Source organism: Streptomyces sp. NPDC092370, from assembly GCF_044755265.1.
Classification (GTDB): domain Bacteria; phylum Actinomycetota; class Actinomycetes; order Streptomycetales; family Streptomycetaceae; genus Streptomyces.
Map to the genome: position 1 here is coordinate 548779 of NZ_JBIVQO010000001.1, position 55963 is coordinate 604741.

Consider the following 55963-nt stretch of genomic DNA (forward strand, 5'->3'; position numbering starts at 1 on the left):
GCGCGGTCAGCCGGGCCGGCAGGGGCTCTTCTCGCGGTTGAAGGATGCCATCGACGGGCGCTGAGACCGGTCGTGCTTCTGGTCTATGCCAGTCGGCAGGCCGGTTTCGGAGTTGTTCGGAGGACGTGACAACATGCGGTCATGTCCTCCGCACTGACCGATCTCTTCCCTCTCCCGATCGTGCAGGCCCCCATGGCGGGCGGCGTCTCCGTGCCGCAGCTCGCCGCCGCCGTGTGCGAAGCGGGAGGGCTCGGTTTCCTCGCCGCCGGGTACAAGACCGCCGACGGGATGTACCAGGAGATCAAGCAGCTCCGGAGCCTCACCGGCAGGCCCTTCGGCGTCAACGTGTTCATGCCGCAGCCGGAGTACGCCGACCCCGCCGCCGTCGACGTCTACGCCCACCAGCTGGCCGGCGAGGCCACCTGGTACGAGACCGAGCTCGGCGATCCGGACAGCGGACGCGACGACGGCTTCGAGGCCAAGCTCGTGGTGCTGCGCGACAACCCCGTGCCGGTGGTGTCGTTCCACTTCGGTGTCCCGAACCGTGAGGTCGTCGACACCCTGCACCGGGTCGGCACCTTCGTCCTGGCCGCCGCGACCACTCCCGACGAGGCCCGGGCCGTGGAGCGGGCGGGCGCGGACGCGGTCATCGCCCAGGGGGTCGAGGCCGGCGGCCATCAGGGCACCCACCGGGACATCCCCGAGACGGACGGGTCCGGCATCGGGCTGCTGTCGCTGATCGCCCAGGTCCGCGAGGCGGTGAGCATCCCGGTCATCGCCGCGGGCGGCATCATGCGCGGCGGCCAGATCGCCGGGGTCCTCGCGGCGGGCGCGAGCGCGGCCCAGTTGGGCACCGCGTTCCTCGCCACGCACGAGTCGGGCGCGAACGCCCTGCACAAGCAGGCGCTCACCAACCCCCTGTTCGTGCGTACGGAGTTGACCCGGGCCTTCTCGGGCCGTCCGGCACGCGGCCTCGTCAACCGGTTCCTGCGCGAGCACGGCCCGTACGCGCCCGCCGCCTACCCCGAGATCCACCACCTCACCTCGCCGCTGCGCAAGGCCGCCGCCAAGGCCGGCGACGCGCAGGGCATGGCGCTGTGGGCCGGGCAGGGGCACCGGATGGCGCGTGAGCTGCCCGCCGGACAGCTGGTCGAGGTGCTGGCCGGTGAACTGGCCGCCGCCCGGGCCTCGTCGACGGGCGGTGGCGTGCTGTGACCGCGCCGGTGTTCGTGGTCGAGCACTTCGACGCGGGCGGTGGCGGCCGGTACGTCCTGGACGGGCCGGAGGGACGGCACGCCGTCTCCGTGAAGCGGCTGCGGGCCGGTGAGGACGTCGTCCTGACGGACGGGGCCGGGCGCTGGGCGGACTGTGTGGTGCTCGACACGGAAGGCAAGGACCGACTGGTCCTGCGGCTGGACTCGGTGCACGAGGAGCCCGCGGAGCAGCCCCGGGTCACCGTCGTCCAGGCGCTGCCCAAAGGCGACCGCGGGGAACTCGCCGTCGAGACGATGACCGAGGTCGGCGTGGACGCGATCGTGCCGTGGGCGGCGGCGCGCTGCATCACGCAGTGGAAGGGCGAGCGCGGCCAGAAGGCGCTGGGCAAGTGGCGGGCGACGGCCCGTGAGGCCGGCAAGCAGTCGCGCCGGGTGCGTTTCCCGGATGTCGCGGAGGCGGCCACGACCAGGCAGGTCGCCGCCCTGCTGGCGGGGGCGGAGTTCGCCGCCGTGCTGCACGAGAGCGGGGACGCGCCGCTGGCCACGGCCGCACTGCCGGCCACCGGCGACATCGTGCTGGTCGTGGGGCCCGAGGGGGGCGTGGCGCCGGAGGAACTGGCGCTGTTCGAGGAGGCGGGGGCGCGGGCCTACCGCCTCGGGCGCAGTGTGCTGCGCACATCGACTGCCGGGACGGCCGCCGCGGCCGTGCTCCTGGCACGCACCGGACGCTGGTCCTGACCCCCTGGAGGCACCGTGGAACTCGCACAGGTTCGTCTGCTCGTGACCGATTTCTCCGCCTGTTACCACTTCTACGGCGAGGTCCTCGGTCTCAAGCCGCAGTCGGGGGCGGCGCAGGGGCCGTACGAGAAGTTCAGTCCCGCGGTGGGTTCCGCGGGGATCGCGTTGCAGGACCGGTCGATGATGGCCGAGATCCTCGACGAACTGGGCGACACGGCGGCGGGCCACCGGTCCCTGGTCGTGCTGCGGGTGGACGGGCTGGACGCGTACTGCGAGGAGATCACGATGCGCGGCGCCACGGTCCTGCACGGCCCGGTGCCCATGACGGACCGCATGCGGGTGGCGCACCTCAAGGACCCCGAGGGGAATCTGGTGGAGCTCCAGGAGTGGCTGCTGCTGCGCGGCTGACGCCTTTGCGCCCTACCGCGCGGCCCCCGTCAGTGGCAGGCTCCCCTCCATGGGGGCTTCGACGAGGAATGGGCGGGGACCGCGCGGCAGGCGAGTGGCGGTCGCGGCGACGTTCGCCGTGCTGGCCGTGGGTGGCGCGGTCGCCTGCGAACCCGGCGGTGTCAGCGCCGCGTCCGTCGCGTACACCACCGACGAGACGGTGACCAAGGAGCTCAACCGGCAGAAGGCGGGCGTGCGCTGGCTCACATGCACCGCCTCCTACGGGGAGAGCGGCGGGAAGTCGTCACCCTCGGCGCGTGAGCGGACCGTCGCGACCGTCGACTGCGAGGGCGAGACGAACGACGGCAAGGAGATCACCGTCGACGGCAAGGTCACCCACGCCGTGGACGGGGCCTGCGTGCGCGGGAACATCACCGCCAAGGTGGACGGCAAGGTGTGGTTCCAGGTCGACGGGCTCGGCGACTGCGACTCCACCAGCCCGCCGCCCGTCGGCGGGCCCGCGAACGGCGGGCCCGGGCCGACCGTCACCGTGACCGTCACCCAGACCATCTGGTGCGAGCGGTACCCGGACTGCCGCCCCGTCGAGGGCAAGTGATCCGAACCCCGTCCGCGCGGCGGCGTCCCTGCGTAGGGTGATCCGGTGACATCGCCTGCTTACCTCCGGTTCCCCCATGTGCACGGTGACCTGGTCGCCTTCACCGCCGAGGACGACGTGTGGCTCGCTCCGCTCGACGGCGGCCGGGCCTGGCGGGTCAGCGCCGACAACATGCCGGTGACCCAGCCCCGCATCTCGCCCGACGGCACCACGGTCGCCTGGACCTCCACGAGAGACGGCGCCCCGGAGGTGCTCGTCGCCCCGGTCGACGGCGGTCCCGCCAAGCGGCTGACGTACTGGGGGAGTGCGAAGACGCAGGTGCGCGGCTGGACCCCGGACGGTGAGGTCCTGGCGATCAGCACCCAGGGCCAGGCGAGTCTGCGCCGCACCTGGGCCCGTGCCGTCCCGCTGGACGGCGGTCCGGCCGCCGTCCTGCCGTACGGGCCCGTGGGCGACGTCGCCCACGGACCGCACACGGTGCTGCTGTCCGCGCCGATGGGCCGTGAGGCCGCCTGGTGGAAGCGGTACCGGGGCGGTACGGCGGGCAAGTTGTGGATCGACCGGGAGGACGACGGGGAGTTCGCGCGGCTGCACGAGGACCTCGACGGCAACATCGAGTACCCGCTGTGGGTGGGGGACCGCATCGCCTTCCTCTCCGACCACGAGGGCACCGGCGCGCTCTACTCCTCCCTCGCCGACGGATCCGACCTGCGCCGGCACACGGCTCTCGACGGCTTCTACGCCCGGCACGCCGCGGGCGACGGCACCCGTGTCGTCTACTCCAGCGCCGGTGAACTGTGGGTGCTGGACGACCTGGAGGGGGCCGAGCCGCGGCGGCTGGACGTGCGGCTGGGCGGACAGCGCGCCGATCTGCAGCCGTTCCCGGTGAACGCCTCCCGCTGGTTCGGATCGGCGTCCCCGGACCACACCGCGCGCGGCAGCGCGGTCGCCGTACGCGGCTGCGTGCACTGGGTCACCCACCGCTCCGGCCCGGCCCGCGCCCTGGCCGCGACGCCCGGCGTGCGGGCCCGGCTGCCGCGGACGTTCCGCGCGGACGGCGAGGAGTGGGTGGTGTGGGTGACGGACGCCGAGGGCGACGACGCCCTGGAGTTCGCGCCCGCCACCGGACTCGCCCCCGGGGCGACACCGCGCCGGATCGCCGCCGGACAGCTCGGCCGGGTCCTGGACCTCGCCATGGCGCCCGACGGCAGCCGGGCCGCGGTCGCCTGTCACGACGGCCGCCTGCTGCTCGTGGAGCGGGAGACGGGCGAGGTGCGCGAGGTAGACCGAAGCGAGGACGGCGACGTGTCGGGGCCCGTCTTCTCGCCCGACTCGTCCTGGCTGGCCTGGTCCCACCCCGGCCCGCGGCCCCTGTGCCAGCTGAAGCTCGCCAACACCACCGACCTGTCGGTCACCGAGGCCACCCCGCTGCGCTTCCAGGACTACGCGCCCGCGTTCACGATGGACGGCAAGCACCTCGCGTTCCTGTCGACCCGTTCCTTCGACCCGGTCTACGACGAGCACGTCTTCGACCTGGCCTTCGTGGAGGGCGCCCGGCCGCATCTGATCACCCTCGCGGCCACCACTCCCTCCCCCTTCGGGCCGCAGCGGCACGGCCGGTCCTTCGAGACGCCCGACCGGGAGGAGACCCCCGACAGCGAGGGCACCCCCACCACCCGTATCGACCTCGAAGGCCTCGCCGACCGCATCGTGCCCTTCCCGGTGGAGGCCGCCCGCTACACCAACCTGCGCGCCGCCAAGGACGGTGTCCTGTGGCTGCGCCACCCGGTCTCCGGTGTCCTCGGCGCGTCCCGGGCCACCCCGGACGGCCCCGAGCCCACGTCCGAACTGGAGCGCTACGACCTCGCCCAGCAGCGCATCGAGCATCTCGCCGTCGGCGCCGACCACTTCGCGGTGAGCGGCGACGGCAAGCGGGTGCTGCTGTGGACCGACGGGCGGCTGAAGGTCGTCCCCAGTGACCGGCGCGCCTCGAACGACGACGACAGCGACACGAACATCACCGTCGACCTGAGCCGTGTACGCCAGATCGTCGACCCGGCGGCCGAGTGGCGCCAGATGTTCGACGAGAACGGCCGCATCATGCGGGACCACTTCTGGCGGCCCGACATGAGCGGCGTCGACTGGGACGGCGTCCTCGGCCGCTACCGCCCGGTCGTGGAGCGGGTCGCCACCCATGACGACCTGGTCGACCTGCTGTGGGAGGTGCAGGGCGAACTGGGCACCTCGCACGCCTACGTCATCCCGCGCGGGGGACGCGGCGGCGGCCCCCGCCAGGGCCTGCTCGGCGCCGACCTCTCCCGCCACGAGGACGGCAGCTGGCGCGTCGACCGCATCCTGCCCTCCGAGACCTCCGACCCGGACGCCCGCAGCCCGCTGGCCGCGCCGGGCGTCGCGGTACGCCCCGGGGACGCGATCGTCGCGGTCGCGGGACAGCCGGTCGACCCGGTGGCCGGCCCCGGTCCGCTGCTGATCGGCACGGCCGGCAAGCCGGTGGAGCTGACCATCTCCCCGTCCGGCGGCGGCGATCCCCGGCACGCCGTCGTCGTCCCGGTCGCCGACGAGGAGCCCTTGCGCTACCACGCCTGGGTCGCCGACCGGCGCGCCTACGTCCACGAGAAGTCCGGCGGCCGCCTCGGCTATCTCCACGTCCCGGACATGCAGGCCCCCGGCTGGGCCCAGATCCACCGCGACCTGCGGGTCGAGGTCGCCCGTGAGGGCCTGGTCGTCGACGTCCGCGAGAACCGCGGCGGCCACACCTCCCAGTTGGTCGTGGAGAAGCTCGCCCGCCGCATCGTCGGCTGGGCCGTCCCGCGCGGCATGCGTGCCTACAGCTATCCGGAGGACGCCCCGCGCGGCCCCGTCGTGGCCGTCGCCAACGAGTTCTCCGGCTCCGACGGCGACATCGTCAACGCGGCCATCAAAGCCCTCGGTCTCGGCCCGGTCGTCGGCACCCGCACCTGGGGCGGCGTCATCGGCATCGACAGCCGCTACCGCCTGGTCGACGGCACCCTCGTGACCCAGCCCAAATACGCCTTCTGGCTGCAGGGCTACGAATGGGGTGTGGAGAACCACGGCGTGGACCCGGACGTGGAGATCGTCCAACGCCCCCAGGACTACGCGGTGAACAGGGACACCCAACTGGACGAGGCCATCCGGCTGGCGCTGGAGAGCCTGGAGTCGGCACCCGCGAAAACGCCCCCGGGCCTGCCCACCTGAGGGGCGCGGGCAACGGCGCGACCAGCCCCAACGCACCCGCGCCCGACGACGATACGATGCCCGGGTCGGACCGCACGGCCCAACCCTCGGAGGAGACATGGCAGGGGAACCCCAGGACGACTGCCTGTTCTGCAAGATCGTCGCCGGCACCATCCCGGCGACGATCGTCCGCCAGACGGACACCACCATCGCGTTCCGGGACATCAACCCCCAGGCCCCCACCCACGTCCTGATCATCCCCAAGGCGCACTACGAGAACGCCGCCGCCCTCGCCGCCGCCGATCCGGCCCTCACCGCGGACGTGCTCCGCGAGGCCCAGGCCGTCGCCGACGAGGAGAAGCTCGACAGCTACCGTCTGGTCTTCAACACGGGCAGCGGCGCCGGCCAGACGGTGTGGCACGTGCACGGCCACGTGCTCGGCGGCCGCGGCCTCCAGTGGCCCCCGGGATGATCCGCCGTGTCCGTACGTGAACTCGTCGTCCTCGGCACCGCCAGCCAGGTCCCGACCCGGCACCGCAACCACAACGGCTACCTGCTGCGCTGGGACGGCGAGGGCATCCTGTTCGACCCGGGTGAGGGCACGCAGCGCCAGATGCTGCGCGCCGGGGTCGCCGCGCACGACCTGAACCGGATCTGCGTCACGCACTTCCACGGCGACCACTCCCTCGGCCTCGCCGGTGTGATCCAGCGCATCAACCTCGACCGGGTCCCGCACGCGATCACCGCCCACTACCCCCGTTCCGGGCAGCGCTTCTTCGACCGGCTCCGGTACGCCACGGCCTACCGCGAGACCGTCGGCATCACCGAGGCCCCGGTCGACGCCGACGGGCCCCTCGCCCGCACCGGCGGCTACACGCTTCAGGCCCGGAAGCTGTCGCACCCGGTGGAGTCGTACGGTTACCGGCTCGTCGAGCCCGACGGCCGCCGCATGCTGCCCGAGCGGCTGGCCGCGCACGGCATCGCGGGCCCGGACGTCGGCCGCATCCAGCGCGAGGGCTCCCTCGGCGGGGTCGACCTCGACGCCGTCAGCGAGGTGCGGCGCGGGCAGCGGTTCGCGTTCGTCATGGACACCCGGCTGTGCGACGGCGTGTACGCGCTCGCCGAGGACTGCGACATGCTCGTCATCGAGTCGACCTTCCTGGACGAGGACGAGGAACTCGCCGTCGAGCACGGGCACCTGACCGCCGGTCAGGCCGCTCGGGTGGCCCGGGACGGCGGCGTGCGCCACCTCGTGCTGACCCACTTCAGCCAGCGCTACACCGGCCGTGGGGGCCCCTCCCGCTCGAGCGAAGCCGAGAGTGGGGGAGAGTTCGAGCGGCAGGCACGGGCCGCCGGGTACGACGGTGAGCTGACCGTGGCCCACGATCTCCTGCGGGTACCGGTTCCGAAGCGTCGGTGAAACGGCCGTACGATGAATTGATGTCCCTCCCCAAAGCCGAACTGCACCTTCACATCGAAGGCACCCTGGAACCGGAACTCGCCTTCGAGCTCGCCACCCGAAACGGCCTCACGCTGCCGTACGCCGACACGGACGAGCTGCGCGAGGCCTACCGTTTCGAGGACCTCCAGTCGTTCCTGAACCTCTACTACGAGCTCATGGCCGTCCTGCGCACCGAGCGGGACTTCGAGGACCTGGCGAACGAGTACCTCGCCCGGGCGGCCGCGCAGGGCGTGCGGCACGCGGAGATCTTCTTCGACCCGCAGGCCCACACCAGCCGCGGTCTGGAGCTCGGCACGGTCGTGGAGGGACTGTGGCGCGCGCTGGGCGACAGCGAGGCGAACCACGGCGTCTCCACCCGCCTGATCCTGTGCTTCCTGCGCGACGAGTCCGCCGAGTCGGCCCTGGCCACGCTGGACGCCGCCAAGCCCTACCTGGACCGGATCACCGGCGTCGGTCTCGACTCGGCCGAGGTGGGGCATCCGCCGGTGAAGTTCCGCGAGGTCTACGAGAGGGCCGCCGCGCTCGGCCTGCGGCGGGTCGCCCACGCCGGTGAGGAGGGCCCGCCCGAGTACATCACCGAGGCGCTGGACGTCCTCGGGGTCGAGCGGGTCGACCACGGGCTGCGCTGCGTGGAGGACCCCGCGCTGGTGGAGCGGCTGGTGCGCGAGCGGGTGCCGCTGACGCTGTGCCCGCTGTCCAACGTGCGGCTGCGCACCGTCGACACCCTCGCCGACCACCCCCTGCCCGCCATGCTGGACGCCGGCCTCATGTGCACGGTCAACTCCGACGACCCGGCCTACTTCGGCGGCTACGCCGGCGACAACTTCGAGGCCGTGCGCGCCACTCTCGGCCTCACCGGGGAACGGCTGCGGGAGCTCGCCCGCAACTCCTTCCTCGCCTCCTTCCTGGAGGACGACGAGGAGTTGCGGGCGCGGTATCTGGCCGAGGTGGAGGACTACACTTTCGAATAGCTCCGGGCCGGACTCAGAGGACCTCCGAACCCGCCTTGCCGTAGGCGCGCCGGGCGGGGACGGCGGCGGCCTCCACCGGGATCTCCACCACGGGCTGCTCCGGGGCGCCGATCTCGGGGACCGCGCCGGTGGGCGTGCCGGTGGCGGCGGCGACCAGGGCGGCCGGGTGGCCGCCGCGGCGGCGGATCGCGCCGGGCAGCAGCGGACGTCCGCCGGTGTGCAGGGCGACGGCGGTCATCGGCAGGGCGATCACCAGCAGCCCCCCGCCGAGCACCGCGCCCATCGCCGGGAATCCGGCCTGCGCCGACAGCACGCTGCCGGTCAGCGGCCCGGCGGCGGTGCCCAGCGAGGACGCCGAGCCGACCAGCACCGCCCAGCGGCCGCGCGGGTCGAGCGAGGCGGCGAGCCCGATGAGGTACGACAGCACCACCGGGTAGAGCGTGTTCCAGGCGATCTCGCCGGCCGCGAAGCTCCCGAAGCCGGTCGCGGAGGCGCTGAGGACGATGCAGCCCGCGATGAGGACCGTGCCCAGGCCGATCGGCACCGCGCGTCCGAGGCGTGCCCCGAGGGCGCCGGCCGCCAGGACACCGGCGAGCCCGGCGCCGAGCGCCACCGCGAAGACGGCGCCGACGGCGGTCTCGCTCAGGTGTGCCTGCTCCAGCCCTATCCGGCCGCTCACGCCCCACAGGGAGTTCTGCGCGAGCGACCAGCACACCATGGCGGCGGCCAGCACCAGCCCGGAACGGGCGTGCGGCAGCCGGGCCTTGCCGTGCCGGGTGGGCGCCGGGGGCGTCCCGACGGGGAGGCGGCCGGTCAGCGGCCACACGGCCAGGGCCGTGAGGGCGATCGCGGCCAGGGGCAGACCGTGCCCGGGGCCGAGGTGCGGCACCGTCAGGTACACCACGCCCGCGAGGCCGGAGACGCTCAACAGGCCGGCGGTGGAGGCCCGGTGCGGGTCCCTCTGGGCCGCGATGAGGGTGGCGGCGACGGTGGTGGCCGTGCCCGAGCCGAAGCCGCCGACGACCGCGCCGGTGACGACGGCGGGAATCGCGGTGGCCAGGGCGGCGCCGCCGTAGCCGAGGAGGGCCAGGGCGAGGCCCAGACGGGCGAGCGCGCGGGCTCCGACCCGTTCGACCCGGGAGGCGAGGACGAATCCGGCGGCGGCCGAACTCAGCAGCAGGGCACTGCCGACGGCGCCGGACTGCGTGGCGGAGAGCGGAAGTCCCGAGTCGAGCCGGCCGACGGTGGTCGGCAGCAGATACGGGGCGAGGTACCCGGCCGTGAAAAGGGCGACGAGGGGCCAAGGCGTGGTGCGAGGGGCGAACACGGGCGTTCCCAGGGCATGCGAAAGGAGCGGCAGAAAGGGGGAGGGGGCGACGACCGTCGACGGACAGGAACGCGCGGGCAATTTGTATCAAGCAAGGAGTCGGGCACGTGAGCCAGGGGGGTGTGATGTGGAGCACGTCGCGTTTGGGGCGGTGAAGCCCGGGTAGACATGGGCCTTTCGCCTTGTGGGGCAGGTGTTTTCGCTCCCGCCAGTGCACGGCTCCGGGACCGCCCGGAACCGTCGCCTCGACCTTCGACCGGATCTCCCGCAGCACCGCGACGATCCGCTCCTCGTGCGCGGGCGTGAGCCGGGCGACCGGCACCGAGCAGCTGATCGCGTCCCGCGCGGGAGTGTCGTGGCGCGGCGCGAATCCGAAGCCGACGATGCCGGGAACCGGCTCCTGGCAGTCCACCGGCCAGCCGCGCGGCCGGGTCCGCGCGAGGTCGGCCGCCAGGGGCTCCCTGCCGGTGTGCGAGTTCGGGGTCAGTGCCTCGTACGGCCTTTCGGGCAGCTCCGCGTCCGGGTGTTCGGCCGGCAGGGCCTTGCCCGGGGCGCCGACGTGCGCGGGCAGGCGCCGCCCCGCCCGGCTGATGGTCCACAGGTACCCGTGTGACTCGCGCGTCGCCGCATACGCCACGTCCCGGCCGTCCGGCCGGCCCAGGTGGAAGGTCTCGCCCAACGCCTCGGACGCCTCGTCGCATACGCCACGTCCCGGCCGTCCGGCCGGCCCATGTGGACGGTCTCGCCCAGCGCCTCGGACGCCTCGTCGGGGATACGGCCGCACCGCCCGCCCCGCGGGGCGGAGTCGAGGTGGCTCGTGCCGGTGAGCAGGGCGTGGATGCCGATGCCGTACAGGGAGCCGGTGACGTCGGTGCGGACCCAGCCGCGCGAGATCAGGGTGTGCGGCGGCGCGTACATCGGGCTGCGCGGCACGCCGGGTTCGTCGGCCGGCTCCTGGAGCCGCGTCGGCCGGTCGCCGCGCGCGGCGAGGAGTTCCGGCAGCTCGACCGCGCACGCCGCGGACTTCACCTCACGGACGCCCCCCGTGTCTGGCATGCGCCGATGGTGATCGGGCCGCCGGGACGGTTGACGTTCTCATACTCAACCTTCATTCTCATATATGGATGAGGTCGGTAGGAGGAGATGGGCGGTGACCGTGGACGGCCTGGTCGCCCAGCCGGAGCAGATCGTCCCCCGCACCCCGCTGCCCCTGATCGTCCACCAGCGCGACCAAGCCGCCTTCGAAGACCGCCGGCGCCTTCTGCACCGCCCTTGCCGACGGCGACCACGGCACCGTCGGCAAGCTGCTGCGCGACTTCCACGTCGCCGTTCGCCGAACCGCGCGACCGCCTCCCCGGGTGCGCCGTGTTCCCCGGTGAAGGCCGCTGCCCGGCTGTGCGGCCCCCGGGTGGGCCCGGTGCGCGCCCCCCTCACCGGCGCCTCGCCCGCCGACCTGTCACCTGTCGGCCCTCACCGCCCCCCGGACTCGACCTCGTAGGAGCCGCCCCGTGAACCTCGCCATCACCGACGTGCGCCTGACACCGATCCTGGTCGCGGACCCGCCGCTGCTGAACACCCAGGGTGTGCACCAGCCGTACACGCCCCGGCTGATCGTCGAGGTCGTCACGGCCGACGGCATCACCGGCGTGGGGGAGACCTACGGCGACGCCAAGTACCTGGAGCTGGCCCGGCCCTTCGCCGAGCGGCTGAAGGGGCGTCAGGTCAGCGATCTGAACGGCCTGTTCGCCGTCGCGGACCGGGTCGCGGTGGACGCCTCGCGCGTGGAGAACGCCGTCGACGTCGGTGGGCTGCGCGGCGTCCAGACCGCGGACAAGCTGCGGTTGTCCGTCGTCTCCGGCTTCGAGGTCGCCTGCCTGGACGCCCTCGGCAAAGCGCTGGGACTGCCCGTGCACACGCTGCTCGGCGGCAAGGTGCGCGACGCCGTCGAGTACAGCGCCTACCTGTTCTACAAGTGGGCCGCCCACCCCGAGGGCGTCCCGGCCGAGAAGGACGACTGGGGCCCCGCCGTCGACCCGGCGGGAGTGGTGGAACAGGCCCGCCGGTTCAAGGAGCGCTACGGCTTCACCTCCTTCAAGCTCAAGGGCGGCGTCTTCCCGCCGGCTGAGGAGATCGCCGCCGTACGGGCGCTCGCCGAGGCCTTCCCGGGGCATCCGCTGCGGCTCGACCCGAATGGCGCATGGTCCGTCGAGACGTCCGGGAAGGTGGCCCGCGAGCTCGGGGACGTCCTGGAGTACCTGGAGGACCCGGCGCTCGGCACACCCGCCATGGCCGAGGTCGCCGAACGCACCGGAGTGCCGCTCGCCACCAACATGTGCGTGACGACCTTCGCCGAGATCGAGGAGGCGTTCACCCGCGGCGCCGTCCAGGTCGTGCTCTCCGACCACCACTACTGGGGCGGACTGCGCAACACCCAGCAGCTCGCCGCCGTCTGCCGCACCTTCGGCGTGGGCGTGTCGATGCACTCCAACACCCACCTCGGCATTTCCCTCGCCGCCATGACCCACGTGGCGGCCACGGTCCCGGACCTCCACCACGCCTGCGACTCCCACTACCCCTGGCAGTCGGAGGACGTCCTCACCGAGCGGCTCGCCTTCGAGGACGGCAGGGTCGCCGTGCCCGACGCCCCCGGCCTCGGCGTGGAACTCGACCGTGAGCGGCTGGCCGCACTGCACCGGCGGTGGCTGGAGGACGACGGCGCCCTGCGGAACCGCGACGACGCGGCGGCGATGCGGGTGGCCGACCCGGAGTGGGTGACTCCCGCCGTGCCCCGCTGGTGACCCCCGCTCCTGCCGGGGCGGGGGGCGTGCGAGGGTCCCGCGCGAGCTGACGGGTCCCTGGGTCCGGCGTGATCGGGGTCACGTTGCCGGTGATGTGGTGCAGACTGGCCTGATCAGCACCACGTCAGGGAGCGCATCGTGACCGCGTCCACCGCCCCGGCCGGAAAGGGCCCGGGAAAAGGATCGCACCGCCAGAGCCAGGTCGATCCCCTCGCCCCGCTGCGCAGGCCGGACGACCCGCCCTGGGACGTCTATCTCACCGGCACCGTCTTCCTGGACATCATCTTCACCGGCCTCGACTCCGCCCCGGTTCGGGGCACGGAGTCCTGGGCGCGCGGGATGGGATCGAGCCCCGGCGGCGTCGCCAACATGGCGACCGCCCTGGCCCGCCTCGGCCTGCGGACGTCCCTCGCGGCGGCCTTCGGCGACGACCACTACGGCGACTACTGCTGGGACGCCCTGGAGCACGGCGAGGGCATCGACCTCACCCCGTCGCGCACGGTGCCCGGCTGGCATTCCCCGGTGACCGTCTCCATGGCCTACGAGGGGGAGCGAACGATGGTCTCGCACGGCCACGAGCCGCCCTCCGAGGAACCGGCCCCCGAGTGCCCGCCCCGCGCCCGTGCCGCGGTCGCCTCCCTCGCGCCCGGCGTCAGCGCGCCCTGGATCGCCCAGGCGGCGAGCAACGGCACCCGCGTGTTCGGCGACGTCGGCTGGGACGACACCGGCGCGTGGGACCTGGCGGGCCTGCCCGACCTGCCGCACTGCGAGGCGTTCCTGCCGAACGCGGAGGAGGCCATGCGGTACACCGGCGCGGACTGCCCCCGGGCCGCCGCGCACGCCCTGACCGCGTACGTGCCGCTCGCGGTGGTCACCCTCGGCGCGGACGGTGCGTACGCCGTGGACCGGCGGACGGGGGAGACGGCGGAGGTACCGGCGATCGAGGTCGAGGCCCTCGACCCGACGGGGGCCGGCGACGTGTTCGTCGCCGGGTTCGTCGCCGGGACCCTGGCGGACTGGCCGCTGGCGGACCGGCTGGCCTTCGCGGGACTGACGGCGGCACTGTCGGTGCAGGAGTTCGGGGGATCGCTCTCGGCGCCGGGGTGGTCGGAGATCGCGGCATGGTGGCGGAAGGTGCAGTCGGTCGCAGGGCAGTCGCCGACGGCACTGGAGAGGTACGGGTTCCTCGCGGGGCTCGTGTCGGAGGAACTGGTGAGGCCCTGGCCGCTGCGGCGCGCCGTACCCACGATCGGCTTCCGCCGCTCCGCCTGACAGCCCGGCCCCCCGGGGCTGCTCCCCGGGCCCCGGCCCCCCGGGGGGCTCCGCCCCCCACCCCCGGCCCCGGCCCGCTCCGCCGTCACTCCCCTTTCCAACCCCGTCGCCAAAACCCCTACGGCGATGTCACTCCCCCGTCGTACCCTGGGAATCGCGAGGCCGCCCTCAGCTGCGCGGCCGTGACGAGGAGGAACCGCAGGCCTTCAGCGCCGGCCCATGACTCAGACACCCACAGCTCACACCCTCGCGCAGGAGCAGGCGAGAGCGCAGCTCACCGTCCCCGCCCAGCACCCCATGGTGACCGTTCTGGGGTCCGGCGACTCCCTTCTGCGCGTGATCGAGAAGGCCTTCCCGGCGGCCGACATCCACGTCCGGGGCAACGAGATCAGCGCGGTCGGCGACGCCAAGGACGTCGCCCTCATTTCGCGCGTTTTCGACGAGATGATGCTGGTGCTCCGCACCGGGCAGCCGATGACGGAGGACGCAGTGGAACGCTCGATCGCCATGCTCAAGGCGAGCGACAACGGCGAGGGCGACGGCCAGGAGACCCCGGCCCAGGTGCTCACGCAGAACATCCTGTCCTCGCGCGGCCGCACGATCCGCCCCAAGACGCTCAACCAGAAGCGCTACGTGGACGCGATCGACAAGCACACGGTCGTCTTCGGCATCGGCCCCGCCGGCACCGGAAAGACCTACCTGGCGATGGCCAAGGCGGTGCAGGCCCTGCAGTCCAAGCAGGTCAACCGCATCATCCTGACCCGTCCCGCGGTCGAGGCGGGAGAGCGGCTCGGCTTCCTGCCGGGCACGCTCTACGAGAAGATCGACCCGTACCTGCGCCCCCTCTACGACGCCCTGCACGACATGCTCGACCCGGACTCGATCCCGCGGCTGATGGCGGCGGGCACCATCGAGGTCGCGCCGCTCGCCTACATGCGCGGCCGTACGCTCAACGACGCCTTCATCATCCTGGACGAGGCCCAGAACACGAGCCCCGAACAGATGAAGATGTTCCTCACCCGCCTCGGCTTCGAGTCGAAGATCGTGATCACGGGTGACGTGACGCAGGTCGACCTGCCCGACGGGACGAAGAGCGGTCTGCGCCAGGTGCAGGACATCCTGGAAGGCGTCGAGGACGTGCATTTCTCCCGGCTGTCGTCCCAGGACGTCGTCCGGCACAAGCTGGTGGGCCGTATCGTCGACGCGTACGAGAAGTACGACACCACGCACGGCACCCAGAACGGCGCGCACAAGGGCCGCGGCAAGTCCGGGCACAAGGGGAAGTAGACACACACAGCACCATGTCGATCGACGTCAACAACGAGTCCGGCACCGAGGTCGACGAGCAGGCGATCCTCGACATCGCCCGCTACGCGCTCACTCGGATGCGTATCCACCCGCTCTCCGAGCTCTCGGTGATCGTCGTGGACGCCGACGCCATGGAGCAGCTCCACATCCAGTGGATGGACCTGCCGGGTCCGACGGATGTCATGTCGTTCCCGATGGACGAGCTGCGCCCGCCCTCCAAGGACGACGACGAGCCGCCGCAGGGGCTGCTCGGCGACATCGTGCTGTGCCCCGAGGTCGCTCAGAAACAGGGCGAGGAAGCCGACACGCAGCACTCCATGGACGAGGAGCTCCAGCTGCTCACCGTCCACGGAGTGCTGCACCTGCTGGGCTACGACCACGAGGAACCGGACGAGAAGGCCGAGATGTTCGGCCTCCAGGCGGCCATCGTGGACGGATGGCGCGCGGAGCGGGGCCTGACCGGCCCGTCCCCGGCGCCGACGGTCTCCTGAGCCCGCCGATGAGCCCTCAACTCGCCCTGGGCGCCATCGCCCTGGTCGTCGTGGCCTGGCTCGCCGCCTGCGCGGAGGCGGGCCTCGCGCGCGTCTCCAGCTTCCGCGCCGAGGAGGCCGTGCGCTCCGGCCGCCGGGGCAGCGCCAAGCTCTCCCAGGTCGCCGCCGACCCCACCCGCTACCTCAACGTGGCGCTGCTGGTCCGCGTCGCCTGCGAGATGGCCGCCGCCGCCCTGATCACCTACGGCTGTCTGCAAGCGTTCGACGGCACCACCGAGGCCCTCCTCGTCGCCATCGCGGTCATGGTCCTCGTGTCGTACGTCGCCGTCGGCGTCTCCCCGCGCACCATCGGCCGGCAGCACCCCCTGCACACCGCGACGGTCTCGGCGTACGTCCTGGTACCGCTGGCCCGGATCATGGGCCCGGTCCCGTCGCTGCTCATCCTCATCGGCAACGCGCTCACGCCCGGCAAGGGCTTCCGCCGCGGCCCCTTCGCCTCCGAGGCGGAGCTGCGCGCGCTGGTCGACCTCGCCGAGAAGGAGTCCCTCATCGAGGACGAGGAGCGCCGCATGGTGCACTCGGTCTTCGAACTGGGCGACACCCTCGTCCGCGAGGTCATGGTCCCGCGCACGGACCTGGTGGTCATCGAGCGCTTCAAGACCATCCGCCAGGCCCTCACCCTCGCCCTGCGCTCCGGCTTCTCGCGCATCCCGGTGACCGGCGAGAGCGAGGACGACATCGTCGGGATCGTCTATCTGAAGGACCTCGTCCGCAAGACCCACATCAGCCGCGACGCCGAGTCCGAGCAGGTGTCCACGGCCATGCGTCCCGCGTTCTTCGTGCCCGACACCAAGAACGCCGGTGATCTGCTGCGCGAGATGCAGAAGGAACGCAACCACGTCGCCGTCGTCATCGACGAGTACGGCGGCACGGCCGGCATCGTCACCATCGAGGACATCCTCGAGGAGATCGTCGGCGAGATCACCGACGAGTACGACCGTGAACTGCCGCCGGTGGAAGACCTCGGCAAGGACCGCTTCCGGGTCACCGCCCGCCTCGACATCGGGGACCTGGGCGAGCTGTACGGCCTGGAGGCCTTCGACGACGAGGATGTCGAGACGGTCGGCGGTCTGCTGGCCAAGGCGCTGGGCCGCGTCCCCATCGCGGGCGCCTCCTCCGTCGTGGACCTGCCCGACGGCCGCCAGCTGCGCCTGACCGCGGAGGCCGCCGCCGGCCGCCGGAACAAGATCGTGACGGTGCTGGCGGAGCCGGTGGACCCGGCGGACCCGCCCGAGGAGGAGAAGCCGGAATGACTCCCCAGGAGCTGCGCGCGTTCTGCCTGTCCTTCAACGCGGCGGTGGAGGACTTCCCGTTCAGCCCGGAGATCTCGGTCTTCAAGGTGCAGGGCAAGCTCTTCGCCCTCTCCTTCCTGGACGCGCGCCCCCTGAAGGTCAACCTCAAGTGCGACCCCGACGAGGCGGTCCGCCTGCGCGGCGAGCACGAGGGGCTCATCGTGCCGGGCTGGCACATGAACAAGCGCCACTGGAACACGGTCACCGTCGACGGCGCCCTCCCGGACGAGCTGGTCCGGGAGCTCATCGAGGACTCCTACGACCTGGTCGTCGCGGGTCTGCCGCGAGCGGACCGCCTCCGCCTCAACTGCGCCTGACGCTTCCGTATGCTCGGATCATGACCGACAGCAGCGCGCTCGATCCCGAGGACCGCAAGATCGTCACCCTGGCCCGTTCCGCGCGGGCCCGCAACGGTGTGCCCGAGGGCGCGGCCGTACGGGACGAGACCGGACGCACCTATGTCGCGGGCACCGTGGCCCTCGACTCCCTGAAGCTCAGTGCCCTGCGGACGGCCGTGGCGATGGCGGTGGCGTCGGGCGCCCGGTCGCTGGAGGCGGCGGCGGTCGTGACGGAGGCGGAGACCGCGTCCGCGGAGGACCGGGCGGCGGTACGGGATCTGGGCAGCGCCGAGACGCCGGTCCTGGTGGCCGGGCCGGACGGGACGGTCCGGACCACCGTCACCGCCGGCTGAACGTCACTGTAACGGCGGCAATGGGGCCTGCACCGTGCCGCCCCGTGCTCCCACGGGCATCAAGGGAACCGTACGTTTCGACGGACCGTCAGGTCGGCTCTCCCGCAGCGTGGACTGAGACCGGGGCGGCGCGGCCCCGGCGTCAGAGCGCGTCGGGGCCGCGCTCGCCCGTCCGCACCCGCACGACCGTGTCGACGGGCAGCGCCCACACCTTGCCGTCGCCGATCTTGCCGGTGTGCGCGGCCTTCACGACCGCGTCGATGACGTCCTCGGCGACCGCGTCCTCGACGACGACCTCGATGCGGACCTTGGGCACCAGGTCGACCTGGTACTCGGCGCCGCGGTACACCTCGGTGTGGCCGCGCTGCCGACCGTAGCCGCTGGCCTCGCTCACGGTCAGGCCGTGCACGCCGAGTTCCTGCAGGGCGTTCTTGACCTCGTCGAGGCGGTACGGCTTGACGATCGCGGTGATGAGCTTCATGCCTGGGGGGTGACCTTCTGGGCGGGGGAGACGACGGAGGAGGAGACCGGGGCGCCGTGGCCCAGGACCCCGTGATCGTAGGCCGTCTCGGCGTGCACCGTAAGGTCCAGGCCGGTCTGCTCCTGCTCCTCGTCGGCACGGAAGCCCATCGCGGTGTCGATCAGCCTGCCGATGCCGTACGTCACGCCGAACGCGTACACCGCCACCACGACCACGGCCAGCAGCTGCTTGCCGAGCTGACCGAGGCCGCCGCCGTAGAGGAGGCCCTCGGCGCCGCCGGTCATCGACTCGACGGCGAAGACGCCGATGAGGAGGGTGCCGATGACCCCGCCGACCAGGTGGACGCCCACGACGTCCAGGGAGTCGTCGTAGTTCAGCTTGAACTTCCAGCTCACGGCGTACGAGCAGACGACGCCGGCGGCCAGGCCCACGACCAGCGCGCCGAGCAGGGAGACGGACCCGCAGGACGGGGTGATGGCGACCAGGCCCGCGACCGCGCCGGACGCGGCGCCCAGGGTCGTGGGATGGCCGTCGCGCTTCTGCTCCACGAAGAGCCAGCCCAGCAGTCCGGTGCAGCCCGCGGCGAGGGTGTTGAGGAACGCGGCGGCCGCGAGGCCGTTGGCGCCGAGGGCGGAGCCGGCGTTGAAGCCGAACCAGCCGAACCAGAGCAGACCGGCGCCCAGCATCACCATGGGCAGGTTGTGCGGGCGCATGGCGTCCTTCTTGAAGCCCAGGCGCGGGCCCAGGACCAGGCACAACGCCAGCCCGGAGGCGCCGGAGACGATCTCCACGGGCAGCCCGCCGGCGAAGTCCAGCGCACCCAGCCGCTCCAGGATCCAGCCGCCCGGTCCCCACACCCAGTGCGCGACCGGAACGTATACGAGCAGCGCCCACACCGGCACGAAGACCAGCCACGCTCCGAACTTCGCCCGGTCGGCGATGGCGCCGCTGACCAGCGCGGCCGTGACGATCGCGAAGGTGAGCTGGAAGGTGGCGAACAGCACCGTGGGGACCGTGCCCTGGACGCTGTCCGGGCCGACGCCGCTCATCCCGGCGTGGTCGAGCCCGCCGATGAGTCCGCCCGCGGCGTCCTCGCCGAAGGCCAGGGAGTAACCGGCCGCCAGCCACACCACGGTCACCAGCGCGATGGACACGAAGCTCATCATCAGCATGTTGAGCACGCTCTTCGTGCGGACCATGCCGCCGTAGAAGAGGGCCAGGCCCGGCGTCATGAGCAGGACGAGGGCGGTGGCGGCGAGCAGCCAGGCGGTGTCGCCGGTGTCGGCGGTCGGGGCGGCCAGAGGCACGGCGTCTCCAACGGGTGGGGGCTCCGGGGGCTCGTCAGAGGGTCACCGTCCCGCGTTTCCGGTTGCGTACGGGTATGTTTCCGTGACGTTTCGTTGCGTAAGGGTTTCGAGGAGCTCACGAGAGACGTCCGGTACAGGGCGGCTTCGTGGATCAGGGACAATGGGCGCCATGAGCGTTCGTACCCAGTCATCCGAAGAGCCGGCCGGAGCTGTCCACAGGGCCGGCTTCGCCTGCTTCGTGGGCCGTCCCAACGCGGGCAAGTCCACCCTCACGAATGCTCTGGTCGGCCAGAAGGTGGCGATCACGGCGAACCAGCCGCAGACGACGCGGCACACCGTGCGGGGCATCGTGCACCGCCCGGACGCCCAGCTGATCCTGGTCGACACCCCGGGGCTGCACAAACCGCGCACGCTGCTGGGCGAGCGGCTCAACGACGTCGTGCGCACCACGTGGGCCGAGGTCGACGTGATCGGCTTCTGTCTGCCGGCGAACGAGAAGCTCGGTCCCGGCGACCGCTTCATCGCGAAGGAACTGGCGTCCATCAAGAAGACGCCGAAGATCGCCATCGTCACCAAGACCGACCTGGTGGACAGCAAGGCGCTCGCCGAGCAGCTGATCGCCATCGACCAGCTCGGCAAGGAGCTCGGCTTCGAGTGGGCCGAGATCGTGCCGGTCTCGGCCGTCGCCGACCAGCAGGTGGGTCTGCTGGCGGACCTGCTCGTCCCCCTGCTGCCCGAGGGCCCCGCGCTCTACCCCGAGGGCGATCTGACCGACGAGCCCGAGCAGGTCATGATCGCGGAGCTGATCCGCGAGGCCGCGTTGGAGGGCGTCCGCGACGAGCTGCCGCACTCCATCGCGGTCGTCGTCGAGGAGATGCTCCCGCGCGAGGACCGCCCCGCCGACAAGCCCCTCCTCGACATCCACGCCTTCGTCTACATCGAGCGCCCCAGCCAGAAGGGCATCATCATCGGCCCCAAGGGCAAGCGTCTGAAGGAGGTCGGCATCAAGTCCCGCAAGCAGATCGAGGCGTTGCTGGGCACGCCGGTCTTCCTCGATCTGCACGTGAAGGTGGCCAAGGACTGGCAGCGGGATCCCCGGCAGTTGCGCAAACTGGGGTTCTGAGAACCCGCGGCTCGCTACAAGGCCGTCCGCAGACCCGCCCACACCGCGTTGCCGCCCGTGAGGGCCGAGCGGGTGAATGCTCCAGCTGTAGCCATCTCCCGTACGAGCAGCAGGCCGCGGCCGCCCTCGTCGTCCAGGCCGGGGCGGCGGTCCGGGATGCGGCGGCCCGTGCGGTCACCGTCGTGCCCCTCCAGCCGGAAGCGCGCGTCCGTCACCAGCCGCACGCCGCACAGGACGCGCTTCCCGAGCGTGTGCAGCACGGCGTCGGTGACCAGCCCGGACACGAGCGGCACGGCGTTCGCGCACACCTCCTCGGGCACCTGCCACGAGGCCGGCCGCGCGTTCAGGGCATGACGGGCGGCTCCTCCGGGGGGGGGGGGCGACGTCAGGGAAGGGTCGAGCGGACAACGGATCGTCCGGACGGGGAGTTGATACTTCCGGAACCCTGTCGCACAAGTAGCCATGCCCGCAGAGCTTTTCACGCTGCAACGGTCTCCCTGATGCACAGGGACGGCACCGCCCCCGGGGGGAACGAGCCGATGAAGGGTCGGCCCCCTGCCGGGCAAGCGTGACGGCCCTTCAGGAGGCACGGCGTGAACGACGCACGATCCGGCACCGGTGAGGGCGCCCCCCACGGTCCTGCGCATGGCCTCCTGGGCCACAGGCTCCAGGAGGCCCGGCAGCCCGGCCCCGCCGAAGGCGACGCCCCGACGGACGCGCGGCTCTCGGCGCGGGAGCTGGTGGAGCGGATCGGCGGTGCCGGCGACCACTTCCTCGTGGTCCGGCGGACACCGGGGTCAGCCTGTGGACCGGGTGGCATCAAGCCGTAGGCGTCTGCGCCCGCAGCAGCTCCCGGTACCAGTGGTACGACGCCTTGGGGGTTCGTTCCAGGGTGCCGAAGTCGACGTGGACCAGGCCGAAACGGCGTGCGTAGCCCTCCGCCCACTCGAAGTTGTCGAGCAGGGACCACACGAAGTAGCCGCGCACGTCGACACCCGCCTCCACCGCCCGGTGCAGGGCCCGCACATGGCCGTCCAGGTAGGCGATGCGGTCCTGGTCGTCGATGCCCGGGGACGAGCAGCCGTTCTCGGTGATGACGACGGGCGGGAGCCGGTCGCCGTAGCGGTCGCGGAACGTGGTGAGCAGTTCGGTGAGGCCCCCGGGCACGACCGGCCAGCCGAAGTCGGTGACCGGGTGGCCCTCGATCTCCCGGACGGAGAAGGGCAGTTCGGCGGGCATCGTGACCCCGCCGAACTCGATCTCCGCGCCCTGCGGGGCACCCACCCTGGTCGGCGCGTAGTAGTTGATCCCGTACCAGTCGAGCGGCTCGGCGATCACTTTCAGGTCCGCCTCCACGTTCCCCGGCATCAGCTCGCCGATGCCGTCCGGGTACCGGCCCAGCAGCAACGGGTCCGCGAACAGGCGGTTCAGCAGCAGGTCGTAGAACTCGGCCGCCTCCACGTCCGCCGCCTCGGTCGAGGCCGCCCAGGTCGGGCCGTGCGAGTTGGCGATGCCGATGTCCCCGGCGCCGGAGGCGCGCAGGGCCCGGACGGCCAGGCCGTGGGCGAGCAGCTGGTGGTGGGCGGCCGGCAGCGCGTCGAACAGCAGCCGCTTCCCCGGCGCGTGCACGCCCAGGGCGTGACCCAGCAGGGTGTGCTCGGCGGGCTCGTTCAGGGTGATCCACTTCGTCACACGGTCGCCCAGCCGGCCCGCGACCAGTGAGACGTGCTCGGCGAAACGTTCGGCCGTGTCCCGCTCCAGCCAGTCCAGGTCCGCCGGCAGATCCCAGTGGAACAGCGTCGGCACCGGGCGGACGCCGGCCGCGCACAGGTCGTCCACCAGCCGGTCGTAGAAGTCCAGGCCCTTGTCGGAGCGCACGCGCGGCCAGGAGATCGAGAAGCGGTAGGCGTTCACGCCGAGGCCTGCCAGGAGTGCCACGTCCTCGCGGTGGCGGTGGACGTGGTCGCAGGCCACCGCCGCCGTCGAGCCGTCCTTCACCCGTCCCGGCTCCGCCGTGAACGCGTCCCACACGGACGGCTCGCGCTCGTCCGCGGCGCCCTCGATCTGGTGCGCCGAGGTGGACACGCCCCAAAGGAAGCCGTCGGGGAATCGGGGGATCGCGGTGCCTGCGTCAGTCGCCATGCGCTGGATCATCCGTACCGACGGTAACGGAAGTCAACGGCCGGGCGGGAAGGAGCCGTTACGCCCCCTCCTTCAGCACCCGCGAGATCAGCTTGCGCTGTTCCTCGGTCAGCCGGGGATCCGCGCAGTACACGGTCTTCCCGTCCACCGTGAGCTGGTAGCTGAAGCCGTCCGGCACCCCGACCGGCGGCGTGCTCCGGCCGGCGGCGACCGCCTGCCCGGCCAGGGCGTGCCACTCGGCGGCATCCGGCCGGCCCGAGGTGTCCACCTCCGCGTGCCGCTCGATGCCCGCGAACCCGCCCGTGCGCCTCACCTGAATCCGCATGGGACCTGTCTAGTACGGAACTACAGGGTCCGCACCCCGACCCGCTCCCAGGCCTTCGACACGGCGTCCAGTTCCTCCCCGTCGCCGAAGCGCTCCCGGGCGGCCTCGACGGTGAGCGTGGCGAAGTCGGTGAACATCGCCTGCTGCGTCAGGCGACCGCTCGTCAGGACGTCGTACCAGACCTGTCCGGCCCGCTCCCAGGCGTGACCGCCGAGGGCGGTGGCCGCGAGGTAGAAGGCGTGGTTCGGGATGCCCGAGTTGATGTGCACACCACCGTTGTCGCGGCCGGTGCGCACGAAGCCGTCCATCGTGGCCGGCTGCGGGTCCTTGCCGAGGACGTCGTCGTCGTACGCCGTGCCCGGCTCCTTCATGGAGCGCAGGGCCGTGCCCGTCACCCGCGGGGCGAGCAGCCCGGCACCGATCAGCCAGTCGGCCTCGGCGGCGGTCTGGCCGAGCGTGTACTGCTTGATCAGGGCGCCGAAGACGTCCGACAGGGACTCGTTGAGCGCGCCCGGCTGGCCGAAGTAGGTGAGGTTGGCCGTGTACTGCGTGACGCCGTGCGCGAGTTCGTGGCCGATCACGTCGATCGGGATGGTGAAGTCGAGGAAGATCTCCCCGTCCCCGTCGCCGAAGACCATCTGCTCGCCGTTCCAGAACGCGTTGTTGTAGTCGCGGTCGTAGTGCACGGTCGCGATCAGAGGGAGGCCTTTCCCGTCGATCGAGTCGCGCCGGTAGGCCTGGAGGAACAGCTCGAAGGTGGCGCCGAGACCCGCGTAGGCGCGGTTGACGGTGGCGTCCTTGCCGGGCCTGTCGCCCTCGCCGCGGACCTTGTGGCCGGGCAGGTCGGTGCCGTGCCGGGCGTCGTGGACGGTGCGCCGCGGCTTGCCGTCGGCGACCGCGGCCACGGCGGTGGCGCCGATGACCGTGGTCAGGCGGCGCTGGGTGCGCTCGAAGGCGTCGCGCTGCAGGGTGCGGCGGGCGGGACCGGCGAGCGCGGGGTCCTCGGCCTGGGCGAGCCGGTCGAGGACATGGGGCGGAACGATGGTGCAGAAGACGGGCTCGAAGCCCCCGTGAGTCGTCATGCCCGGCACCTTTGCACTGCGTGACGACCCTGTCACCAGTCGCCACCATGATTGGTGAAATACCGGGACAACGTCCCTCACGTTCCGTGGTGGAGTGGTATAGCGCACTTTTTGTCCCGTATGTGCGTCGGGTCCCGCATACTGATACGACCCCACGCGCCGGGAGAGGCTCGGCTAGCATGCTGCGCATCATGCGTTTCGGGCTGCTTCTCCTTAGCTGCCGCGGCGAGGGCCTGTAGTCGAGGCCGACTCCCTCCCCGCGGAGCTTGGTGCTGCGTCGTCGGCCGTCCTTCCGGACACCCCCTGAGGAGCCCCCGCATCATGGCGAACCGCCAGCAGCCCAGTTCCATGCCGATCCACAAGTACGGCCGCTACGAGCAGGTCGACATCCCGGACCGCACCTGGCCGGAGCAGCGCATCACCACCGCCCCCCGCTGGCTCTCCACCGACCTGCGTGACGGCAACCAGGCCCTGATCGACCCCATGTCGCCGGCCCGCAAGCGTGCCATGTTCGACCTGCTGGTCAAGATGGGCTACAAGGAGATCGAGGTCGGCTTCCCGGCCTCCGGCCAGACCGACTTCGACTTCGTACGCTCCATCATCGAGGAGCCCGGGGCCATCCCCGACGACGTCACCATCTCCGTACTGACCCAGGCCCGCGAGGACCTGATCGAGCGCACGGTGGAGTCCCTGAAGGGCGCCAAGCGCGCCACGGTCCACCTGTACAACGCCACGGCCCCGGTCTTCCGCCGGGTCGTCTTCCGCGGCTCCAAGGACGACATCAAGCAGATCGCCGTCGACGGCACGCGCCTGGTCATGGAGTACGCGGAGAAGCTGCTGGGCCCCGAGACCGAGTTCGGCTACCAGTACAGCCCCGAGATCTTCACCGACACCGAACTGGACTTCGCGCTGGAGGTCTGCGAGGCGGTCATGGACGTCTGGCAGCCCGGCCCGGGCCGCGAGATCATCCTGAACCTGCCCGCCACCGTGGAACGGTCCACGCCGTCCACGCACGCCGACCGCTTCGAGTGGATGGGCCGCAACCTCTCCCGCCGCGAGCACGTCTGCCTGTCGATCCACCCGCACAACGACCGCGGCACCGCCGTCGCCGCCGCCGAGCTGGCCCTGATGGCCGGCGCCGACCGCGTCGAGGGCTGCCTGTTCGGGCAGGGCGAGCGCACCGGCAACGTCGACCTGGTCACCCTGGGCATGAACCTGTTCTCCCAGGGCGTCGACCCGCAGATCGACTTCTCCGACATCGACGAGATCCGTCGCACGTGGGAGTACTGCAACCAGATGGAGGTCCACCCGCGCCACCCGTACGTGGGCGACCTGGTCTACACGTCCTTCTCCGGCTCCCATCAGGACGCCATCAAGAAGGGCTTCGACGCCATGGAGGCCGACGCGGCCGCCCGGGGCGTCACCGTCGACGACATCGAGTGGGCCGTCCCCTACCTGCCCATCGACCCGAAGGACGTCGGCCGCTCCTACGAGGCGGTCATCCGGGTCAACTCGCAGTCCGGCAAGGGCGGTATCGCCTACGTCCTGAAGAACGACCACAAGCTGGACCTGCCGCGCCGGATGCAGATCGAGTTCTCCAAGCTCATCCAGGCGAAGACCGACGCCGAGGGCGGCGAGGTCACGCCGAAGGACATCTGGTCGGTCTTCCAGGACGAGTACCTGCCCAACCCCGAGAACCCGTGGGGCCGGATCCAGGTCAAGAACAACCAGTCGACGACCGACACCGACGGCGTGGACACGCTGAAGGTGGAAGCCACGGTCGACGGCCAGGACACCGTCCTGACCGGTTCCGGCAACGGTCCGATCTCGGCCTTCTTCGACGCCCTGCAGTCCGTCGGCATCGACGTACGCCTGCTGGACTACCAGGAGCACACGATGAGCGAGGGCGCCTCCGCGCAGGCCGCCTCCTACATCGAGTGCGCGATCGGCGACAAGGTCCTGTGGGGCATCGGAATCGACGCCAACACGACGCGGGCCTCGCTGAAGGCGGTCGTCTCGGCCGTCAACCGCGCGGCTCGCTGACCAGCCGTACGGGTCTGCGTCCGAAGGCCGCTCGAGGGACGCCACAGGGGCCCCACCCGCCGGTGTACGGCGGGTGGGGCCCCGTCGTATACCGGCCATTCGCTGTGGAGGTCACGGAAAGGTCTCCTCCAGGGTGCTGACTCCACGTCTTTGATGTGGCTAACATCACGCAAGCGCGGCGGCGTTGCCGCGCGGCGTGACGGAGGTGCGACGTGCTGCCAGGACGGGGACGAAACGGTCATGCCGCCAGGTGTTCGCGCATCCTGGGCACCCGCACCGCGTGGACGGCCGCCGGTGACGGGGAGTTCTTCTGCCCCGGCTGCGGCGGCGACCGCAACTACCAGCGGCTGACCGGACAGCGCCGCTTCACCCTGCTCGGCCTGCCCGTGCTGCCGCGCGGCGAGACCGGCCCGGTCGTGGAGTGCGCCGCCTGCCGTCGCCACTTCGGCACGGACGCCCTCGACCACCCCACCACCACGCGCTTCTCCGCGATGCTCCGCGACGCCGTGCACACGGTCGCCCTCGCGGTGCTGGCCGCGGGCGGCGCCGGTTCCCGCACGGCACTGGAGGCCGCCGTACTCGCCGTGCGCGCGGCCGGCTTCGACGACTGCACCGAGGAGCGGCTGGCCGCCCTCGTCGAGGCGCTGGAGGCCGACACCGGCCGGATCACCGGCGGACCCTGCGGCGCCGGGCTCGCCATAGAGCTGCACGAGGCCTTGGACCCGCTCGCCCCGCACCTCGCCACCGTCGGCCGCGAATCGATCCTGCTGCAGGGCGCCCGCATCGCCCTCGCGGACGCGCCGTACACCCCGGCCGAGCGCGATGTGCTGGCGACGGTGGGTGCGGCGCTCACCCTCTGCTCCGACGACGTGAGCCGGCTGCTCGCAGCGGCGGCGCGCACGCCTTCGTAGGGCACGCCCCCACGTACTCCCCGGGGAGTAACACGCGGCCGGGACCACCCCCGGCAGTAGCCCCCGGTTCGACCTCACGCCCGACGAAACGGCCCCCGGCCGACGGGAGTCTGGAGACCGACCAGACACCCGACCGGAGGGAGCCGGACACATGGGGGCCGTAAGGACGCGTACCGGGCGGAAGCGGGCCGTGCCCTGGGTGGTGGTCGGGCTGTGGCTCGCCGCGCTCGTGCTGGTCGGGCCGCTCGCGGGCAAGTTCGCCGACATCCAGCAGAACCGCGCGGTCGACTACCTGCCCGACAGCGCCGACTCGACCCAGGTGGCGCGGATCCAGGACGAGTTGCCCGGCGGTGAGTCGACCGACCTGGTGCTCGTCTACCACCGTGACGGCCGTCTGACCGACGCCGACCGGCGCACCGCCGACCGGCAGATCACCGAGGTGAGCGGCGCCTACGACCTTTCCGGGGAGCCGCGGGGCATCCCGTCGAAGGACGGCTCCACTCTGATGTACCCGGTCTCGAGCACCCAGCCGGGCCAGGACGAGGAGGCCCGGGACGCGTTCGTCGACGGGGTGCGGGACATCGCCGACGGCGGCGGTGGGCTCAGCGTCGAGGTCGGCGGGCCCGGTGCGCTGAACACCGACATGAACAAGGTGTTCGGGACACTCGACGCCACGCTGCTGCTCGCCACGCTCGGCGTCGTCACCGTGCTGCTCATCCTCATCTACCGCAGCCCCTTCCTGTGGCTGGTGCCGCTCGCCGTGGCGGGCGCCGCCGCCGCCGTGTCGATGGCCGCCGGGTACGGGCTGCACGAACTGTTCGACGTCACCGTCACCGGGCAGAGCGGCGGCGTGATGACCGTGCTGGTCCTCGGCGCCGGCACCGACTACGCGCTGCTCCTCATCGCCCGCTACCGCGAGGAACTGCGGCGTCACGAGCGGCCGTACGACGCCATGCGCACCGCCCTGCGCGGCTGCGGACCGGCGATCCTCGCCTCCTCGGGGACCGTCGCGGCCGGGCTGCTGTGCCTGCTCGCTGCCGACCTCAACAGCAGCAGGGGCATGGGCCCGGTCGGCACGATCGGGGTGCTCGCCGCGCTGGTCGCCATGACGACCCTGCTGCCGGCGGTTCTGGTGCTGCTGGGGCGGCGGGTCTTCTGGCCGCTGATCCCGGCGTTCGGGAGTGAGCCGAAGGCCCGGCGGTCGCTGTTCGCCGCGATGGGCAGCTCGGCGACGCGGCGCCCCGCCACCGTGCTCGCCGGCGGGGCCGTGCTGCTCGGTGCTCTCGCGCTCGGTACGTTCAACCTGTCCGGCAGCCTGAAGCAGGAGGACTTCTTCACCGAGCGGCCCGAGTCCATCACGGCGATGCAGACGCTGGCACGGGAGTATCCCGAGCGGAGCAGCCGGCCCGTCACGGTCATCGCGCCCGAGGAGCGGGCCGAGGCGGTTGCCGAGCGGGCCCGGACCACCGGGGGCGTCGCCGAGGTGGCGCCCGGACGCAGTGGCTCGGGCTGGACCGAGATCGCCGTCTTCACCACCGCGGCCCCCGAGTCCCCGGCCGAGACCCGCACCATCGAGGCGCTGCGGGCCGGGCTCGATCCCGTGGGCGCGTACGTCGGCGGGCCCAGCGCGCAGCAGATCGACCTGGCCGAGAGCGAGGCGCGGGACCGGAAGGTGATCGTGCCGCTGGTGCTCGGTGCCGTGTTCGTCATCCTGGTCGGGCTGTTGCGCAGCCTCGTCGCGCCGCTGCTGTTGCTGGCGGCGGTGGTGGCGGTCTGGGGCGCCGCGCTCGGGATCGGCGGGCTGGTCTTCGAGCCGGTGTTCGGGTTCGCCGGGAACGATCCGGGGCTCGGGCTGCTGTCCTTCGTGTTCCTGGTCGCCCTCGGTGTCGACTACGGCATCTTCCTGATGCACCGGATGCGGGAGGAGTCCGTGGGCGGCGCCGAGCCGGAGGCGGCGGCGCTCACCGCGCTGCGGACGACCGGCGGGGTCATCGCCTCGGCGGGGGTCGTGCTGGCGGCGACCTTCGCGGTGTTGACCACGCTGCCCATGGTGGGGCTGGTCGAGCTCGGGTTCGTGATCGCGGTCGGGGTGCTGCTCGACACGTTCCTGGTGCGGACGTACCTGGTGACCACCGCGAGTGTGCTGCTCAAGCGCCGGGTGTGGTGGCCGGGGAAGCTCTCGCGGGCGCCGGAGCGGACGGTTCCGCCGAAGGAGCAGGAGCCTGTGGCCGCCAACGCCCGCTGACCCACGGCGCCCCTCCTCTCCCGGAGGGGCGCCCTCCTGGCCGAGGATGATGCCGTGCAGGCTCCCACCACCACCCAGCCGACCTGGTCGCGGCCCGCGGAGCGGATCATGGCCGCGATCAACCGCGACCCCCTGACCGCCCCGCACGCCCTCCGCAACGACGCGCTGCTCGCCCTTGCCGCCGCCGCGCTCGCCATCGCCCTGGCCCTGCTCGTCGACGACGGGCGCAGGCCCGACGCGCTGGGCTGGACGCTGCTGGTCGCCTGCAACGTGCCGATCGCGTGGCGGCGCCGGCGGCCCCTGCTGGTGCTGCTCGCGGTCGTGGTCTGTGTCGGGCCGTACCACGCCCTGGACAACAGCCACACCGCGCCGACCCCGGCGACGTACATCGCGCTCTACACGGTGGCCGTCACCGGCCGCCCGCTGCGCACCGTCCTGGTCGGGGCCGGGGTCATCAGCCTCTCGGTCGGCGTGATGCTCACCGTCAGCATGCACGAGGCGCTGGAGGTGCTCCGCATCTCGGGCTGGGTCGTCGCCGTGCTGTTCTGCGGTGCCGACGTGCGCGTCTACCGCCGGTACGTCGCCTCCATCGTGGAGCGCGCGGAACGTGCCGAACGCACCCGTGAGGAGGAGGCCCGGCGGCGGGTCGCCGAGGAGCGGCTGCGGATCGCCCGGGATCTGCACGACCTGCTCGCCCACAGCATCACCCTCATCGGGGTGCAGACCTCCGTCGCCGCCCATGTGCTGTCCGCCGACCCGGAGCGGCTCGACCGGGAGACGGTCGCCAAGGCCCTCGACGACATCGCCGAGACCTGCCGCAGCGCCCGCGGTGAACTCCGTACGACCCTGGAGGTGCTGCGCGAGCACGGCCCCCCGGACGCCCGCGGCCCGCTGCCCGGCCTCGACGGCCTGCCCGACCTGGCCCGGGCCGCGCGGCTCGCCGGAGCCCGGGTCGAGCAGACGGTGCGGATACGGCACGCGCCGCCCGCCGTCGGCGCCGCCGCCTACCGCATCGTGCAGGAGGCCCTGACGAACGCGGTACGGCACGCGGGGCCCGAACCGGCCGTCCGGGTCGAGCTGGACGAGCGGAACGGCGCCCTGCACCTGTCGGTCCGCGACGGCGGCACCGGACCGGCCCCGGGTACGACCCCGGGCTTCGGGCTCGTCGGCATGCGCGAGCGGGCCCGCAGCGTCGGTGGCACACTCGACGCCAAACCGCGCACCGGGGGCGGATTCGAGGTGACCGCGGTCCTGCCGCTGGCCACGACGGGGGAGAGGACCGGATGACCGTACGGGTGCTGCTCGCGGACGACCAGACGCTGGTGCGGGAGGCGTTCGCGATGCTCGTGGAGTCGGCCAGGGACATGGAGGTCGTCGGTCAGGCCGCCACCGGGAGGCAGGCCGTCGAACTGGCCCGCAGCGCACGCGCCGACCTCGTGGTGATGGACATCCGCATGCCCGATCTCGACGGCATCGAGGCGACCCGGCTCATCGCCGCCGACGAGGACCTCGCGGGCGTGCGGGTGCTCGTCCTCACCACGTACGACACCGACGAGAACATCGTCGACGCCCTGCGCGCCGGTGCCTCCGGGTTCCTGGTGAAGGACACCAGGCCGGCCGAACTCCTCGACGCCATCCGCACGGTCGCGGCCGGGGATTCCCTGCTGTCGCCCGGGCCCACGGCACGGCTGATCGAGCGGTTCCTGCGCAGCCCCCGCGCACCGGAGACCGGCGGGCCCGAGTGCCTGTCCGGCCGGGAGCGGGAGGTGCTCGCGCTGGTCGCGCGCGGCCTCAACAACACCGAGATCGCCAACGCGCTGGGTCTGAGCCCGCTCACCGCGAAGACCCACGTCAGCCGGATCATGGGCAAACTGGCGGCACGGGACCGGGCGCAGCTGGTCATCGTCGCGTACGAGTCGGGGATGGTGACGCCGGGGAGCGTCTGAAGGACGGGTTCTAGAGCAGCCCGGCCGCCGCCAGGTACTTGCCCACCCGCTCCACCTCCTCCGGCGACAGCGGGATCTGCGGCCGCGCCGTCGCCGGGCAGCCGATCACGCCCCGCAGGTGCAGGGCGGCCTTGAAGGCGCCGATCGCCGAGGAGTTCGGTCCCATCCGGGCCGGGTCGCCGACGGTCACCATGCCGAACAGCGCGCACAGGCGCTCCTGTTCGGCACGGGCCGCGTCCCAGTCCCCGGCGCGGCACAGGCGGTCCAGGCGGACGTAGCCGTGCGGGTCGACGTTGCCGAGGCCCGGCACCGTGCCGTCCGCGCCGATCGCGAGGGCCGCGTCGACGATCAGCTCGGAGCCGGTCAGCACGCTGAATCCGGTGACGCCCTGGCGTTCCCGGACTCCGGTCACGACCTGGCGGAAGGCGGCCAGGTCACCGCTGGAGTCCTTGAGCCCGGCCACGACACCGTCCGCGGCCAGCTCCAGCACCACGTCGGCAGGCAGCTTCGTGTGGACGGCGAGGGGAAGGTCGTAGGCGATCACCGGGACCGGGCTCGCGGCGGCGACCGCGCGGTAGTGGCGGGCGATCTCCGCCGGGTGGGTCCGGGCGTAGAACGGGGCGGTGACGACGACCGCGTCCGCGCCCGCCGCCGTCACCGACGCGACATGGTCCAGGACCCGGGGCGTCGTCATGTCGATCGCCCCGGCCAGCACCGGCAGCTGCCCGCCCACATGGCCGGTGACCGACTCGACGACCAGCCTGCGCTGCCGGTCGGGGAGGTACGCGGCCTCCGAGGTCGAGCCGAGCACGAACAGTCCGTGCACGCCGCCGGCCAGCAGATGGTCGACGAGTCCGAGCAGTGAGGGGACGTCCACCTCGCCGTCCGGTGTCAGGGGCGTGCAGACGGGCGGGATGACACCGCTCAGCGGGGCGAAGGTCATGGCGCCTCCATCGGGTCGCGTCGGTGGACGAGGTCGCGGGTCGACTCGTCCTCCCGGACAGGATGGTGGCAGCGGAAGCGGTGCGCGGGTGCCGACGCGGCGGAGAAGCCCGGCATCTCGTCCGCGCACATGCCGTCCGCCTTCCAGCAGCGGGTGCGGAACGGGCAGCCGCTCGGCGGCCGGGTCGCCGACGGGACCGGGCCGGCCAGCGGGATCGGTTCGATCGGGTCGAGCAGGCCGGGCGTGGCGGAGAACAGGGCACGGGTGTACGGGTGCCGGGCCCGGTCGGTGACCAGGGCGGCCGGGGACTCCTCCACGATCCGGCCCAGATACATGGTGATCACGCGATCGCTCATGCGCCGTACCGTCTGGATGTCGTGCGAGACGAACACCAGCGCCAGACCGAGGCGTTCCCTCAGGTCCAGCAGGAGGTTGAGGATCTGGGCCCGGACCGACACGTCCAGGGCGCTCGTCGGCTCGTCGGCCACGACCAGATCCGGGTCAAGGGCCAGGGCCCGGGCGATCGCCACGCGCTGGCGCTGCCCGCCCGAGAGCCGGCCGGGCAGGGCACCGGCGAGGGGCCGGGGCAGGCCGACGAGGGACATCAGCTCGCGGACCCTGTCGTCGCGCTGCCTCCTCGTGCCCCGGTCGTGCACGTCCAGCGGGTCCCGCAGGATCTGCCGGACGGTCAGGCGGCGGTTCAGGGCCGTCGACGGGTCCTGGAAGATCATGCCGGTGCCGCCGCCGACGGTCCGGCGCCGCTCGGCGGCCGGCATCGCCCACAGGTCCCTGCCCCGGAACGACACCGTCCCCCGCGTCGGCCGCTCCACCCCCACCAGCACCTTCGCCAGCGTCGACTTGCCGCAGCCCGACTCGCCGACCACGCCGACGGTCTCGCCGGGCGCGATCACCAGGTCGGCGCCGGTCAGGGCGTACACCCGCTCGCGGGTGAAGAGGCCACCGCCGCGGGCCTTGTGGACGACGTGGGCGTCGGTTAGCTCCACAAGAGCGGGCTGTGCGTTCATGACACCGCCTCGGTCTCGGTGGCCGCGAGCTCCGTCGCCGGGTGATGGCAGGCCGCCGTGTGCGCCGGCGTGCCGGCCAGGACGGGGGCCGTCGTCCGGCAGACGGCGCTCGCGCGCGGGCAGCGGCCGGCGAAGCGGCACCCCGCGGGGAAGTCGGCCGGGGCCGGCACGACGCCCCTGATCTGCGTCATCCGCTCCTGCCCCGACTCCAGCGACAGGACGCTGCCGAGCAGACCGCGTGTGTAGTGGTGGGCCGGGGCCCCCACCAGGTCGGCGGTCACGCCCGCCTCCACGATCTGCCCGCCGTACATCACCACCACGCGGTCGGTGACGTCCGCGACCAGCGCCAGGTCGTGCGAGACGAGGATCAGCGCGAAGCCGAGCTCCTCGCGCAGCCGCAGCAGCAGCTCCATGACCTGCGCCTGCACGGTCACGTCCAGGGCGGTCGTCGGCTCGTCGGCGACGATCAGCTTCGGGTCGCGGGACAGGGCCATGGCGATGAGGACGCGCTGGCGCTGCCCGCCGGACAGTTCGTGCGGGTAGCTGCGCAGGGTGCGCCCCGGGTCGAGGCCCACCATCGTCAGCAGCTCGGCGGGGCTCCGGTGCCCGCCGCGTCGCACGACCTGCTTCAGCTGGGCGCGGATCGTCATCGCCGGGTTCAGCGACGACAGGGCGTCCTGGTAGATCATCGCCATCTCGTGGCCGAGCAGCCCGCGGCGTACGCGCATCGGTTCGGCGAGCAGGTCCCGCCCGTGGAAACGGACCTGGCCGCCGATCCGCGCCCCCTTCGGCGGCAGGCCCATGATCGCCAGCGCGGTCAGGGACTTGCCGCAGCCCGACTCGCCGACCAGCCCGAGCACCTCCCCGGGGCGCACCTCGAAGCCGATGCCGTCCACGATGTCCACGCCGCCGTGCCGCTGGTCGAAGCCGATCGTGAGGTTCTCCACCGCGAGCACCGGCTGCCCGCCCCGGGGCAGCGGACGGGCCCGGGCCCGCAGCCGCCGGGCCGCCTCCGCCAGACCGGGCAGCCGCACGACCTCCCCGCTGCCGGGCTCCGGGGCCTCCACCGGGTCATCGCCGGGCGCCTCGGCATCCCGCGCCGACGGGGCCGCCCACGCGTCGGACACGCCCTCGGACAGGATGTTCAGCGACAGCACGGTGACCAGCATCAGCAGCCCGGGGAACACCGTCGCCCACCAGCCGCCGGTCAGCACCATGTTCTTGCCGTCCGCGATGACACTGCCCCAGGACGGGTCCGGCGGCCGTACGCCCGCCCCGATGAACGACAGCGACGCCTCGAACACGACCGCCTCGGCGACCTGGACCGTGCAGAACACCAGCACCGGCGCGGCGCAGTTGACCGCCACGTGCCGCAGCACGATGTGCGGAGTGCGGGCGCCGATCACCCGTTCCGCCGTCACATAGTCCTCGCCGTACTGGTCGAGGACGTTCGCCCGGACCACCCGCGCCACCGGCGGCGTGAACAGGAACGCGATCGCGCAGATCAGCACCGTGATGCCACCGCCGAACACCGCCACCAGCACGGCGGCCAGCGCGATCCCCGGGAACGCCATCACGATGTCCAGGCAGCGCATCAGCGTCTCGTCCACCGCCTTGCGGGAGGTCGCCGCGATCGCCCCCAGCAGCGCGCCGGCCACCAGGGCGAGTCCGGTCGCGCCGAGCCCGATCGCCAGCGACCAGCGCGCCCCGTACATCAGCCGGCTCAGGATGTCCCGGCCGAGGCTGTCCTGGCCCATCCAGTGCCCGGCCGACGGATGCCCGGTGCCGTCCGCCGGCGGCTGCTGGTCGAGTGGGTCGTGCGGGGCGAGGAGCGGCGCGCACAGCGCCATCACGGCGACGACCGCCAGGAAGCAGACGGCGATCCTCGACGGCACCGGCAGCCTGCGCGGGCCGCGCAGCCGGACACCGGGCCGGCACAGCGCCTCGGCCAGGCCCTTGCGGGTCATCATGCGGTCATCATGGGGGCGCATCCCTCAATCGCGGGTTGACCAGCAGGTACAGGACGTCGATGACCAGGTTCACCACGACGAATCCGGCCGCCGTGGTCAGCACCACGCCCTGCACGACGGCCGGATCGCCGTTCTTCACGGCGTCGATCATCAGCTTGCCCATGCCGGGCAGCGAGAAGATCGTCTCGATGACGACCGCGCCGCCCAGCAGATAGCCGACGCGCAGACCGAGCACGGTGAGCGGGGTGACGAGCGCGTTGCGCAGCACGTTGCGCCCCACGACCACCCGCGGCGGCAGTCCGCTCCCGATCGCCGTCCGTACGTAGTCCTTGTCCAGTTCCTCGACCACGGCCGTGCGCACGATCCGGGTCAGCTGCGCCGCCACCGGAAGCGACAGCGCGAACGCCGGCAGGGTCATGGTCTTCAGCCAGCCGGTGAGCGAGTCGGCCGGGTTGATGTAACCGCCGGTCGGGAACCAGCCCAGGTCGACGGCCAGGTACTGGATCATCAGCAGTGCCAGCCAGAAGCCGGGCGCCGCGACACCGGTGAGGGACACCACCCGGATGATCTGGTCGGGCAGCCGGTCCCGGTGGATCGCCGCGGTCACGCCGCCCAGGAGGGCCAGTACGACCGCTATGCCCAGGCCGAGGAACGTCAGCTGGAGGGTGAGCGGCAGCGCGGTGGCGACCTGGTCGAGCACCGGCGCCCGGGTCAGCGCGCTCGTGCCGAGGTCGCCGTGGAGCAGATCGGCGACGAAGCCGGCGTAGCGCACCGGCAGCGGATCCAGCAGGCCGTGTTCCTCGCGGAAGTCGTGCAACTGCCGTGGCGTCGGGTTGGCGCCCTGGAAGAACGCCGACGCCGGGTCGACGTCCGAGAACCGCATCACCAGGAACACGAACAGCACGATGCCGAGCATCAGCGGCACGAGCAGGGCGACACGGCGGAGCAGGATCCGCAGGACGGCCGTCATGTGGCTAGGCCCACTTGGCCTGGAGGAGGTTGATGCCCGGGTAGGGCTGCGCCCTTATCCCGCTGAGCCGCGCCGGGTCCCAGGCGGTCATCAGCTCGTTGTGGACGACCGGGTAGAGCACGGCCTGTTCGGCGACGACGTCGATGTAGTCCTGGACCATCGTCTTCTTCTTCTGCGGGTCGGGCTCCCGGGTGGCCCGGTCCATGTCCGTGAAGAGCTGCCTGGCGACCGGGTCGGAGGCCCACCGCGTGTACTGCATCCACAGGTTGTCGGGCCCGTAGTTGTACCGCATGATCAGGTCGGCGTCGACGCCGAACTGGTTGGGGTTCGAGGCGGCGGCCACCACCTGGTAGTCCTGCTTCTGGTCCATCTTCGTGAAGACGGCCGTGGTCTCCTGCGGGGACAGGGTCGTCCTCACCCCGATCGCGTCCCAGGACGCCTTGACGGTGGGCAGGCAGTCGACGATCCAGCTGACGTTCACGGCGAGGATGTCGATGCTCAGCCCTTCGGCCCCGGCCTCCTTCAGCAGGGCCTTCGCCCTGTCGGGGTCGTGGTCGTAGACCGTCTTCGCCCGGCGGTAGGACGGGTTGGCCTCGTCGAGGAAGGAACTGGAGGGCTTGCCGTGGCCCTTGAGGGCGACCTCCACCATCTTCTCGGTGTCGATGGCGTAGTGCAGGGCCTGGCGCACCCGCACGTCGTCGAAGGGCTTGTGCCTGGTGTTGAACATCAGGAACAGGTTGTTCATCCCGGCCCCGCCGGCGACCGTCAGCCCGCCGCTCTCCAACTGCCCGATGTTGGCGTACGGGATGTTGTCCGCGATCTGGGCGCCCGCGCTCGACCCGGAGATCTTGGCGACCCGGGGTGCCGCGTCCACGATGGTCAGCCAGTTCATCTTCCGGAAGGCGGGCTTGCGGGGGCCGTTGTAGGCGTCGAAGGCTTCGAAGGTCGTGTTCGACTTCGGGTGGTGAGCGGTCTGCCGGTACGGCCCCGAGCCGATCGCCTTGCCCTTGACGGCGTCGTCCCAGCCGCCCGGCTTCGCGTACACGTGCCTCGGCATGATCTTGGCGAGCGTGAGCCGCGAAAGACCGTCCGGGAACGGGAACTTGAGCACCAGTTCGACGTTGTGCGCGTCGATCTTCCGGACCTCCTTCAGCCAGCTCGCGAAGAAGCCCTTGGCGAGGGTCTGGGTGTCCGGGTCGAGGATCCGCCGGAAGACGAACACCACGTCGTCGGCGGTGACGGGCCTGCCGTCGTGGAACGTCGCGCCCGCCCGCAACGCGAACCTCCATGACGTGCTGTCCGGATCCTTCGGCACCTCGGTCGCCAGCGCCGCGTACGGTTCCCGGGAGATCGGATCCGTGTCCAGCAGCCCCTCGTAGACGTGGTGGTTGGCGGCCATGCAGAACGCGGACGCCGTCTGGGTGGGGTCCCAGCTGCCGTCGTTGCCGTAGCCGATGACCGCGGTGAGCGTCCGTTCCCGGTCACCGCCAATGCCGGTGTCGTTGGTGGACTCCGGCCCGGACGAACAGGCCGACAGCGACGTGGAGACGGCGGCGGTCGCGCCCAGCGCGCCGGTGTACTTCAGGAACGACCGGCGGCGCGGTGCCGGCACGTCGGGGGTCACGTCGCGCACGGGTCCTCCAGCGAGGGTCCGGGGGGAAGGGGGCCGGCAGGGGAGATACGACGTCCTACGTCCTGCGGTCAGCGACCATAGGAGGGGGTATGGGGGCGGTCAAGGGATCGCACACGAATGGTGTATCCGCCAGAGGGCCGGACCAATGACGCCGTCGGTGGCGCGAGTTGACGGCTTGTCGGAGCAGGCCGAGCGCCGGCTACCGCCAGGGGCGGGGGTGGCATGGGGGTGATCCCGCCACCCGGCGAGCGGACGTGGAGCATGATGAGGGAGTGAGCGAGCTGTGGAGCGAGAGTGACACCGGCATCCTGCGACTGCCCTCGGGCCGCTTGATCCGCGGCCGGGGTCTGCGCCGCCCTCCGGACCCCGCCGCGCCCCTTCCCTCCTACGGCGTCTACCTGCTCGGCCGGCGACCGCCCGCGGTCCCCTGGGAGTCGGGCTGGATCCGCTGGCCCGACTTCCGCCTCCCGGCGGACCGGACGGCCGCCCGCACGACGCTGGCCGGCGTATGGGAACGGGCCGCGGCAGAGCGGGTGGAGATCGCCTGCGGCGGAGGGCGCGGCCGTACGGGCACGGCCCTGGCCTGCCTGGCGGTGCTGGACGGGGTGCCGGCGGAGGAGGCGGTGGGGTACGTCCGCCGGCACTACGACCGGCATGCCGTGGAGACGCCCTGGCAGCGGCGTTACGTGCGCCGGTTCGGCGAGGACTGAGCCTCTCCTTCGGCCCGGCACCTCATCCCTTGGTCTGCTCCCCGTAGACCGACGGACGACAGCGGACCCGGTGCCCCGCCCGGCACTGTGGACGGCATGGATGAGACCAAGGGGAGCAGGCGGACGAAGGGGATCAGCCGGGCGCGTTTCCTGGCCGGGGCGGCGGCGGTGGGGATCGCCGGGGCGGCGGGGCCGGCCGGTCAGGCCCGGTCGGCGCAAGCCCGGCACAGCCGCGGACTGCGCCGGAGGGGCGTCGTCTACACGGTCGGAGCGGGGGAGACACCGGGGACAGCGTGGAGCGCCCGGCGGATGCGGCACGACATCCGGGCCATCAGGGACCGGTTGCACGCCGACACCGTCGACGTCACGGGCGACGGCGTCGAACGCCTCACGAAGACCGCCGCCGAGGCCGCCGAGCGGGAACTGCACGTCTGGCTGCAGCCGACCCTGGGGGACGCCCCGCAGCGGGACATCCTGGAGCACATCGCCGAGACCGGGCGGTTCGCCGAGCGGCTGCGGCGCCACGGCGCGAGCGTCGACTTCAGTGTCGGCTGCGAGTTCTGGCTGTTCGTGCCCGGCATTCTGCCGGGCGAGACGGTGCTGGAGCGCATCGAGAACCTCCGGAACGGCACGGTCGACTGGCCACGCGCACAGCGGCGTCTCGCGGAGTTCACCGCCAGGGCCGCGAAGGTCGGCCGCTCCGTCTTCCGGGGCGACCTCGCCTATGCCGCGGCCCAGTCCATCGACAACCCGGACTGGAACCTCTTCGACATCGTCGGCATCGACTACTACGCGCACTTCGACAAGCGGTCCGACCACGTCCGTGAGCTGAGGCAGTATCTGAAGTGGGGCAAGCCGCTCGCCATCACCGAGTTCGGCACCTGCGCCTACGTCGGTGCGCCCGAGACCGGCGGCATGGGCTGGGACATCGTCGACTACGACAAGGAACCGCCGGAGATCAAGGGGAACCCGGTCCGCAGCGAGCGCGTCCAGGCCGACTACGTGGGCGAGTTGCTGGACATCTTCGAGTCGATGGGCCTGTACGCGGCGATGGCCTTCGAATTCGTCAGCCCGGACGCCCCGCACCGCCCGGACGAGCCGCGCCTGGACCTCGACCTGGCGGCGTACGCCATCACCAAGGTCGTCAAGGACCGTCCGGCCGACCCCGCCTCCGGCTGGCACTGGGAGCCGAAGGAGGCGTTTCGCGCGGTGGCCCGCCGGTACGGGGCGGCGGGCCACCGCACTCCTCAGCCGCAGTAGAGGTCGGAGGAGGGCCGCGTGCCGGTGGCCAGGAAACGGGAGACGGTCCGGTCGCCGCAGGCGTTGCCGTTGGCGAGGTAGGCGTCATGACCGGTGGAGTTCACGGTGACCATGACGGCCCGGTCACCGAGGGCCTGCCGCAGCTTCCGGGCCCCCGCGAGCGGGGTGGCGACATCCCGCTCGTTCTGCACGAGGAGGATGTTGGACGGCCCGCGGTCGGTGACCCGCACGGCCGGCTCCCTCGGCTCGTACGGCCAGGCCGCACACACCATCGGCCCGCGCGGCATGCCCGCGGTCAGCGGGTACGCGGCGCGGCTCGCGTCGACGTCCTTCTGGTACGCGGCGGCCGAGTCGGGCCAGTCGACGTCGTTGCAGATCGTGCCGACGCCGACCGCGGTGACGTTCTGCAGGACCGACTCCGGCGGGGCCTCGGGCACCGGCGGCACGGTGCCCTTGCGGGCGGCCCGGATGGTCTCGGCCAGGGTCGGGTAGTCGTCGGGGTCGTAGAGGCTGGACAGCATGGTCTGGCGCAGCGCGTTGCCGTCCAGCCGCGGCGGGTTGGCGCCGGGCCAGGGCAGAGGCTCGCGGTCCAGCCGGGCGGCGAGACGCAGGAAGCCGGAGCGCACCTCGGCGGGCGTGCGGGCCACCCGGTGCGGGTTGCCCGGCCGGGAGGCCCACGTGGCGAACTCGGGGAAGTTGTCCTCGACCCCGACCTCGAAGGCGGCGAGCCAGTTGCGGGTCACGCGGGTGTGGTCGGGGTCGTCGTTGCTGTCCAGCACGATGCGGTCGGTGCGGTGCGGGAACAACTGGCTGTAGACGGCGCCGACGTAGGTGCCGTACGAGACGCCCCACGCGGAGATCTTCTCCTCGCCGAGCGCGGCCCGGACACGGTCCAGGTCGCGGGCCTCGTTGGCGGTGCTGATGTGCCGGATCAGCTCACCGCCGTTGCGTACGCAGGCCGCTGACGTACGCCGGGCGGTGGCCATGTTCTCGGCGACGGAACCGTCCGGGCCCGGCCAGGGCAGGAGCTTCGTCGCTCCGATGTCGGCGGGATCCAGCTCGCAGTCGACGGCGGTGGAGGGCGCCATCCCGCGCGGCGCGAACCCGATGAGGTCATAGGCGTCCCGTACCTTCTGCGGAAGCTTCTGCCCCTTGCCGGAGGGATCGGCGAGACTGTCCCCACCGGGCCCGCCCGGGATGAGTAACAGCGCGCCTCGCCGGGCGGACGGCTTCTCACCGGGGATCCGGGAGACGGCGATCCGGATCTGGGGGCTGTCCGGGTCGGAGTAGTCCATGGGCACACCGATGGTGGCGCACTGCTGTCGGGGGTCGAGCCCGGAGCCCTCGCACGCGCCCCACTCGACCCGCTCCCCGCCGGCCGCGGACGCCCCACCGGGTCCGGCGAACCCGAGGACCACTCCGAGGGCGGCGACCAGTACCGCGCATTTCGAGATCTGCTTCATGCCCAGCAGCCTGGCCGAACCCGACGGCGGACCACATCCGGGTAACTGCCTTATGTGTGCGGGGGATTACCCCCGGCCGGGAGACGGCGTCCGGCGCGGAGGTCCGTCCGTTCCCCTGGGCCGGCCCGCCGGCGGCCGCACCATGAAGACGTCGATCGCGTCCTGGGTGTCCACCCTGAAGCCGTGGCGTTCGTAGAGGCGGCGCGCCGGGCTGCCCCGGAGGACGTTCAGGCGGACGAGGCCGCCGGTGGAGTCCGTCCCGTCCAGCAGGGTACGCAGGACCGCCGAACCGATGCCCCGGCCCTGGAGCGCCGGAGTGAGGTGGAAGTGCTCCAGCCAGTGGCCGGTCCCGGACGGGCGCAGGAAGACACTGCCCGCGAAGGAACCGGCGGTCGTGATGACCGACGTGTGCCGCGCGGCGAAGCCGTCCCGCAGGCGCTGCCCGACCCGGTCTTCGTCGTAGCGGCCCAGCCGCTCCAGGTCCGGCCGCATCACCACGGCCCGAAGTTCCGCGATCGCCTCGACATCCGCCGGCCGCGCGGGGCGCATGCCCCATTCCGGTTCCGAATGCCCCTCTGATGCTTTCACGGCTGGATTGTCTCAACGGGTCCCAGACCACCTCTTGTCGGCATCCGCCATGGGGCGAACCGCTCACCGAAAACGCCGGTTTGCCGCACTGCGTGCCGAACCCCTCAGTGCCGCGCGGCAGTTGTACGACACAGACCCTTCCCGAGTGTAGACGCGGAGCGTGACCGAGGAGATGCGAAGAGTGAAACCGTGAAAGAAAGGGGAGCACGGTGGAGGCACGACACTCGGCGCTCTGCGTCGAAGAAGCGGAGGATGCGGTGAAAGAATTGCGGGCAGAACTCGCCAAGGCCGGAAGGATCCTGCCCTCATCGGGGCTCGACCCGGTGAGTCTTGTGCGGGAAGCGCCCTGCCCGCTCGTCGAATCGGGCCGGGACTCCGCGCGCACCGCCGGACGGCTCGTGGCGGTGCCGCGATGAAGCCTCCGGTCGGCGCGTACGTCGTGGACACCCGCAGCGGTCGCATCGGCATCGTGATGGGGCATGAGGGGCCCTACGTCCAGTTGCGGCCGTACGGCGGCGGCAAGGAGTGGGACGCCGACCCCGGTGCCGTCCGGCACGCCACCCCGGCCGAGCGGCTGCGCGCGGCGACCGCGTACGCCAACGCCCGCAGCAGGGGCGAGGTCCCTTGACGTGACGACCCTGCCAGAATGGCTCCATGAGTCTGTTCCGCGACGACGGCATCGTGCTGCGCACCCAGAAGCTGGGTGAGGCGGACCGGATCATCACGCTGCTCACGCGCGGTCACGGACGGGTACGCGCGGTGGCCCGGGGCGTGCGCCGGACGAAGTCGAAATTCGGGGCGCGTCTCGAGCCGTTCTCCCACGTCGACGTGCAGTTCTTCGCCAAGGGAAGCGAGCTGGTCGGGCGCGGCCTGCCGCTGTGCACCCAGAGCGAGACCATCGCGCCCTACGGCGGTGCGATCGTGAGCGACTACGCCCGGTACACGGCCGGGACCGTCATGCTGGAGACCGCCGAGCGGTTCACCGACCACGAGGGCGAGCCGGCGGTGCAGCAGTACCTGCTTCTGGTCGGCGCACTGCGGACCCTGGCCCGGGGGGAGCACGCGCCGCATCTCGTGCTCGACGCGTTCCTGCTCCGCTCCCTCGCCGTCAACGGATACGCCCCGAGCTTCACCGACTGCGCGAAGTGCGGGATGCCCGGGCCCAACCGGTTCTTCTCGGTCGCGTCGGGCGGTTCCGTCTGTGTGGACTGCCGAGTGCCCGGCAGCGTCGTACCCTCGCCCCAGGCCCTGGAACTCCTCGGTGCCCTGCTTACGGGAGACTGGGAGACCGCGGACGCGTGCGAGGCGCGCCACGTCCGGGAAGGCAGCGGGCTGGTGTCCGCTTATCTGCACTGGCACATGGAGCGCGGGCTGCGCTCCCTGCGCTACGTCGAGAAGTAGCGCGAGCAGCCGACACAGAGCACCAGAGAAGCAAGCGAGCACGAGGAGACGAGAAACACATGGCCGTACGCGGGATCCTGGGGCGCCAGCGCCGGGAGTACAGGACGCCGGAGCCGCACCCCTCCGGCGCGCGGCCCCCGAAATTCCCCGGGGAACTCGTACCGCGCCATGTGGCCATCGTCATGGACGGCAACGGCCGCTGGGCCAAGGAACGGGGCCTGCCGCGCACCGAGGGGCACAAGGTCGGCGCCGAGCGCGTGCTGGACGTGCTCCAGGGGGCCATCGAGATGGGCGTGGGCGCCGTCTCCCTGTACGCCTTCTCCACCGAGAACTGGAAGCGGTCGCCGGACGAGGTGCGCTTCCTGATGAACTTCAACCGGGACTTCATCCGCAAGACCCGCGACCAGCTCGACGAGCTGGGCATCCGGGTGCGCTGGGTGGGCCGTATGCCCAAGCTGTGGCGCTCGGTCGCCAAGGAGCTCCAGATCGCCCAGGAGCAGACCAAGGACAACGACCGGCTGACCCTGTACTTCTGCATGAACTACGGGGGCCGCGCCGAGATCGCCGATGCCGCCAAGGCGATGGCGGAGGACGTGAAGAGCGGAAAGCTCGACCCGTCGAAGGTCAGCGAGAAGACTTTCGCGAAGTACATGTACTACCCCGACATGCCGGACGTGGACCTGTTCCTGCGCCCCAGCGGCGAGCAGCGCACCTCCAACTACCTGATCTGGCAGAGCGCCTACGCCGAGATGGTCTTCCAGGACGTGCTGTGGCCGGACTTCGACCGGCGTGACCTGTGGCGGGCCTGCCTGGAGTTCGCCTCGCGGGACCGGCGCTTCGGCGGGGCCATCCCGAACGAGGAACTGCTGGCCATGGAGGGCGAACAGCCGTAGCACACCGAGGCCCGGCAGCCCCTCGCGTGGCAGCCGGGCCACAGCGGCGGTGTCCTGGGGGCCGTGGTCACCTGGTGTGCGCGCTCGGGCTCGGCCCGGCTGGACCTTCGCCAGCGTGGGCCCCCAGCAGGTCGTCCCGCCCGCCCGCGCCGACGCGGCCTGGCTCGCGGTGAACGCCGCCGCCTTCGCCCACCACCCCGAGCAGGGCTCCCTCACCCAGCGCGACCTCGACGACCGCAAGCCGGTGCAGGTATCCGGCCACCGATGGCTGCGCGCCCCAGGCGTCCTCGTCCTGCCACCACACGCGGTGAGGCTTGCCGGTGTCGTCCTCACCGCCCTGGTCACCCTCGGCGTCATCGGACGGGCGGCCGTGGGCGGCCATCACCTCGCTCACCCCCGGGGCCGGGCCGGAACGCGCCTACGGCCGCGTCCTGCGCGCCGGCGGCGCTGTGATCCCGGCCTCCACGGCCGTCTCTGCTCGTCCGCCGCGGGCTGAGCACCCGGGGCCTCGTGCCGCCCACCTGAAACGAGGCTGCCGCGCCCCACCTCAGGGGCGCGAGGAACCGCGCGACCGGTCACAACGCACCCGCAGCCGACGACGACACCTCACCCCCACGGCGGGGACACGCTCAACCGCCGGAGGCCCTCGCGCAGTCGGCGCACGTGCCGAAGATCTCCACCGTGTGGGCCACGTTCACAAAGCCGTGCTCGGCGGCGATGGCCTCGGCCCACTTCTCCACGGCCGGGCCCTCGACCTCGACGGCCTTGCCGCAGCCGCGGCACACCAGGTGGTGGTGATGGTCGTCGGTGGAGCAACGACGGTAGACGGACTCGCCGTCCGCGGTGCGCAGGACGTCGACCTCACCGGCGTCGGCGAGGGACTGCAGGGTGCGGTAGACCGTGGTGAGCCCGACCGAGTCGCCCTTGTGCTTGAGCATGTCGTGCAGTTCCTGCGCGCTGCGGAACTCGTCGACCTCCTGCAGGGCCGCCGCCACAGCGGCCCGCTGCTTGGTGGCGCGGCCCTTCACGGACGGTCCAGCGGTCGTCACCGTTGCCTCCTCACGTCTGCCTTGCCCGGGCCATTGTGCCAGCCCGGGGCGGGAGCGGTCAGACGCCGACTTCGTCGGCCGCCTCCCGGCTGCCCGGAATCGCGCACTCGGCCGGGTCGGCCGGGGTGTTCGCGGCCGATGCCGCACGGGCGCGGCGGCGGGCCAGCGGGGTCGCGAGCGCCGTCAGCACGATGAACGCGCCGATGGTCAGCAGCACGATCGTCGCGCCGGGCGGCACGTCCTGGTAGTACGAGGTCAGGGTGCCGCCGATCGTCACGCTCACGCCGATGGCGACGGCGATCGCGAAGGTGGCGGCGAAGCTGCGGGCGATCTGCTGGGCGGCGGCGACCGGCACCACCATCAGCGCGCTGACCAGCAGCAGGCCGACCACCCGCATCGCCACCGTCACCGTGACGGCCGCGGTGATCGCCGTCAGCAGGTTCAGGACCCGCACCGGCAGGCCCGTCACCCGGGCGAACTCCTCGTCCTGGCTGACCGCGAACAACTGCCGCCGCAGGCCCAGGGTGACCAGCACGACGAAGGCGGCCAGTACGCAGATCGCCGTGACGTCCGACTCGGACACCGTCGACAGGGAGCCGAACAGGTACGACGTCAGGTTGGCGTTGGAGCCCGTCGGCGCGAGGTTGATGAACATCACACCGCCGGCCATGCCGCCGTAGAAGAGCATGGCGAGGGCGATGTCGCCGCGGGTCTTGCCGTACCAGCGGATCAGCTCCATGAGGACCGCGCCGAGGACGGAGACGAGCGTCGCCATCCACACCGGCGACCAGGTCAGCAGGAAGCCGAGGCCGACGCCGGTCATCGCCACGTGGCCGATGCCGTCGCCCATCAAAGCCTGGCGGCGCTGGACCAGGTAGATCCCCACCGCGGGGGCCGTGATGCCGACCAGGACGGCGGCGAGCAGGGCCCGCTGCATGAAGGCGTAGTCGAGGAAGTCCATCAGCTCAGCAGTCCCGTGCGGATCGGTTCGGCGCCCGCCGGTGCGTGCGGGTGCACGTGGTCGTGGCCGGGCAGGGCGTGCTGTCCGACGGCCTTGGGGGGCGGGCCGTCGTGGACGACACACCCGTCGCGCAGGACGACCGCCCGGTCGATGAGGGGCTCCAGCGGGCCCAGTTCGTGCAGCACGAGCAGCACCGTCGTCCCCCGGGAGACCTGCTCGGTGAGGGTGTGGGCGAGGACTTCCTGGCTGGCCAGGTCGACGCCGGCCATCGGCTCGTCCATGATCAGCAGCTCGGGTTCGGAGGCGAGCGCGCGGGCGATCAGGACGCGCTGGTGCTGGCCGCCGGACAGCGCGTCGACGGAGTCCTTGGCCCGGTCGGCCATGCCGACGAGATCCAGGGCGCGCCGTACGGCCGTGTGGTCGGCCTTGCGCAGGACACCGAAGCGGGCCCGGGACAGGCGGCCGGAGGAGACCACCTCGGTCACCGTGGCGGGCACACCGCCGGCGGCCGTGGTGCGCTGCGGCACGTAGCCCACGCGGTGCCAGTCGCGGAACCGCTCGCGGTCCGTGCCGAACAGCCGGATCTCCCCGGCACCGGTCTGCACCTGGCCGATGATGCTGCGCACGGCCGTGGACTTGCCCGAGCCGTTCGCGCCGAGCAGCGCGACGACCTCGCCGTGCCGCACGGTGAGGTCGATGCCGCGCAGCACGGGACGTGAGCCCAGGTCGGCGCGGACGCCGCGCAGGGATACGACGGGCTCGGTCATGCCGTCCTCCGATGGGTCGGTCACTTGGCTCCCAGGGCCGTGCGCAGGGCCTTGAGATTGGCTTCCATGACCTGGAAGTAGTCGTCGCCGCGGGACTTGTCGGTGATGCCCTCGATCGGGTCGAGGACGTCCGTCTTCAGGTTCGCGTCGCGGGCGAGGGTCTTCGCGGTCTTGTCGGAGACCAGTGTCTCGTAGAAGACGGTGGTGACGCCGTCGGCCTTGGCCTCCTGCTGGAGCTCCCGGACGCGGGCGCCGCTGGGCTCGCTCTCGGGGTCGATGCCGGAGATGGCCTCCTGGGTGAGGCCGTAGCGCTCGGCGAGGTAGCCGAAGGCGGCGTGGTTGGTGAAGAAGACCTTCGTCTTCGTGTTCCTCAGGCCGCTTTCGAAGTCGCTGTCGAGGCCCTTCAGCTTCGTGACCAGCGCCTCGGTGTTCTTCTTGTAGTCGGCCGCGTGGTCCGGGTCGGCCTTCTCGAAGGCCTTGCCGACGCCCTGGGCGATCTCGGCGTACTTCACCGGGTCGAGCCAGACGTGCGGGTCGCGGCCGTGCTCCTCCTCCTCGGAGTGGCCCTTCTCGCCCTCGCCCTCGTGGGTGTGGCCGCCGGTGCCGTGATCCTCGAGGTGGGTCAGGCCGGCCGCGTCGATCTTGGTCTTGATGCCGGTCTGGCCGACGGCCTCGTCGACGGCGGGCTGGAGACCCTTGAGGTAGAGCGCCGCGTCGGCCTCCTCCAGCTGCGCGCGCTGCTTGGTGCTGATCTCCAGGTCGTGCGGCTCCTGGCCGGGCGCGGTCAGGCTGGTGACGTTCGCGTGGTCGCCGCCGATCTGCTCGGCGAGGAACGCCATGGGGTAGAACGACGCGACGACGTCGAACTTGTCCGTGTTGCCCGAGGCCGCGCTGTCGCTGGAGCAGGCGGTCAGGCCGCCGAGACCGAGAGCGGTGGCCGTGGCGGCGGGTATGAGGCGTCGTCGTACGTTCATGACACTCATTTTCAACAAATATGGAAACCGTTGTCAACAAAAGCCCTGACCGGGACCTTGAGGGCGCCGGAGGGGGAGCGATTTGATTGAGGGGGCGCCCCCGCCGGTAACCTGAGACATTCGCTGGAAGCATCTCGCTTCGTCGCCCGTCGTCGTAATGAAGAGAGCACCGTGGCCGCCGACAAGATCGACACCATCGTCAGCCTGAGCAAGCGCCGTGGCTTCGTATTCCCCTGTAGTGAGATCTACGGCGGCCAGCGCGCCGCTTGGGACTACGGCCCCCTCGGTGTCGAGCTCAAGGAGAACCTCAAGCGCCAGTGGTGGCGCTACATGGTGACGTCGCGCGAGGACGTCGTGGGCATCGACTCGTCCGTGATCCTCGCCCCCGAGGTCTGGGTGGCCTCGGGCCACGTCGCCACCTTCACGGACCCGCTGACCGAGTGCACCTCCTGCCACAAGCGGTTCCGCGCGGACCACCTGGAGGAGGCCTACGAGGCCAAGCACAAGCGCCTGCCGGAGAACGGCCTGGCCGACGTCAACTGCCCCAACTGCGGCAACAAGGGCCAGTTCACCGAGCCCAAGCAGTTCTCGGGCCTGCTGTCCACCCACCTCGGCCCCACCCAGGACTCCGGCTCTGTCGCCTACCTGCGGCCCGAGACCGCGCAGGGCATCTTCACCAACTTCTCGCAGGTGCAGACCACTTCGCGCCGCAAGCCGCCGTTCGGCATCGCCCAGATGGGCAAGTCCTTCCGCAACGAGATCACGCCCGGCAACTTCATCTTCCGCACCCGCGAGTTCGAGCAGATGGAGATGGAGTTCTTCGTCAAGCCGGGCGAGGACGAGAAGTGGCAGGAGTACTGGATGGAGCAGCGCTGGAACTGGTACACCGGTCTCGGCCTGCGCGAGGAGAACATGCGGTGGTACGAGCACCCGAAGGAGAAGCTCTCCCACTACTCCAAGCGCACCGCCGACATCGAGTACCGCTTCCAGTTCGGCGGCAGTGAGTGGGGCGAGTTGGAGGGTGTGGCCAACCGCACCGACTACGACCTCGGCGCCCACTCCAAGGCCTCGGGCCAGGACCTCACCTACTTCGACCAGGAGGCCGGCGAGCGCTGGACCCCGTACGTCATCGAGCCCGCGGCCGGTGTCGGCCGCGCCATGCTGGCGTTCCTCCTGGACGCCTACGTCGAGGACGAGGCGCCCAACGCCAAGGGCAAGATGGAGAAGCGCACCGTGCTGCGCCTCGACCAGCGCCTCGCCCCGGTGAAGGTCGCGGTGCTGCCGCTGTCCCGCAACCCGGAGCTGTCCCCGAAGGCCAAGGGCCTCGCCCAGGCGCTCCGGCAGAACTGGAACATCGAGTTCGACGACGCCGGCGCCATCGGCCGCCGCTACCGTCGCCAGGACGAGATCGGTACGCCGTTCTGCGTGACCGTCGACTTCGACACGCTCGAGGACAACGCGGTCACCGTCCGTGAGCGCGACACGATGAAGCAGGAGCGCGTCTCCCTCGACCAGATCGAGGGCTACCTGGCGGCCCGCCTGATCGGCTGCTGAGCGGCCTGCTTGGCGTGATGGTGCCGGGTTCCTCCTCGGAGGGGCCCGGCACCGCCGCGTTTCACGGTCCAGGTCGGCGTAGACCGCCGCGTGGTCCGAGGCGAGGGTCCCCCTTCGACGTGACGGTGCCGAAGTACGCGAACGAGGACGGCGCCCGGACACCGCGCCGTTCGAGCGCGCCGCACCTGCTCCCATGGGAGCGGCGGCATCGGGTCATCGAGTTCTTGCCCTCGGAGTTGCCCGTGCCGTGGTGCCCGTGGTGCCCATGGCGTTCCGGAGGGACGGGTGACTCGTCACGGTCCGAAGTCCCGTGTCCGGCAGGACCCGGTTCGCCTCGCTGGACGGCTCGTCGTCGCGCTCGCCGGCGACCGCGACGTACGGGGAACGCTCCAGGGCTCTGGTGAATCGACGCCACCGCGGGTGACCGCGCGTCCGGCGAGCTGTCCGGGATCGCCGCCGCGGACCGCGTCCCGGAGGCCCGGCTGCGGGACTGGCTCGCCGCGCTGTTCGCCGCGAAGCGCCGCAAGGCGGGCGAGGACCCGGAGCCGTTCGCCACCTACATGGTCCTCACCGACGAGAACGGCTCGGCGGTGGGCGAGCACATCACCGACCTGGAATCCCAGCTCACCCGCGTCATCCAGGCCGGCGTGGAAAGCGGCGACTTCGCCGCCACCGACCCGGAGGCCTCGGCCCGCGCGGTCTTCCAGGCCACGGGCCGCTTCCACGATCCGTCCTGTGCCCGGGAGTGGAAACAGCCCGGGATCGAAGCGGACTGCGAGTCGGTCCTGAACCTGCTGGTGCGGGGGCTGCGGCCCTGAGGGGTCCTTGCGCTCATACCGCAACGACCCCTGAAGGGTGTCCCGGTCCGCCCTACCTATCGGGTGCGTCCCGGCCGGGAGGGGCACAGGATGGAAAGTGAGGGGTGGGTCGCTGCGGGGGCGCCGAGAAGGGGATGGCGGTCGTGGATCTCATACTGCGTCCAGGCACTGCGGACGATGCCGCAGACTGCGGAAGGATCTGCTACGAGGCCTTCTCCGGCATCGCCCGGGAGCACGGGTTCCCACCCGACGTCCCGAGCCCCGAGGTGAGTGTCGCGCTGATCGAGGGAGCCCTCACGCACCCGGGCTTCTACAGTGTCGTCGCCGAACGCGACGGGCGGATCGTGGGCAGCAACTTCCTCGACGAACGCTCGGCCGTCGTCGGGGTCGGGCCCGTCACCGTGGACCCCACCGTGCAGAACGCGGGCGTGGGCCGCCGCCTGATGCGGGACGTGATGCGGCGGGCGGACGAGCGCGGGGCGCCGGGCGTCCGGCTGTTGCAGAGCGGCTACCACAACAGGTCGTTCTCGCTGTACGTGAGCCTGGGTTTCGTCCACCGGGCCACCGTGGCCTGCGTCCAAGGCCCGCCGATTCGGCGTGCGATGCCCGGGTACGAGGTGCGGGAGGCCACGGACGCGGACCTCGGCGCCTGCAACGACGTGTGCCGGCAGGTCCACGGCGTGGACCGTGGCGGCGAGATCGCCGACGCGCTCAAACAGGGCACCGCCCGGGTCGTCGAGCGCGCGGGACGCGTCACCGGGTACGCCACCGATCTGGCCTTCTTCGCGCACGCCGTGGGCGAGACCACCCCGGACCTCCAGGCCCTGATCGCGGCGGCCCCGCAGTTCGGCGGCCCGGGCATCCTCGTACCCGCCGGCGACAGCGTGCTGCTCAGGTGGTGCCTGTCCAACGGCCTCAAGGTCGTGCAGCTGCTGAGCCTGATGACCACCGGCCTGTACAACCGGCCCGACGGGGCGTACCTGCCGTCGATCCTCTACTAGTGGCCGCCTCGTCAGACCGGTTGCGCCGGCTCGTGATCGCCGGGCAGTTCAGGCCGCCGTCGGGTCCACCGTCGCCTGGTGGGCCTCCAACAGGTGCTCCTCCGCCTTCAGCCAGGGCAGGAACTGGGCGCCTCTGCGCCAGCCGCAGGTGTCGCAACTGATCGTGCGCTGCACGCCCGTGCGCTGCACCCGCACCACGTGCTCCCGGCCGTGCTGGTCCCACCGGCTGACCTTGCTCGTGTCGATCTGCGTCATGGCCCCTCCCACGTCGAGAAATCCGGCGTTCCGGTCTGCTCGCAGCAAGGAGTGTGCAGCAAGACCGACATCAACGGGGATTCCCCGGAAGTGAGTTATCAGGCCGTGAGAGACCTCGGACGACGGTGCGGGGCAGCCGGAGGCTCAGCAGCCCCGTCGGTACGACGCCGCCGAGCCGCACCAGCAGGGTCGTGACCGGGGCGTCCCGCATGGCCGTCGCCGGGGCCAAGGACGAGTAGCGCGGGGATCTCCCGCCCCGGATGGGAGACGCGGTGAACGAAACGCCCGCGTCGTGGCGGGGCTCAGCCGCCCGCCCCGACGGCCTGGCGTACCTCCACGGTCTTGAGCCTCGCCGCGGCCCGCTCGGCGGTCCCCCGGGCCCACCGCCCGTTCGTCACCGCCCCCAGGGCCAGCACGGCGAAGCCGCATGCCGCGAGGATCCACCAGCCGGGCCGGGCCGCGGACACGAACGTCTCGCGGTACGGGGAGGAGCCCACGCCCGAGGCGAGCACCGAGCCCAGCACGGCCACGCCCAGGGTCTGGCCCAGCTGTCGGCTCGTCGAGGCGACCGCGGCGGCCACGCCCGCCTGGGCGCGGGGCATGCCGGAGACCGCCGTGTTGGTGATGGGCGCGTTGACGAAGCCGAAGCCGATGCCGAAGAGGACGTAGCCGGCGAAGAGCGTGATGTTCGAGGTCTCGGCCTCGAACGCGGCGAAGAGGATGCCGCTCGCCGTCATCGCGCAGCCCGCGATCAGCAGGGGCAGGCGCGGGCCGCGCGCGCCCACCAGGCGGCCCGACAGCGGCGCGCACGCAAACGTCAAAACCGCCATCGGCAGCATCCACAGCCCCGCCTCCAGGGCGGTCAGACCACGCACGTTCTGCAGGTACAGCGTGGACAGGAACAGGAATCCGCCCAGTGCGGCGAAGGCGCTGATCGCGATGACCGTCGCCCCGCTGAACGGCGCCGAACGGAAGAAGCGCAGGTCGATCAGCGGTTCCTCGCGGCGCGGTTCGTAGAGGAGCAGTCCCGCCAGCGCCGCCAGGGCGACGACGGCCGGCGGCGCGATGGAGGTGAACGCGGTGCTCGGCGCCTCGATGATCGCGTACGTCAGCGAGCCGAACAGCGTGATCACCAGCACCTGCCCCACCGGATCGGGCCGACGGGCGCGGGGTGCGCGGGACTCGGGGACGAAGCGCAGGGTGAGCAGCAGGGCCGCCAGGCCCACCGGCAGGTTGATCCAGAAGATGGAGCGCCAGCCGACGGAGTCGACCAGGAGGCCTCCCACGAGGGGTCCGGCGGCCATGGAGATGCCGACGACCGCGCCCCAGGCGCCGATGGCCCGGGCCCGCTCGCGCGGGTCGGTGAAGGTGTTGGTGATGATCGACATGGCGACCGGGTTCAGCATCGAGCCGCCCACCGCCTGCACCATCCGGAACACGATTAGCGCCTGAAGGTTCGGCGCGAGGGAGCACAGGACCGAGCCGGCGGTGAAGACGACCAGACCCGCCATGAAGACCCGCTTGCGGCCGATCCGGTCGGCGGTGGAACCCGCGAGCATCAGCAGCGAGGCCAGGACCAGCGTGTACGCGTCGATCGTCCACTGCAGACCCGACGTGCTCGCGTGCAGGTCCTCCTGCATGGACGGCAGGGCCACGTTCAGGACCGTGTTGTCGAGGCTCACGATCAGCAGGCTCATGCAGCAGATCGCGAGCACCAGCATGCGGCGGCGGGGGCTGAGCTCGGGCATGCGCTCCATCGTACGCCGACTTCGATAGTGTGGCTAACTAATGAATTTTGCCATCTCATTGCACGGCACAATGGAGGCATGCCCACGCCCCTCCGGATCGGTCCGCACACCGTCCAGCCGCCCGTCGTCCTGGCCCCCATGGCCGGTATCACCAACGCGCCCTTCCGCACGCTCTGCCGGGAGTTCAGCGGCGGCAAGGGCCTGTTCGTGAGCGAGATGATCACCACCAGGGCGCTGGTCGAACGCAACGAGAAGACCATGCAGCTCATTCACTTCGACGCGAGTGAGCGCCCCCGGTCCATCCAGCTGTACGGCGTGGACCCCGCGACCGTCGGCAAGGCCGTCCGCATGATCGCGGAGGAGGACCTCGCCGACCACATCGACCTGAACTTCGGCTGCCCCGTGCCGAAGGTCACGCGCAAGGGCGGCGGCTCCGCGCTGCCGTACAAGCGGAACCTGCTGCGGGCGATCCTGCGAGAGGCCGTCAGCGGCGCCGGTGAGCTGCCCGTGACGATGAAGATGCGCAAGGGCATCGACGACGACCACATCACCTTCCTCGACGCCGGCCGTATCGCCGTCGAGGAGGGCGTCACCGCCATCGCCCTGCACGGCCGCACCGCCGCCCAGCACTACGGCGGCACCGCCGACTGGGAGGCCATCGCCCGGCTGAAGGAGCACGTGCCGGAGATCCCGGTGCTCGGCAACGGCGACATCTGGTCGGCCGAGGACGCCCTGCGGATGGTGCGCGAGACCGGCTGCGACGGGGTGGTCGTGGGCCGCGGCTGCCTCGGGCGGCCCTGGCTGTTCGCCGACCTGGTCGCCGCCTTCGAGGGCCGCACCGAGGACATCGCCCGCCCCGTCCTGCGCGAGGTCGCCGACGTCATGGTCCGGCACGCCACCCTGCTCGGGGAGTGGATCGGGGACGAGTCCCGGGGTGTGATCGACTTCCGCAAGCACGTGGCCTGGTACCTGAAGGGTTTCGCCGTCGGCTCCGAGATGCGGGGGCGCCTCGCGATCACCTCGTCGCTCCAGGAGCTGCGCGCCGGCCTGGACGAGCTGGACCTCGACCAGCCCTGGCCCGCCGGCGCCGACGGGCCCCGGGGCCGTACGTCCGGCAACAACCGGGTGGTGCTGCCGGACGGCTGGCTGAAGGACCCCTACGACTGCGCCGGGGTCGGCGAGGAAGCCGAGCTCGACACCTCCGGCGGCTGATCAGCCCCTGGAGGGGTGCGGTGTGGAGCCGAACGCCTTCAGGAAGCGGTCGCGGAAGGCGCTCATCTTCCACACGGGCGCGTCACGGTCGGGCTTGAGGCCCTCCGTCCAGTTCCAGTCGGCGACCTTGTCCAGGACCTTCGGGTCCTTCGCGACGATCGACACCGGCACGTCCCGGCCGGCGCCGTTCCCGCTGACCCGGGCGATGGGCTGGTGGTCGCCGAGGAAGACCAGCACGGTGTCGTCGGTGCCGTATCGCTGAAGCCACTGGGTGAGGCTGGTGACCGAGTACTGGATGGACCTGCCGTACTCCTCGCGGGACTTGGTGGTGTCGGTGATGACGTCCGACGCCTTGCTGCCGGCCTTCTCGATCGCGTCGAAGACCGAGCCGTCGCCGAGCTCGTCCCAGCCGACCATCTTCGGGAGGGGCGCCCAGGGCTGGTGGCTGGAGGTCAGGATGACGAACGACATCAGCGGCTTGTCCCGCTTCTTGCCGTGCACCTGCCGCTGGAACGCCTCCAGCGCGTACTGGTCGGGCATGGTCGACCAGCTGAACTTCGGCCCCTTGTAGCCCAGGTCGAAGGCGTCGTAGAGCTTGTCGAGGCCGTACCACTTCTCCTCCGGCCAGCCCTTCTGCACGCCCGGCATGACGCCGACCGTGTCCCAGGCGCCGGTCTTCTGGAACGCCTTGGTGAGGGTGAGGTGGTCGCCGGCGCTGACCGTGCGGTAGCGCCGCTGGTTGTCGATCCACAGGCCGGACATGGTCGTGGAGTGGCCGAGCCAGCTGCTGCCGCCGTACGTCGCCGAGGTCAGCCAGCCACTGCGGGCCGCGAATCCGGCCTTCTCCAGGGCCCTGGTGCTCGTGTCGAGGGTCCGGTCGACGCCGGGTGCCATGACCGGATCCTCGATCGCGCTGCGGCCGTAGCTCTCGATGAACGTGAAGATCACGTCCTTGCCCCGCAGATCCGGCAGCAGTTCGCCGGGCGGGGTGTTGCCGAAGGTGTCCGCCTTCGACTGCTTCACGAACGCCGCCTCGTCCCGCAGCGACTCCACCGTCCGCTGCGAGTGCACCTTGAGCGCCCCGGCACCGCGCTCGGAGGCGATCGGGCCGCCGGACAGCGTGAGCCCCAGCGCGGAGCAGGTGACCCAGACGGTGCCGGCGATCAGGGCGCCCTTGGTGGCCCGCACCCGGTGGCGGGCCAGCACGTTCGCGAGCCGGACCGCCGCCGCGACCAGCACGGCCGCCACGAGCAGTACGAGCACCACGGCGCCGACGGCGGCCGCGGTCGCGACGCCCCCGCCCAGCGTGTCCCTGACGTA

Annotated in this window: 52 protein-coding genes and 4 pseudogenes (1 of these 56 cut by a window edge); 34 read left to right on the forward strand and 22 right to left on the reverse strand. The window is 71.8% G+C overall.

The features are described from left to right. The first annotated feature begins 141 nt into the window (after nucleotides 1-141). The 8 genes from ACIQHQ_RS02390 (at nucleotide 142) to ACIQHQ_RS02425 (ending at nucleotide 8604) form a co-directional block, all read left to right on the forward strand. A complete protein-coding gene (locus ACIQHQ_RS02390; RefSeq protein WP_402609258.1) occupies nucleotides 142-1215 on the forward strand; it encodes a nitronate monooxygenase in 1074 nt (357 codons plus the stop codon). Beyond that, nucleotides 1212-1952 carry a 16S rRNA (uracil(1498)-N(3))-methyltransferase gene (locus ACIQHQ_RS02395; RefSeq protein ID WP_402609260.1) on the forward strand — a complete coding sequence of 247 codons (741 nt, stop codon included), beginning with the start codon at nucleotides 1212-1214 and terminating at the stop codon, nucleotides 1950-1952. Before ACIQHQ_RS02390 ends, ACIQHQ_RS02395 begins: the two co-directional genes overlap by 4 nt. 15 nt (nucleotides 1953-1967) lie before the next feature. After that, entirely contained in the window at nucleotides 1968-2360 is a 393-nt protein-coding gene (locus ACIQHQ_RS02400) for a VOC family protein (protein ID WP_402609262.1), read from the forward strand. A gap of 49 nt (nucleotides 2361-2409) precedes the next feature. Further along, a complete protein-coding gene (locus ACIQHQ_RS02405; RefSeq protein ID WP_402609264.1) occupies nucleotides 2410-2955 on the forward strand; it encodes a hypothetical protein in 546 nt (181 codons plus the stop codon). Between the two features lie 45 nt (nucleotides 2956-3000). Next, entirely contained in the window at nucleotides 3001-6192 is a 3192-nt protein-coding gene (locus ACIQHQ_RS02410) for a S41 family peptidase (protein ID WP_402609266.1), read from the forward strand. A 97-nt stretch (nucleotides 6193-6289) separates the two neighbouring features. Further along, entirely contained in the window at nucleotides 6290-6643 is a 354-nt protein-coding gene (locus ACIQHQ_RS02415) for a histidine triad nucleotide-binding protein (RefSeq protein ID WP_402609268.1), read from the forward strand. A 6-nt stretch (nucleotides 6644-6649) separates the two neighbouring features. After that, entirely contained in the window at nucleotides 6650-7591 is a 942-nt protein-coding gene (locus tag ACIQHQ_RS02420; protein WP_402609270.1) for a ribonuclease Z, read from the forward strand. A 20-nt stretch (nucleotides 7592-7611) separates the two neighbouring features. After that, on the forward strand, nucleotides 7612-8604 hold the full coding sequence (locus tag ACIQHQ_RS02425; protein WP_402609272.1) for an adenosine deaminase: 993 nt from the start codon (nucleotides 7612-7614) through the stop codon (nucleotides 8602-8604). 13 nt (nucleotides 8605-8617) lie between these two features. Here the strand turns inward: ACIQHQ_RS02425 and ACIQHQ_RS02430 are convergent, their stop codons facing one another. Next, nucleotides 8618-9931 (reverse strand): MFS transporter, encoded by a 1314-nt coding sequence (locus tag ACIQHQ_RS02430; RefSeq protein ID WP_402609273.1) that lies wholly within the window; start codon nucleotides 9929-9931, stop codon nucleotides 8618-8620. A 205-nt stretch (nucleotides 9932-10136) separates the two neighbouring features. After that, a pseudogene (locus ACIQHQ_RS02435) lies at nucleotides 10137-10987 on the reverse strand (IclR family transcriptional regulator); the annotation flags it as partial. 194 nt (nucleotides 10988-11181) lie between these two features. Between ACIQHQ_RS02435 and ACIQHQ_RS02440 the strand changes: the two are divergent. From ACIQHQ_RS02440 to ACIQHQ_RS02475, 8 genes and pseudogenes are all read left to right on the forward strand, one after another. Next, nucleotides 11182-11443, forward strand: a pseudogene (locus tag ACIQHQ_RS02440) (5-dehydro-4-deoxyglucarate dehydratase); the annotation flags it as partial. Further along, nucleotides 11440-12729: a glucarate dehydratase family protein gene (locus ACIQHQ_RS02445; RefSeq protein ID WP_402609275.1), complete on the forward strand. Its 1290-nt coding sequence runs from the start codon at nucleotides 11440-11442 to the stop codon at nucleotides 12727-12729. The pseudogene ACIQHQ_RS02440 and the gene ACIQHQ_RS02445, both read left to right, overlap by 4 nt. Nucleotides 12730-12867: 138 nt before the next feature. Further along, nucleotides 12868-14001, forward strand: a complete 1134-nt coding sequence (locus tag ACIQHQ_RS02450; protein WP_402609277.1) for a carbohydrate kinase family protein — start codon at nucleotides 12868-12870, stop codon at nucleotides 13999-14001. A 219-nt stretch (nucleotides 14002-14220) separates the two neighbouring features. Next, complete coding sequence (locus tag ACIQHQ_RS02455) at nucleotides 14221-15288, forward strand: PhoH family protein (RefSeq protein WP_402609279.1); 1068 nt, start codon at nucleotides 14221-14223, stop codon at nucleotides 15286-15288. A gap of 14 nt (nucleotides 15289-15302) precedes the next feature. Continuing rightward, a complete protein-coding gene (ybeY, locus tag ACIQHQ_RS02460) occupies nucleotides 15303-15800 on the forward strand; it encodes an rRNA maturation RNase YbeY (protein ID WP_402609281.1) in 498 nt (165 codons plus the stop codon). Nucleotides 15801-15808: 8 nt separating this feature from the next. Continuing rightward, nucleotides 15809-17113, forward strand: a complete 1305-nt coding sequence (locus ACIQHQ_RS02465; RefSeq protein ID WP_402609283.1) for a hemolysin family protein — start codon at nucleotides 15809-15811, stop codon at nucleotides 17111-17113. Continuing rightward, nucleotides 17110-17469 (forward strand): MmcQ/YjbR family DNA-binding protein, encoded by a 360-nt coding sequence (locus tag ACIQHQ_RS02470; protein ID WP_402609285.1) that lies wholly within the window; start codon nucleotides 17110-17112, stop codon nucleotides 17467-17469. Before ACIQHQ_RS02465 ends, ACIQHQ_RS02470 begins: the two co-directional genes overlap by 4 nt. A 20-nt stretch (nucleotides 17470-17489) precedes the next feature. Continuing rightward, a complete protein-coding gene (locus ACIQHQ_RS02475; RefSeq protein ID WP_402609287.1) occupies nucleotides 17490-17843 on the forward strand; it encodes a cytidine deaminase in 354 nt (117 codons plus the stop codon). 142 nt (nucleotides 17844-17985) lie between these two features. Here ACIQHQ_RS02475 and ACIQHQ_RS02480 read toward each other — a convergent pair whose 3' ends face one another. Next, nucleotides 17986-18324 carry a P-II family nitrogen regulator gene (locus tag ACIQHQ_RS02480; RefSeq protein ID WP_030836455.1) on the reverse strand — a complete coding sequence of 113 codons (339 nt, stop codon included), beginning with the start codon at nucleotides 18322-18324 and terminating at the stop codon, nucleotides 17986-17988. Then, complete coding sequence (locus ACIQHQ_RS02485) at nucleotides 18321-19631, reverse strand: ammonium transporter (RefSeq protein WP_402609289.1); 1311 nt, start codon at nucleotides 19629-19631, stop codon at nucleotides 18321-18323. Before ACIQHQ_RS02485 ends, ACIQHQ_RS02480 begins: the two co-directional genes overlap by 4 nt. A 160-nt stretch (nucleotides 19632-19791) precedes the next feature. Here ACIQHQ_RS02485 and era point away from each other — a divergent pair, with 160 nt between their 5' ends. Then, entirely contained in the window at nucleotides 19792-20754 is a 963-nt protein-coding gene (era, locus tag ACIQHQ_RS02490; RefSeq protein WP_402609291.1) for a GTPase Era, read from the forward strand. Between the two features lie 14 nt (nucleotides 20755-20768). On the opposite strand, the gene ACIQHQ_RS02495 is transcribed toward era, so the two are convergent. Continuing rightward, the gene (locus ACIQHQ_RS02495; RefSeq protein ID WP_402609293.1) at nucleotides 20769-21047 is read right to left on the reverse strand and encodes a hypothetical protein; all 279 of its coding nucleotides are present in this window, start codon (nucleotides 21045-21047) and stop codon (nucleotides 20769-20771) included. 300 nt (nucleotides 21048-21347) lie between these two features. Here ACIQHQ_RS02495 and ACIQHQ_RS02500 point away from each other — a divergent pair, with 300 nt between their 5' ends. After that, on the forward strand, nucleotides 21348-21584 hold the full coding sequence (locus ACIQHQ_RS02500; RefSeq protein ID WP_402609295.1) for a hypothetical protein: 237 nt from the start codon (nucleotides 21348-21350) through the stop codon (nucleotides 21582-21584). Here the strand turns inward: ACIQHQ_RS02500 and ACIQHQ_RS02505 are convergent. From ACIQHQ_RS02505 to ACIQHQ_RS02515, 3 genes are read right to left on the reverse strand one after another with little or no spacing between them, the layout of a single operon-like run. Next, complete coding sequence (locus ACIQHQ_RS02505) at nucleotides 21574-22896, reverse strand: GH1 family beta-glucosidase (RefSeq protein WP_402609297.1); 1323 nt, start codon at nucleotides 22894-22896, stop codon at nucleotides 21574-21576. The two genes, ACIQHQ_RS02500 and ACIQHQ_RS02505, sit on opposite strands and share 11 nt — an antisense overlap. A 58-nt stretch (nucleotides 22897-22954) precedes the next feature. Beyond that, nucleotides 22955-23221, reverse strand: a complete 267-nt coding sequence (locus ACIQHQ_RS02510) for a protealysin inhibitor emfourin (protein WP_402609299.1) — start codon at nucleotides 23219-23221, stop codon at nucleotides 22955-22957. A gap of 20 nt (nucleotides 23222-23241) precedes the next feature. Next, nucleotides 23242-24303 (reverse strand): M4 family metallopeptidase, encoded by a 1062-nt coding sequence (locus ACIQHQ_RS02515; protein ID WP_402609301.1) that lies wholly within the window; start codon nucleotides 24301-24303, stop codon nucleotides 23242-23244. A gap of 321 nt (nucleotides 24304-24624) precedes the next feature. On the opposite strand from ACIQHQ_RS02515, the gene leuA reads away from it, so the two are divergent. The 5 genes from leuA to ACIQHQ_RS02540 all read left to right on the forward strand — a co-directional run bounded on the left by leuA (nucleotide 24625) and on the right by ACIQHQ_RS02540 (nucleotide 31448). Continuing rightward, the gene (gene leuA / locus ACIQHQ_RS02520) at nucleotides 24625-26346 is read left to right on the forward strand and encodes a 2-isopropylmalate synthase (RefSeq protein WP_402609303.1); all 1722 of its coding nucleotides are present in this window, start codon (nucleotides 24625-24627) and stop codon (nucleotides 26344-26346) included. A 212-nt stretch (nucleotides 26347-26558) separates the two neighbouring features. Continuing rightward, nucleotides 26559-27257 carry a TerB family tellurite resistance protein gene (locus ACIQHQ_RS02525; RefSeq protein ID WP_402609305.1) on the forward strand — a complete coding sequence of 233 codons (699 nt, stop codon included), beginning with the start codon at nucleotides 26559-26561 and terminating at the stop codon, nucleotides 27255-27257. Nucleotides 27258-27408: 151 nt separating this feature from the next. Further along, nucleotides 27409-29502 (forward strand): MMPL family transporter, encoded by a 2094-nt coding sequence (locus tag ACIQHQ_RS02530; protein WP_402609307.1) that lies wholly within the window; start codon nucleotides 27409-27411, stop codon nucleotides 29500-29502. A gap of 108 nt (nucleotides 29503-29610) precedes the next feature. Further along, the gene (locus ACIQHQ_RS02535; RefSeq protein WP_402610604.1) at nucleotides 29611-30789 is read left to right on the forward strand and encodes a sensor histidine kinase; all 1179 of its coding nucleotides are present in this window, start codon (nucleotides 29611-29613) and stop codon (nucleotides 30787-30789) included. Next, nucleotides 30786-31448, forward strand: coding sequence for a response regulator (locus ACIQHQ_RS02540; protein ID WP_402609309.1), 663 nt, complete (start codon nucleotides 30786-30788; stop codon nucleotides 31446-31448). The genes ACIQHQ_RS02535 and ACIQHQ_RS02540 overlap by 4 nt, the downstream gene beginning before the upstream one ends. Before the next feature lie 10 nt (nucleotides 31449-31458). Here ACIQHQ_RS02540 and ACIQHQ_RS02545 read toward each other — a convergent pair whose 3' ends face one another. Genes ACIQHQ_RS02545 through ACIQHQ_RS02565 form a run of 5 tightly spaced genes read right to left on the reverse strand, consistent with a single transcriptional unit; the run spans nucleotide 31459 to nucleotide 37989 of the window. Continuing rightward, nucleotides 31459-32391, reverse strand: a complete 933-nt coding sequence (locus ACIQHQ_RS02545; protein ID WP_402609311.1) for a dihydrodipicolinate synthase family protein — start codon at nucleotides 32389-32391, stop codon at nucleotides 31459-31461. After that, entirely contained in the window at nucleotides 32388-33416 is a 1029-nt protein-coding gene (locus ACIQHQ_RS02550; protein WP_402609314.1) for an oligopeptide/dipeptide ABC transporter ATP-binding protein, read from the reverse strand. The genes ACIQHQ_RS02545 and ACIQHQ_RS02550 overlap by 4 nt, the downstream gene beginning before the upstream one ends. Further along, a complete protein-coding gene (locus tag ACIQHQ_RS02555) occupies nucleotides 33413-35386 on the reverse strand; it encodes a dipeptide/oligopeptide/nickel ABC transporter permease/ATP-binding protein (protein ID WP_402609316.1) in 1974 nt (657 codons plus the stop codon). The genes ACIQHQ_RS02550 and ACIQHQ_RS02555 overlap by 4 nt, the downstream gene beginning before the upstream one ends. Nucleotides 35387-35393: 7 nt before the next feature. Further along, nucleotides 35394-36356, reverse strand: a complete 963-nt coding sequence (locus ACIQHQ_RS02560; protein WP_402609318.1) for an ABC transporter permease — start codon at nucleotides 36354-36356, stop codon at nucleotides 35394-35396. Nucleotides 36357-36360: 4 nt separating this feature from the next. Further along, the gene (locus tag ACIQHQ_RS02565) at nucleotides 36361-37989 is read right to left on the reverse strand and encodes an ABC transporter substrate-binding protein (protein ID WP_402609320.1); all 1629 of its coding nucleotides are present in this window, start codon (nucleotides 37987-37989) and stop codon (nucleotides 36361-36363) included. A gap of 272 nt (nucleotides 37990-38261) precedes the next feature. Between ACIQHQ_RS02565 and ACIQHQ_RS02570 the strand changes: the two genes are divergently transcribed. Both ACIQHQ_RS02570 and ACIQHQ_RS02575 read left to right on the forward strand, forming a co-directional pair. Beyond that, nucleotides 38262-38699 (forward strand): protein phosphatase, encoded by a 438-nt coding sequence (locus ACIQHQ_RS02570; protein WP_402609322.1) that lies wholly within the window; start codon nucleotides 38262-38264, stop codon nucleotides 38697-38699. Nucleotides 38700-38795: 96 nt separating this feature from the next. Further along, entirely contained in the window at nucleotides 38796-39959 is a 1164-nt protein-coding gene (locus ACIQHQ_RS02575) for an abortive phage infection protein (RefSeq protein ID WP_402609324.1), read from the forward strand. Here the strand turns inward: ACIQHQ_RS02575 and ACIQHQ_RS02580 are convergent. Further along, the gene (locus tag ACIQHQ_RS02580; protein WP_402609326.1) at nucleotides 39947-41422 is read right to left on the reverse strand and encodes an alpha/beta hydrolase; all 1476 of its coding nucleotides are present in this window, start codon (nucleotides 41420-41422) and stop codon (nucleotides 39947-39949) included. The genes ACIQHQ_RS02575 and ACIQHQ_RS02580 overlap by 13 nt on opposite strands. A 66-nt stretch (nucleotides 41423-41488) precedes the next feature. Continuing rightward, nucleotides 41489-41971 carry a GNAT family N-acetyltransferase gene (locus tag ACIQHQ_RS02585; RefSeq protein WP_402609329.1) on the reverse strand — a complete coding sequence of 161 codons (483 nt, stop codon included), beginning with the start codon at nucleotides 41969-41971 and terminating at the stop codon, nucleotides 41489-41491. 248 nt (nucleotides 41972-42219) lie between these two features. On the opposite strand from ACIQHQ_RS02585, the gene ACIQHQ_RS02590 reads away from it, so the two are divergent. The 5 genes and pseudogenes from ACIQHQ_RS02590 to ACIQHQ_RS02610 form a co-directional block, all read left to right on the forward strand. After that, a complete protein-coding gene (locus tag ACIQHQ_RS02590; RefSeq protein ID WP_402609331.1) occupies nucleotides 42220-42426 on the forward strand; it encodes a hypothetical protein in 207 nt (68 codons plus the stop codon). Next, complete coding sequence (locus ACIQHQ_RS02595; RefSeq protein ID WP_086599578.1) at nucleotides 42423-42638, forward strand: hypothetical protein; 216 nt, start codon at nucleotides 42423-42425, stop codon at nucleotides 42636-42638. The genes ACIQHQ_RS02590 and ACIQHQ_RS02595 overlap by 4 nt, the downstream gene beginning before the upstream one ends. Before the next feature lie 26 nt (nucleotides 42639-42664). Further along, entirely contained in the window at nucleotides 42665-43411 is a 747-nt protein-coding gene (recO, locus tag ACIQHQ_RS02600; protein WP_390981012.1) for a DNA repair protein RecO, read from the forward strand. 59 nt (nucleotides 43412-43470) lie between these two features. Next, nucleotides 43471-44304 (forward strand): isoprenyl transferase, encoded by an 834-nt coding sequence (locus tag ACIQHQ_RS02605; protein WP_402609334.1) that lies wholly within the window; start codon nucleotides 43471-43473, stop codon nucleotides 44302-44304. Nucleotides 44305-44443: 139 nt separating this feature from the next. Then, nucleotides 44444-44545: pseudogene (locus ACIQHQ_RS02610) on the forward strand (mycothiol synthase); the annotation flags it as partial. 388 nt (nucleotides 44546-44933) lie between these two features. Here the strand turns inward: ACIQHQ_RS02610 and ACIQHQ_RS02615 are convergent. Genes ACIQHQ_RS02615 through ACIQHQ_RS02630 form a run of 4 tightly spaced genes read right to left on the reverse strand, consistent with a single transcriptional unit; the run spans nucleotide 44934 to nucleotide 48055 of the window. Beyond that, a complete protein-coding gene (locus ACIQHQ_RS02615) occupies nucleotides 44934-45353 on the reverse strand; it encodes a Fur family transcriptional regulator (RefSeq protein WP_402609336.1) in 420 nt (139 codons plus the stop codon). Nucleotides 45354-45411: 58 nt separating this feature from the next. Continuing rightward, nucleotides 45412-46314 (reverse strand): metal ABC transporter permease, encoded by a 903-nt coding sequence (locus ACIQHQ_RS02620; RefSeq protein ID WP_402609337.1) that lies wholly within the window; start codon nucleotides 46312-46314, stop codon nucleotides 45412-45414. Further along, a complete protein-coding gene (locus tag ACIQHQ_RS02625; protein WP_402610605.1) occupies nucleotides 46314-47081 on the reverse strand; it encodes a metal ABC transporter ATP-binding protein in 768 nt (255 codons plus the stop codon). Before ACIQHQ_RS02625 ends, ACIQHQ_RS02620 begins: the two co-directional genes overlap by 1 nt. Before the next feature lie 20 nt (nucleotides 47082-47101). After that, on the reverse strand, nucleotides 47102-48055 hold the full coding sequence (locus ACIQHQ_RS02630) for a metal ABC transporter substrate-binding protein (protein WP_402609338.1): 954 nt from the start codon (nucleotides 48053-48055) through the stop codon (nucleotides 47102-47104). A gap of 171 nt (nucleotides 48056-48226) precedes the next feature. Between ACIQHQ_RS02630 and ACIQHQ_RS02635 the strand changes: the two genes are divergently transcribed. From ACIQHQ_RS02635 to ACIQHQ_RS02645, 3 genes and pseudogenes are all read left to right on the forward strand, one after another. Next, complete coding sequence (locus tag ACIQHQ_RS02635) at nucleotides 48227-49609, forward strand: glycine--tRNA ligase (RefSeq protein WP_283971215.1); 1383 nt, start codon at nucleotides 48227-48229, stop codon at nucleotides 49607-49609. A gap of 422 nt (nucleotides 49610-50031) precedes the next feature. Further along, nucleotides 50032-50427: pseudogene (locus ACIQHQ_RS02640) on the forward strand (TetR/AcrR family transcriptional regulator); the annotation flags it as partial. A gap of 134 nt (nucleotides 50428-50561) precedes the next feature. Beyond that, nucleotides 50562-51428 carry a GNAT family N-acetyltransferase gene (locus ACIQHQ_RS02645; protein ID WP_402609341.1) on the forward strand — a complete coding sequence of 289 codons (867 nt, stop codon included), beginning with the start codon at nucleotides 50562-50564 and terminating at the stop codon, nucleotides 51426-51428. A 48-nt stretch (nucleotides 51429-51476) separates the two neighbouring features. Here the strand turns inward: ACIQHQ_RS02645 and ACIQHQ_RS02650 are convergent, their stop codons facing one another. Continuing rightward, on the reverse strand, nucleotides 51477-51683 hold the full coding sequence (locus ACIQHQ_RS02650; protein ID WP_402609343.1) for a hypothetical protein: 207 nt from the start codon (nucleotides 51681-51683) through the stop codon (nucleotides 51477-51479). A 302-nt stretch (nucleotides 51684-51985) separates the two neighbouring features. Then, entirely contained in the window at nucleotides 51986-53431 is a 1446-nt protein-coding gene (locus ACIQHQ_RS02655; RefSeq protein WP_402609345.1) for an MFS transporter, read from the reverse strand. Nucleotides 53432-53509: 78 nt separating this feature from the next. Here ACIQHQ_RS02655 and dusB point away from each other — a divergent pair, with 78 nt between their 5' ends. Further along, a complete protein-coding gene (gene dusB / locus ACIQHQ_RS02660; protein WP_402609347.1) occupies nucleotides 53510-54643 on the forward strand; it encodes a tRNA dihydrouridine synthase DusB in 1134 nt (377 codons plus the stop codon). On the opposite strand, the gene ACIQHQ_RS02665 is transcribed toward dusB, so the two are convergent. After that, nucleotides 54644-55963 carry the 3' portion of a sulfatase-like hydrolase/transferase gene (locus tag ACIQHQ_RS02665; RefSeq protein WP_402609349.1) on the reverse strand. Its footprint extends 486 nt past the window's final position, so only the last 1320 of its 1806 coding nucleotides appear in the window; the start codon falls outside the window, past its right edge — the gene reads right to left on this strand; it ends in the stop codon at nucleotides 54644-54646.

What these genes read in the sequence shown, in the direction of transcription:
- ACIQHQ_RS02390 (WP_402609258.1), top strand. Translation starts at nt 142, where the DNA reads ATGTCCTCCGCACTGACCGATCTCTTCCCTCTCCCGATCGTGCAGGCC.
- ACIQHQ_RS02405 (WP_402609264.1), top strand. Translation starts at nt 2,410, where the DNA reads ATGGGGGCTTCGACGAGGAATGGGCGGGGACCGCGCGGCAGGCGAGTG.
- ACIQHQ_RS02415 (WP_402609268.1), top strand. Translation starts at nt 6,290, where the DNA reads ATGGCAGGGGAACCCCAGGACGACTGCCTGTTCTGCAAGATCGTCGCC.
- ACIQHQ_RS02425 (WP_402609272.1), top strand. Translation starts at nt 7,612, where the DNA reads ATGTCCCTCCCCAAAGCCGAACTGCACCTTCACATCGAAGGCACCCTG.
- ACIQHQ_RS02455 (WP_402609279.1), top strand. Translation starts at nt 14,221, where the DNA reads ATGACTCAGACACCCACAGCTCACACCCTCGCGCAGGAGCAGGCGAGA.
- ybeY (WP_402609281.1), top strand. Translation starts at nt 15,303, where the DNA reads ATGTCGATCGACGTCAACAACGAGTCCGGCACCGAGGTCGACGAGCAG.
- ACIQHQ_RS02465 (WP_402609283.1), top strand. Translation starts at nt 15,809, where the DNA reads ATGAGCCCTCAACTCGCCCTGGGCGCCATCGCCCTGGTCGTCGTGGCC.
- ACIQHQ_RS02470 (WP_402609285.1), top strand. Translation starts at nt 17,110, where the DNA reads ATGACTCCCCAGGAGCTGCGCGCGTTCTGCCTGTCCTTCAACGCGGCG.
- ACIQHQ_RS02475 (WP_402609287.1), top strand. Translation starts at nt 17,490, where the DNA reads ATGACCGACAGCAGCGCGCTCGATCCCGAGGACCGCAAGATCGTCACC.
- ACIQHQ_RS02480 (WP_030836455.1), bottom strand. Translation starts at nt 18,324, where the DNA reads ATGAAGCTCATCACCGCGATCGTCAAGCCGTACCGCCTCGACGAGGTC.
- era (WP_402609291.1), top strand. Translation starts at nt 19,792, where the DNA reads ATGGGCGCCATGAGCGTTCGTACCCAGTCATCCGAAGAGCCGGCCGGA.
- ACIQHQ_RS02505 (WP_402609297.1), bottom strand. Translation starts at nt 22,896, where the DNA reads ATGGCGACTGACGCAGGCACCGCGATCCCCCGATTCCCCGACGGCTTC.
- ACIQHQ_RS02510 (WP_402609299.1), bottom strand. Translation starts at nt 23,221, where the DNA reads ATGCGGATTCAGGTGAGGCGCACGGGCGGGTTCGCGGGCATCGAGCGG.
- ACIQHQ_RS02515 (WP_402609301.1), bottom strand. Translation starts at nt 24,303, where the DNA reads ATGACGACTCACGGGGGCTTCGAGCCCGTCTTCTGCACCATCGTTCCG.
- leuA (WP_402609303.1), top strand. Translation starts at nt 24,625, where the DNA reads ATGGCGAACCGCCAGCAGCCCAGTTCCATGCCGATCCACAAGTACGGC.
- ACIQHQ_RS02530 (WP_402609307.1), top strand. Translation starts at nt 27,409, where the DNA reads ATGGGGGCCGTAAGGACGCGTACCGGGCGGAAGCGGGCCGTGCCCTGG.
- ACIQHQ_RS02535 (WP_402610604.1), top strand. Translation starts at nt 29,611, where the DNA reads ATGGCCGCGATCAACCGCGACCCCCTGACCGCCCCGCACGCCCTCCGC.
- ACIQHQ_RS02540 (WP_402609309.1), top strand. Translation starts at nt 30,786, where the DNA reads ATGACCGTACGGGTGCTGCTCGCGGACGACCAGACGCTGGTGCGGGAG.
- ACIQHQ_RS02545 (WP_402609311.1), bottom strand. Translation starts at nt 32,391, where the DNA reads ATGACCTTCGCCCCGCTGAGCGGTGTCATCCCGCCCGTCTGCACGCCC.
- ACIQHQ_RS02550 (WP_402609314.1), bottom strand. Translation starts at nt 33,416, where the DNA reads ATGAACGCACAGCCCGCTCTTGTGGAGCTAACCGACGCCCACGTCGTC.
- ACIQHQ_RS02555 (WP_402609316.1), bottom strand. Translation starts at nt 35,386, where the DNA reads ATGATGACCCGCAAGGGCCTGGCCGAGGCGCTGTGCCGGCCCGGTGTC.
- ACIQHQ_RS02560 (WP_402609318.1), bottom strand. Translation starts at nt 36,356, where the DNA reads ATGACGGCCGTCCTGCGGATCCTGCTCCGCCGTGTCGCCCTGCTCGTG.
- ACIQHQ_RS02575 (WP_402609324.1), top strand. Translation starts at nt 38,796, where the DNA reads ATGGATGAGACCAAGGGGAGCAGGCGGACGAAGGGGATCAGCCGGGCG.
- ACIQHQ_RS02580 (WP_402609326.1), bottom strand. Translation starts at nt 41,422, where the DNA reads ATGAAGCAGATCTCGAAATGCGCGGTACTGGTCGCCGCCCTCGGAGTG.
- ACIQHQ_RS02585 (WP_402609329.1), bottom strand. Translation starts at nt 41,971, where the DNA reads ATGCGCCCCGCGCGGCCGGCGGATGTCGAGGCGATCGCGGAACTTCGG.
- ACIQHQ_RS02595 (WP_086599578.1), top strand. Translation starts at nt 42,423, where the DNA reads ATGAAGCCTCCGGTCGGCGCGTACGTCGTGGACACCCGCAGCGGTCGC.
- recO (WP_390981012.1), top strand. Translation starts at nt 42,665, where the DNA reads ATGAGTCTGTTCCGCGACGACGGCATCGTGCTGCGCACCCAGAAGCTG.
- ACIQHQ_RS02605 (WP_402609334.1), top strand. Translation starts at nt 43,471, where the DNA reads ATGGCCGTACGCGGGATCCTGGGGCGCCAGCGCCGGGAGTACAGGACG.
- ACIQHQ_RS02620 (WP_402609337.1), bottom strand. Translation starts at nt 46,314, where the DNA reads ATGGACTTCCTCGACTACGCCTTCATGCAGCGGGCCCTGCTCGCCGCC.
- ACIQHQ_RS02625 (WP_402610605.1), bottom strand. Translation starts at nt 47,081, where the DNA reads ATGACCGAGCCCGTCGTATCCCTGCGCGGCGTCCGCGCCGACCTGGGC.
- ACIQHQ_RS02630 (WP_402609338.1), bottom strand. Translation starts at nt 48,055, where the DNA reads ATGAACGTACGACGACGCCTCATACCCGCCGCCACGGCCACCGCTCTC.
- ACIQHQ_RS02645 (WP_402609341.1), top strand. Translation starts at nt 50,562, where the DNA reads ATGGCGGTCGTGGATCTCATACTGCGTCCAGGCACTGCGGACGATGCC.
- ACIQHQ_RS02650 (WP_402609343.1), bottom strand. Translation starts at nt 51,683, where the DNA reads ATGACGCAGATCGACACGAGCAAGGTCAGCCGGTGGGACCAGCACGGC.
- ACIQHQ_RS02655 (WP_402609345.1), bottom strand. Translation starts at nt 53,431, where the DNA reads ATGCCCGAGCTCAGCCCCCGCCGCCGCATGCTGGTGCTCGCGATCTGC.
- dusB (WP_402609347.1), top strand. Translation starts at nt 53,510, where the DNA reads ATGCCCACGCCCCTCCGGATCGGTCCGCACACCGTCCAGCCGCCCGTC.